This is a genomic window from Microbacterium sp. SLBN-154 (assembly GCF_006715565.1).
Lineage (GTDB): Bacteria > Actinomycetota > Actinomycetes > Actinomycetales > Microbacteriaceae > Microbacterium.
Genome location: NZ_VFNL01000001.1, coordinates 2,830,011 through 2,887,681 on the forward strand (window position 1 = coordinate 2,830,011; position 57,671 = coordinate 2,887,681).

Below are 57,671 nucleotides of genomic sequence, written 5' to 3' on the forward strand. Positions count from 1 at the left end.
ACTCGACTGCGACGACCGGACCCGGTCGACCGCGCGGCGATGTGCGATCGTGAGCACCCACGTTCTGCCCTGACCCTTGTTCGGGGCGAAGCGGGAAGCGGATTGCCACACTTCCAGGAAGACCTCCTGGAGCACTTCTTCGCTCTGGGAGCGGTCGACGAGCACGCGCAGGATCAGACCGAACACCCGCGGCGACAGCATGTCGTAGAGCCGGGTGAAGGCGTCCGAGTCGCCCTGCGCGATCTGCTGGAGGAGATCTCCGACGTGGTCGGCGTGCGGTTCGTCCTCGCGCACGTCGGCTCCGTCGATCACCACATCCAACAGCATGCCGTACTCCCCTCGGAATCCCGATTCCGGCGCTCGGTCGACACCTGTTCGTTGCGAAGCGCTCAGCGGTTTGCCAGAACACGACGCCCGCCGCATCCCATCCGATCCGGGAGGGGTTCCGAAGGACCCGTTGTACCCGCTGAACCCAGTGGGGTCCCTGCACCGGGGACGCGGCCTGTGCCGCTTCGACTATCAGGAGGAACGCAATGTCACGCAAGACTCGTCTCACCGCCGGTCTTTCCCTCGCCTTCGCTGCGACGCTCGCGCTGAGCGCCTGTTCGTCCGGCGCCGGCACCGCGGAAGACACCATGGAGCCCTCCATGGAGCCGTCCACCGAGGCCTCGTCTCCCGCCATGGAAGAGGACATGGCGATGGATCCGGCCGCCAACCTCGTCGGCCCCGGTTGCGAGGCCTACGCCGAGCAGGTGCCCGACGGCGCCGGTTCGATCGAGGGCATGTCGACCGAGCCCGTCGCGGTGGCCGCATCGAACAACCCGCTGCTGAGCACCCTCGTGCAGGCCGTCAGCGGTCAGCTCAACCCCGAGGTCGACCTCGTCGACACGCTGAACGGTGACGAGTTCACCGTGTTCGCTCCGGTCAACGACGCGTTCGCCGCGCTCGACCCGGCGACCCTGGAATCCCTCCAGACTGACACCGCCGGTCTGACCTCGATCCTCACGTACCACGTGGTGCCCGGTCAGCTGTCGCCCGACGAGGTCGTCGGCACCCAGACCACGGTCCAGGGCGCCGACCTCGAGGTGACGGGCTCGGGCGACGAGCTCATGGTCAACCAGGCCAGCGTGATCTGCGGTGGCGTCGTCACCGCCAACGCCACGGTCTACCTGATCGACTCGGTCCTGACGCCGCCGGCTCAGTGATCTGATACTCCCTGCCGTATCTGGGGTACGGCCGGGTGAATGGGGCGGGGCGACCGCCGGTGCCTGGCGAGGTGGGCACCGGCGGTCGCGTCGTTTCCGCGTGATCGGTCACCCAGCCCGACAGCGTTAGGCTGGAACCGCGGGCCTCTAGCTCAGTCGGTAGAGCATCGGACTTTTAATCCGCGGGTCGTGGGTTCGAGCCCCACGGGGCCCACCGCGACCACCCCCCCTGCACGGTCGAGGCGATCCGTCAAGGGCCCTGGAGCGCACCTGCTCCCCGCGTAGCGTTTCAGGTATGCCACCGGCCGAACCCCCCTTGCTTTCGGGGCGTTATCGCGTCGACGAGTGCATCGGCGAAGGCGGAATGGCGCGGGTCTACCGTGCGGAGGACGTCGCTCTCGGGCGCACGGTCGCCATCAAGCGGATGCGGGGATCGATCGACGACGACCAGCCGCGCGTCCGGTCGGAGATGCGGCTTCTCGCCGGGCTGAGCCACCCGTCGCTCGTCACCCTTCTGGATGCGCATCTCGGTGATGAGACTCCCGGGGGCGACGGCGATTTCCTCGTGATGGAGTACGTCGAGGGTCCGACACTGGCGCAATGCCTGAGCGGTGGCCCGCTGCCCCCCGCGACGGCCGCGGCGCTGACGATGGATCTCGCCGATGCGCTGCACACGGTGCACGACGCAGGGATCGTCCACCGCGACATCAAGCCTTCCAACATCCTGCTCTCGCCCTCTCCGCTGCCGATGCGACAGTTCCGCGCGAAGCTCGCCGACTTCGGCATCGCCTATCTCCACGACAGCGCGCGGATCACCTCGCCCGGCCTCGTTCTGGGCACCGCCGCCTACCTCGCTCCCGAGCAGGTCAGGGGTGACGCGCCCACCCCGGCGGTGGATGTGTTCTCCCTGGGCCTGGTGATCATCGAAGCGCTCACCGGCCTTCGCGCCTATCGAAGCGGCACGGGCGCCGAAGCGCTCGTGGCGCGGCTGGCGTCGGCGCCGGCCATCCCGCCCGACCTCGACGACGGTTGGCGCGAGCTCCTGGTCGCCATGACCTCGCTCGACCCCCGCGATCGCCCCAGCGCCCTCGATGTCGCCGTGGCCGCGTCCGCCCTCACCAGCACCGGCGTGATGATCGCCATGCCGCCGGCCTCGCCGGCGCCCACACCCGCACCGTCGCGCGACGTCGCCCTCCAGCCCGCGACGTCGGGCCGGGATCTCGACACCTCCGAGCTTCCCGCCACGATGCCGACCGCGCTCGGCGTCGCCGCGATGGCAGACCACACGCCGCTTCCGGTGCAGAACATCCCGAGTCGTCGCTCGACGCGCACCGAACGCACGCGGCGGTCGCGCCGCGCGACGGCCCTCTGGGGCACAGCGGCCGTGGCCACGCTTCTCATCGTCGGGGTCGTCAGCGCGCTCTCCGGCGCGTTCGGGACCGCCGGCTCGCTGACTCCCGTGGTGTCCGAACCGACGCCCGCACGGATCCTGCCGGAGCCGGATCCCACCGAGGAGACCGCAGAGGATGCGGGCACGGCGCCGACCGCGGTCCTGGACTCGGTGCCGGCATCGGACACCGATCTCCGAACGGATGACCCACAGGTGACCGATCCGCAGACACCGCCCGCCCCCGTCGTGAGCCCGAGTCCGACCGAGGCGACCAAGACGCCACGCCCGAGCGTCACCCCGCCGGCACCGCGCGGCGACGCCGACGAGAAGGGCGACACCGCCCCGTCTCCGACGCCTCCGTCGCCCAGCCCCGAGCCGAGTCCGACGACGCCGGACGAGAATGGGTCGCCCGGACCCGGCGCGGGGAACGGTCCCGGCAGCGGCATCCCGGATTGGCTCAGCCCTCCGCCGTTCGACCGCGAGTCCGGCTCGCGCAGCTGACTCAGCTCTGCGCGGGAACGAGCTCGGCGCCCGCGCGTTCGATCTCGTCGAGCGCTCGGGCACTGGATTCCGGGTGGACGCCGGCGATGAGGTCGGTCAGCACCCGCACCCGCCGTCCGGCGGCGAGGGCGTCCAAGGCCGAGGCTCGCACGCAGTAGTCCGTCGCGATCCCCGCGACGTCGATGTCGATGATGCCGTGGGAGTCGAGCAGCTGGGCCGCCGTGGCGCCGTCATCCGCATATCCTTCGAACAGCGAATAGGCGGGCCGGCCCTGCCCCTTCTTCAAATGATGGGTGACCGACGACGCGTCGAACAGCTCGTCGTACTCCGCACCGTGCGTACCGCCGACACAGTGCGGCGGCCATGTGTCGACGAAATCCGGATTCTCGGAGAAGTGACCGCCGTTGTCGTTGTCGGGGTCGTGCCAGTCGCGGGAGGCCACGATGAGCGCGTAGTCACCGGCGTGCTTCGCAAGGAACTCCGTCACCCGGGCGGCGACCTCGTCTCCCCCGGCCACGCCGAGTGCACCGCGCTCGGTGAAGTCGTTCTGGAGATCGACGATGAACAGCGCCCGGGTCATGCGTCGAGCCTACGACGGCGCGTGTGGATCCGGGTGAGGCCACCGCATCAGCCGGCCGCGAACAGCAGGGTCCAGGAGATCACGAGGGCGACCAGCCCCAGCCCGGTGAGGCCCACCCCGAACCAGACGACGAAGCGCACCACCGACGACCCTCGGGTCAGCCGCACACGTCCGGAGGAGTCGCGCCGGGCGAACACAGAGGCGGAGTCCTGCCCGTCCAGCACCCGGAGCTGCTCGGGCGTCAGGTGCGCCTCGCCGACCTCACCGTCGGATCCGAACCAACGGGCGATCCGACCGCCGTCCTCGTCGTCGTCGATCATGACCGTGACCGGCTCCCACGTGCCGTCGGCGAGGGCGAGGATCACACCGACCAACAGCACCACACCGCCGAGACCCAGCCCCACCCAGCTGAAGATCTCCAGCACCGCGTTCACCGCGATGTCGGCAGAGGTGGTCACTCCGTGAGTTTATTCGGCGTGCCGACCCTCGCGGACACGCAGCGCCCGGTCGGAAAAGTGGAGCCACCTAAGGGAATCGAACCCTTGACCTATTCATTACGAGTGAATCGCTCTGCCGACTGAGCTAAGGTGGCGCGCGTCGCTCGCGCGATGCACGATCACCGATCTTACAGCCTCGCCCGGCGCGGAGCGAACCGTGCCGGGCGCGACCCCACGGCTACTCGCAGCGCAATCCGTCCTCGGGAACCACCCCGTCGACGAGATACGCCTCCACGGCGGAGTCGACGCACGCGTTGCCCTTGTTGTACCCGGTGTGGCCTTCCCCGACGCGGGTCACGAGAACCCCGGAGGCCAGCTGATCGGCCAGCACCACCGACCATTCGTACGGCGTCGCCGGATCGTTGGTCGTGCCGACCACCACGATGGGCGCAGCGCCCTCGGCGGTGATCGCCTCACGCACACCCGTCGGCGGGTACGGCCACGCGTCGCACGGGTCGGGTCCCGCCCAGTAGGGCGCGATCGTGGGGGCCTCCGCCTCGAGCTGGGCCTGGGCCGCTTCTTCGTCCGCGTCGAAAGTGGGATCGTCGGGATAGTCCATGCAGTTGTACGCCCGGAAGGCCTCGGTGGAGTTATCGAGGTACTGGCCCTCCTGGCGGTTGTAGTAGAAGTCTGCGAGCACGAACGCGAACTCCGGGTCGCCCTGCAGCACGTCGCTGAGGGCGGTGGTGAGGAACGTCCAGTTGTCGCGGGAGTACAGCGCCGCCACGATGGAGGTGGTCAGGGCGTCGGCGTTGAGTTCACGCCCGTCGGATGCGATGAGCGGGGCCGCGTCGGCGCTGGCCAGGAGCGCACCGAGATCGGCCATCGCCTCGTCGACCGAACCCCGGAACGGACAGTCGTCGCTCGTCAGACAGTCACTCATGTAGGCGCGCAGAGCCGACTCGAACCCGATCGCCTGCGTCGTGCTGACATCGAAGCCCGACGCCGCCGGGTCGATCGCCCCGTCGAGCACGAGGCGGCCCACCCGATCGGGATAGAGCTTGGCGTAGGTGGCGCCGAGGAAGGTGCCGTACGAATAGCCGAGATAGTTCAGCTGCTCATCGCCGAGGACGGCGCGCAGGAGGTCCATGTCGCGGGCTGCGTTCTCTGTGGTGATGTGCGGAAGGATGCCGCCGCTGTTGGCGTCGCACGCCTGGGCGAACCCCTCGTGGCGGGCGAGCCACTCCTGGGTCCACTCGTCGCTGCCGCGCGGCGCGGAGACGCCGGGGTAGAGGTAGTCATCCATCTGCGCGGCGTCGTAGCACCGCACCGCAGTGGACTCGCCCACCCCGCGCGGGTCGAACCCGATGACGTCGAAGCTCTGCTGCAGCTGCTGACCGACGGCGAAGCCCAGGGAGTCGCGGATGAGCGAGACGCCGCTCGCACCCGGCCCGCCGGGGTTGGTCAGCAGGGAGCCGATCGCCTCGCCCCCGGTCGCCCGGTGGCGGACGACGGAGAGCTGGATGTCGCCGGCGGACGGGTCGCTCCAGTCCAGCGGCGCCCGCACCATGGTGCAGTCGAAGCCGTCGCCGCAGTCGCTCCATGTCAGCGTCTGCTCGTAGAACGGCAGCAGCTCCTGGTCGACGCCGTCCGTGTCGGGTGCGGGGCTCGCCGTGGACGTCGCCCGGGTCTCGGGGATCAGCGAGTACACGCATCCCGACAGCACCAGCGTCATCGCGACGACGGTGGCGAGTGCTGCCGCGACGCGGCGGCGGCGGCGGCGAGGGGGTACGAGGGTCACGGGGTCCTTCCGGTGGCGACGGTGATCAACATGCTCTCGATGGCCAGCGTCGGGGCGACGTTCTGCTCGAGATTTCGCCGGGTCTCGGAGATCTGATCGAGCACGACGAGCGTGCGCGAAGGCTGCCACTGATCGGCGAGAGCGCGGATGTCATCAGCGAACTCGCGATTGATCATGTCGTCCTCCCGGCCGAACTGCCGCATGAGGACATCGCGGAACAGCGACTGAAGGTCGGTCAGGACGCGATCGATCCCGTCTCGCAGGCTCCTGGTGGCCCGACGCTTCTGGTCGTCCTCCAGCGCGGACAGCTGGCTGCGGACGGCGGGCGGCACGGGAGCTCCCTCGGCGATGCCGAGAGTACGCCGCAACTGCAGACGCTCGACCTCGTCGCGCTCGGCGCTGAGAGCCTTGGCGTCATCGGTGGCCGCCGCGACGATGCGCGCGGCGACATCGACCGCGCCCCCCACACCGCGGACGGAGAGGACGCCGGCGAGGGTCTCCGCGCGCCGCCGGCGCGCCGCGTCGTCGCTCGCCAAGCGCTGGGCCATGCCGATGTGCCGCTGGGCGTGCCGCGCCGACTGCTCGGCGATCTCCGGTGCCGCCCCGGTGCGGGCCGCGATGAGAGCGGCGACGTCGGCGACGTCGGGCTCGCGCAGCCGCACGGTGCGGACCCGCGACCGGATCGTGGGAAGCAGGTCGGCGTCGCTCGGCGCGCACAGCACCCACACCGTCCGCTCGGGCGGCTCCTCCAGTGCCTTCAGGAGCACGTTGGACGTGCGCTCCGCCATCCGATCGGCGTCCTCGACGACGATGACCCGGTGCCGCCCGATGGAGGGCGCGAAGTACGCTCGCTCGACCAGCCGCCGGGCCTCGTCGATACGGATGATGACCTGCTCGGTGCGCAGCGCCGTCAGGTCGGGATGGGTGCCTGCGAGCACCTGGCCGACGGCGGCGTCGTCGCCGGGCTCTGCGATCAGAGCGGCGGCGAACGCGTACGCGAGGGTCGATCGGCCCGATCCGGGCGGCCCGACGAGCAGCCACGCGTGCGTCATCGCACCGGGGTCGGCGGCGGCGGCCTGAAGGGCGGCCACGGCGTCGGGCTGCCCCCACACGCCGCGCCACGGATCGGTCGCCGTGCCGATCGTGGTCGCGGTGGCCTCCATGGGCTTCAGCCTAATCTTCCCGTCCGACACCCCGGCTGGGGGGTTGCTCACGATGTGCGGGCGTCCAGCAGTGCGGCGACGCGCGTACGCACGGCGACCGCGATCTCGTCGGCAGGCGCGGTGGCGTCGAGCACGAGGAAGCGCTCGGGCTCCGCGACGGCGAGGGAGAGGAACTCACCGCGCACTCTCGCGTGGAAATCATCCTGCTCGGCTTCGAGACGGTCGAACGGCTTGTCGTCGGCATCGCGACGCGCGCGCGCCGCCGCGGGGTCGAGGTCGAGCAGCACCGTGAGGTCGGGCAGCAGGCCCTCGGTGGCCCAGAGCGACAGATCGCGCACCTCGCCGGCGCCGAGCACCCGGCCGGCACCCTGGTAGGCGACCGAGGAGTCGAGATAGCGGTCCTGGATCACGACATCGCCGCGGGCGAGTGCTGGACGCACCACTGTCGCGACATGATGGGCCCGGTCGGCGGCGTAGAGCAGCGCCTCGGCACGCGGCGAGACGTCACCGCGGTGGTGGAGCACGATGTCACGGATGAGCACCCCCACCTCGGTCCCACCCGGTTCGCGGGTGCGGACCACTCGCCGACCCTGCGCTGTCAGCCACTTCTCCAGCAGCGCCGCCTGTGTGGTCTTGCCGGCGCCGTCGCCGCCCTCCAGAGTGAGGAACAGTCCGGATGCCGCGGGCTCCCCCTCCGACGCCACGGCGGCGCCGGAGCTCACTTCTTCTTCGCCGCGGGCTTGCGGGTGGTGGTGGTGCGTCGCGTCGTGCGTTTGGGCGCCGGGCCCTTCGCGCGCTTGTCGGCGATCAGCTGCACGGCGCGTTCGTAGGTGACATCCATCGCGTTCTCACCCCGGGGAATGGTGGCGTTCGTCTCGCCGTCGGTGACGTACGGGCCGAAACGGCCGTCGCGCAGCTTGATGGGCTTGCCGCTGACGGGATCGTTGTCGAACTCCTTCAACGCACTGGAGGCCTTGCGAGCGCCGTACTTCGGCTGCGCGTAGAGCGCCAGCGCCTGCTCGAGCGTGACATCGAAGATCTGCTGCTCCGATTCCAGCGAACGGGAGTCGGACCCCTTCTTCAGGTACGGGCCGAACCGCCCGTTCTGCGCCGTGATCGGTTCGCCCGACTCGGGATCCTCTCCGACCACGCGGGGCAGATCGAGCAGGCGCAGCGCGGTCTCGAGGTCGATCGTGTCGGGGGTCATCGACGCGAAGAGAGACGCGGTGCGGGGCTTGGGCGCCGCCTTGGCGGCATCCTTCTTGCCCTTCTTGGGAGCCTCCTCGATCACCTCGCCGGTGGCCTCGTCGACCTCGGCGGGCTCCTCGGGCTCGGTCTCTTCGATGTAGGGACCGAAGCGGCCGTCCTTGACCACGACCAGCTTTCCGTTGGCCGGGTTGGTGCCGAGGACGCGGTTGCCCGCGACGGGGGCGTCGCGCAGCTCCTGCACCTTCTCGGGGGTGAGCTCGTCGGGGGCGAGGTCGTCGGGGATGTTGACCCGGCGCGGCTCGGCCTCGGGCTGCTCGGGATCGGTGATCTCGAGGTAGGGCCCGAACTTGCCGAAACGCAGGGTGGCGGTGTCGGTGATGCGGGTGGAGTTCAGCTCGCGGGCGTCGATCTCGCCGAGGTTCTCGACGATGTTGCGCAGGCCCGGGTGCTCCTCGTTGCCGAAATAGAAGGCGCGGAGCCAATCGGTGCGACGCTGCTCGCCACGCGCGATGCGGTCGAGGTCGTCCTCGAGGGCGGCGGTGAAGTCGTAGTCGACGAGGTCGGCGAAGTGCTGTTCGAGCAGTCGCACCACGCTGAAGGCGAGCCAGCTGGGCACGAGGGCTTGTCCGCGCTTGCGGACGTAGCCGCGATCGAGGATCACGTCGATGATGCTCGCGAACGTCGAGGGGCGCCCGATCCCCTTCTCCTCCAGGGCCTTGACCAGGCTCGCCTCGGTGTAGCGCGGTTTCGGCGACGTCGCGTGACCCTTGGCTTCGATGTCGCGGAGGCGCACCTGGTCGCCCACGCTCAGCACGGGCAGGGACTGATCGTCGCTGCGGTGGGCATCACCCCGCTTCTCGTCGGTGCCCTCCTCGTACGCCTCGAGGAAGCCCTTGAAGGTGTATACGGTGCCCGACGCGGTGAATTCGGCGCGCTGGACGACGCCGTCGACCGAGACGTCCGCGGTGACGGTCACCGTCGTCGTCTCGTACTTGGCGTCGGACATCTGGCTGGCGATGGTGCGCTTCCAGATGAGGTCGTACATCCGCAGCTCGTCGCGATCGAGCTGATCCTTCACGGAGGACGGCGTCCGGAAATCCTCACCCGAGGGGCGGATCGCCTCGTGGGCCTCCTGGGCGTTCTTGCTGTTGTTGCGGTACGCCCGGGGATTGGCCGGTACGGCCTTATCGCCGTAGAGGCTCACCGCCTGCGCACGAGCCGCCGTGACCGCCTGGGCCGACAGCGCCGTCGAGTCGGTGCGCATATAGGTGATGTAGCCCTTTTCGTACAGACGCTGTGCCACGCCCATGGCGTGCTTGGCGCTCATCGAGAGCTTCCGCCCCGCCTCCTGCTGCAGCGTCGAGGTGGTGAAGGGGGGCTTGGGGCTGCGGGTGCCGGGCTTGGATTCCAGACCCGAGACGGATGCTTCGCCGGCCGCTTCCAGCGCGGCGGCCAGGGCACGGGCCCGAGCCTCGTCGAGGACGACGACCGCCTTCTTCAATCGACCGGTGTCGTCGAAGTCGGTGCCGCGGGCGAGGGCGGCGCCGTCCAGGCGCGCGAGACGCGCGGTGAACGGCTGCGCACCGTCGGCGAGCGATCCCTTGACCGCTCCCGTCTCGACGTCCCAGTAGCTGGCCGTGACGAAGGCCATCCGCTCGCGCTCGCGATCGACCACCATCCGGGTGGCCGCGGATTGCACACGACCGGCGCTCAACGCCGCGCCTTCCCGACCGCTGCCGACCTTGCGCCAGAGAACCGGTGAGACATCCCAGCCGTAGAGCCGGTCGAGGACGCGCCGGGTCTCCTGCGCGTCGACGAGGGCGTGATCGAGTTCGCGGGTGTTGTCGACGGCGGCGCGGATGGCGTCTTTCGTGATCTCGTGGAAGACCATGCGCTTGACGGGCACCTTGGGCTTGAGCACCTCGAGCAGGTGCCACGCGATCGCCTCGCCCTCGCGGTCCTCATCGGTGGCGAGGAGGACTTCGTCGGCCCCCTTCAACGCACGCTTGAGTTCGGCGACGGTCTTGGTCTTGCGGTCGTTGACGACGTAGAGGGGATCGAAGTCGTTGTCGATGTCGATCGAGTACTTGCCGTACGCGGCCTTCTTGTCGGCCGGGATGTCCTTCTTGTTCGCCAGGTCGCGGATGTGCCCGACCGAGCTGAGCACCTCGTATCCGTCGCCGAGGTACCCCTGAATGGAGCGCATCTTCGTCGGGGACTCGACGATGACGAGCTTCTTGCCTGTGGATGCCACGGGGGTCCTTTCTTCGTTGCACACCATACACACCGCACAGGGGGGTGATCGCTGAGAGCGGGCGCGGCGTTCCCGGCCGCGTCATGGGAAAGCGGGCGGCCCGGCGCGGGCCGACGCCGACACCGGAAGGCCGAGGACGCGGCCCTCGACCGCGACGGTCGCGATGAGGTCGTCGAGCTCGCAGCGGATGAGCTCGGCTCCGATGGTGGCCGCCAGCTGCTCGGCTCGCTCGCAGGGTACCCCCGACAGCACGCCGGACGCGGCGTCGGCGGCGGCGAGCGCGGCCGCATCGGCGACGCCCGCCACGCGCTGGGCCTGGACCGCGGCGCCGCCCATGGCGAGCAGACCCACCGCGAGAGCGGCGGTCACGCCGACGGCGCCGACGGCGAGCGACGTGCCGGCCACCGGATCACCATCCCCCGGACAGACCGCAGCTGCGCGCCGTCAGGGTCATCGGCAGGACGGGGTGGGCCGGCGCGGCGGCCGACACGCACACGAGATCTCCTTCGCGCGACACGGTACCCCGGGCACCCGCCAGCGCAGCCCCGATCGCGCCCTGGACGCGCGCCGTGTCTTCGCCTCGCGCGGCGAGGCGCGCCGCGTCTGCGGCGGCGTCCTGCAGCCGCACCTGCTGGGCCGAAACCGTCAGCGCGGCGACCGAAAGCAGGACCACGACGATGACGGCGGGCAGCGCCACCGCGAACTCGGCGACGACCGACCCCCGGTCGCCGCCGAGCTCACGGCCTCTCACGCCACCGTCAGCGCGCGGCGGACCAGTTCGGTCAGGATGCCCCGCACCTCGTCGCTGCGCATGATCAGGACGAGAAGGCCGGCAAAAGCGACGGCGGCCATCGTCGCGATGGCGTACTCGGCGGTCGCCGCGCCGGTGTCGTCGGTGAACAGGGTCGCGGCGCGGTGGCGCGTCAGGCGGATCGCGCGCGTGGTGGTGTCGTGCGGGTGGGTCATGGTGGTCACTTCTCTCTGCGATGGGTTGGACGGTGGGCACGTTCGTTGATGGGTCACAGGCTGAGCGCCGACGAGGACAGGACGCTGAGGAACATGGGTCCGACCCCGAGGAGCAGGAACGCAGGAAGCGTGCAGACGCCGAGCGGCAGGAGAAGCTTCGTCGCGAGCTTCGCGGCGCGGAGCCTGCCCTCGACGCGGGCCTGGTGACGCGCGAGCGCGGCAGCGGCGCGCAACAGCTCGACAGCGGGCACCCCGGCCTTCCGTGACAGATCGAGGAGGCCGACCGTCGCGGGTGCAGGAGGGGTTCCGGAGGCCGCGGCGACGAGTGTCCTCGCCCGCTCGATCGAGACGCCGCCGCTGAGGGCGATCGCCAGAAGCTCTCCGTCGAGGCCCGCGATCCCACCGGGCGGCCGGGCCCTGCGGGCGAGGGATGCCGTCCAGCGCCGCGCGATGAGGATGAGGGCGCCGCCGGTGACGAGGCAGGCGATACCCAGGGGGTGCGTGGTGAGGATGCCGACCGTGTCGAAGCCGAGCAGAAGCCCCAGCGCGACCCCGAGGAGGGGCAGCCAGCCGATCAGCCGGGCGGTCCCGGTGGGCTCTGCCAGGGCCACCCGGATCTCATCCGCAGCCTCCTGCGCATCGCGGAGGGCGACGGCGAGACCGCGCAGGCTCGGCGCGAGAGGCGCCCCGACGACGGTGGCAACCTCCCATGCCGCCCCGACCTCCCGCCAGGGGCTCGCCTCCGGCCCCGTTCCGCTGATCGCCGACGCGAGGGCAGCGCCGCCTCGTCGCCGGTCGCGGATCGTCCGCGCCGCGGCATCGCCGGTCTCTGCGAGGTGCTCCCACGCGCGATCGGGTGTCACCCCCGCCTGGAGGAGGACCGCCAGTTTCAGGACGGTGTCGGCGGCGGGGGGCGAGGGCGGAGCGGGCGAGGCCCGACCGGGGAGACGGGCGAGGAGCGCGCTCATCGGCCGGCCACCTCCTCGAGCTCCACGGGCGCGATCTCGAGCCGGCCGGTCGACGAGAGCTGCGGACGCCCGGCGCCAGCGAGGCGGCGCCCGGTCCCGCTCCTCTCGACATGCAGTACCACGTCGATCGCGCTGGTCACCTGCCGGGCGAGCGCGTGGTCCCCGAGTCCTGCCAGCGCGCCGAGTGCTTCGAGCCGGGTGGCGACGTCGCCGAGCCCGTTCGCGTGCACGGTTCCCGCACCTCCGTCATGACCGGTGTTCAGCGCCGAGAGGAGCTCACGCACCTCTGCTCCGCGGCACTCCCCCACCACCAGCCGGTCGGGACGCATCCGCAGCGCTTCACGCACGAGCCGAGCCAGGGCGATCTCGCCCGCCCCCTCGAGGTTGGCCTGGCGCGCCTCGAGCCGAGCATGGTGCGGATGCGAGAGACGCAGCTCCGCGACATCCTCGATCGTGACGATCCTCTCCTCCGCGGGGGCGGCGGAGAGCAGGGCGGCGAGAAGCGTGGTCTTCCCGGCGCCGGCGGCGCCGCTCACGAGCACGTTCGCCCGTCGGGCGACCAACCGCTCGAGCGCGCGCTGGGCGGGCGGGTCGAACATGCCCGTCGCGGCGAGATCGTCCAGCGTCGGGGTACCCAGCCGCGGGATGCGCAGGGAGATGAGGGTGCCCTCCGGCGAGATCGGCGGAAGTACCGCGTGGACGCGGATCCCGCCCTCCAGACGCACATCGACGCACGGCGTCGCGTCGTCGATGTGGCGACCGCCCGCACCGATGAGGTGCACGGCCAGATCGCGGACCTCGTCCTCTCCGGCACGCCACCCGTCCGCGCGCCGGGGCCCCGCTCCGCGGTCGACGAACAGACCCTGTGCACCGTTGACGAAGACGTCCGACACCTCCGGGTCGTCGATGAACGGCGAGAAGGCGTCGAGGACCGCCGGCCGTCGAACCCCGGCCGATGCGGGTTCGCCGGCGGCGTCGACGCCTCCCGCGATACGGGGACGGACGACGAACGGGATCGACATGCCCTCGACCGTAGGCACGGCACACACCGCACACGGCGCCGGAGACGGGACCGGTGGACAGTCGAGCAGCCGGCGAAGATGTGCAGGAGACGACGAGTGATCGCCCCCTCGTGATGCCCCGCCCCCGCGACTCGTCAGAAAGCGCGGCCCGAATCGCGCGGAGGCCGCAGTATCTGACGGGTCGCGACGTGCATCAACGGCTAGCCGACCCGAGACGGCCACAAGCAGAAGGAGGCGGTATCCCATTGGGGGGAATGGGATACCGCCTCCTGCGACGCCCTGGCTCGGGGGGATGGGCGGGCGTCGCGAATGCCAGAATCGAAGTTCGGCCGGTGAAGATCATACGCAGTCGTCACAGGCCGGCAAAACGACGGCGGCGATCTCTCATCGGAATATCACATTCGTCTCATCCACCCACTAACGGAGGTAGTGAGGCATCGCGGGGCATCGGTACCCTCACGAGTGTTGTGGCCGGAGACGGCACCCCGTTCGCCCGCGAAGGAGCGCGCACCGATGAGCATGACCAGCAGCCAGATCGATCACCTGTTGAACGAGAACCGGCGGTTCGCGCCGTCGCCGGGTTTCGCCGAGGACGCCGTTGCGAACGCCGATCTCTACGCCCGCGCGGAAGAGGATCGCGAAGGGTTCTGGGCCGACCAGGCCCGCGAGCTGCTGCACTGGCACACGCCCTTCACGCAGGTGCTGAACTGGTCGAACCCGCCGTTCGCCGAGTGGTTCGCCGACGGCGAGCTCAATGTCGCCTACAACTGCCTCGACCGGCACGTCGAAGCCGGGAACGGCGACCGCGTGGCACTGCTGTGGGAGGGCGAGCCGGGCGATGAACGCCGCGTGACGTACGCCGAGCTGACCGAAGAGGTCAAGCGCCTCGCCAATGTGCTCGAAGGCCTCGGTGTCGGCGTCAACGACCGTGTGGCCATCTACATGCCGATGATCCCCGAAGCGATTGCCGCGATGCTCGCCGTCGCCCGCATCGGCGCCGTGCACTCGGTGGTGTTCGGCGGTTTCTCCGCCGACAGCCTCCGGGCGCGCATCGACGACGCCGGCGCGAAGCTCGTCATCACCGCCGACGGCGGCTACCGCAAGGGGAAGGTGTCACCCCTCAAGCCCGCCGTCGATATGGCGCTGGCCGACCGCAACGGCTCAGGCCCGCAGGAGACGGTCGAGAACGTGCTCGTCGTCCGCCGCGGCGGCAACGACGTCGACTGGGTGGACGGACGCGACCTGTGGTGGCACGACGTCGTCCCGGCGGCGCCGGCCGAGCACGAGGCATCCGCATTCCCCGCCGAGAACCCCCTGTTCATCCTCTACACCTCCGGCACGACGGGGAAGCCCAAGGGCATCCTCCACACGTCCGGCGGCTATCTGACCCAGGCCGCATTCACGAACCGCGTCGTCCACGACATCCACCCCGAGACCGACGTGTACTGGTGCACCGCGGACATCGGCTGGATCACCGGACACTCCTACGTCACCTACGGTCCCCTCGCGAACGGGGCGACCCAGGTGCTCTACGAGGGCACGCCCGACACCCCGCACCCCGGGCGCTGGTGGGAGCTCGTGGAGAAGTACGGCGTCACGATCCTGTACACGGCCCCGACCGCCATCCGCTCGTTCATGAAGATCGGGCGCGCCGTGCCGCAGAAGTTCGACCTGTCGTCCCTGCGCCTGCTCGGTTCGGTCGGAGAGCCGATCAACCCCGAAGCATGGGTCTGGTACCGCGAGATCATCGGTCACGGCGACACGCCGATCGTCGACACGTGGTGGCAGACCGAGACGGGCGCGATGATGATCTCCGCCCTTCCGGGTGTGACCGAGACCAAGCCGGGGTCGGCCCAGGTCCCCCTCCCCGGCATCTCGGTCGACGTCGTCGACGACGACGGCACCCACGTCGGCAACGGCAACGGCGGGCTGCTGGTGATCACCGAGCCCTGGCCCTCGATGCTCCGCGGCATCTGGGGCGACCCTGAACGGTTCAAGGAGACCTACTGGGACAAGTTCCGCGACAAGGGGTACTACTTCGCAGGCGACGGCGCGCGACTGGACGACGACGGAGACGTGTGGCTGCTCGGCCGCGTCGACGACGTGATGAACGTCTCGGGCCACCGCCTATCGACGACCGAGATCGAGTCGGCCCTGGTCGCGCATGAGGCCACCGCCGAAGCGGCGGTGGTCGGCGCGTCCGATGAGACGACCGGTCAGGCTGTGGTCGCGTTCGTCATCATCAAGCAGAGCTACCTCGACAAGCACTCGCCCGAGGGGCTCGCGCAGGCGCTGCGCGCGTGGGTGAGCGAGCAGATCGGGCCGATCGCCCGGCCGCGCGACGTCTACATCGTCGGTGAGCTGCCGAAGACCCGGTCGGGCAAGATCATGCGCCGGCTGCTGCGGGATGTCGCGGAGGGCCGCGAGGTCGGCGACACCACGACGCTGGCGGACACCGCGGTGATGAGCGTCATCTCCGCCCAGGTGAAGTAGCCCCCGCGCGGCTACCTCCGCCGAGAGTGCATCTGGGCGCCGAGGGTGCGGGGTTCACTCGCATCCTCGGCGCGCAGATGCATTTTCGCGGTTTCGTGGGAGACCGCGGGAGCGGGATGCCGCGGCGCGGCGTCAGGACAGGGTGAAGACCACCTCGACCTCGACGGGTGCGTCCAGCGGCAGAACCGGCACGCCGACCGCGGAGCGGGCGTGACGGCCTTCATCGCCGAAGATCTCGCCGAGCACGGTGCTCGCACCGTTGATGACCCCGGGCTGACCGGTGAACTCGGGCACCGAGGCGACGAATCCGGTGACCTTCAGCACACCGGCCAGTCGGTCGACGCCCCCGGCGGCGGCTGCGGCCGCCGCGACGGCGTTGAGCGCGCACTGGCGGGCGTAGCCCGCCGCGGCATCCGGGGCCACCAGACCCTCGCCCTCGCCGACCTTGCCGGTCTCGGGAAGCGCGCCCGAGACCATCGGCAGCTGGCCCGCGGTGTACACCAGGTCGCCGTGCACCTTGGCGGGAATGTAGGCGGCCACCGGCGGGACGACCGAGGGGAGCTCGATGCCGAGCTCGGCCAGGCGCTCCGAAACGCTCACTGCTCGTCTCCGAACTGGCGCGCCGCCTGCTCGGCCGCGCCGAGCGCCGCGTTGGGGGCGCCGCCGCCGGTGGGACGCTTGAAGTAGGCGACGAGCCCGCCTTCAGGCCCCTGGACGATCTGCACGAGTTCCCAGCCCTGCTTCCCCCAGTTGTTGAGGATGGCGGCGGTGTTGTGGATCAGCAGCGGAGTGGTGAGGTACTCCCACGTCGTCATCGAGGCTCCTGTGGTCGGGGCGGTATCGCGGGCGGATGCTGGGAAAGATCTCCGTGGGCGCACGCCGGTCGAGGGATCGCCCAGGAAGCTCCCTTACGATCAACCCTATGCCTGAGACGAAACGGACGGGTAGCGGTGTGCTCGGCGGCCTCCTCGGGGTCGTCGGGCTGAGCGCCGTCGCCGGTGTGCTCGTGACCGCCGCCGTCACCCCCGCGATTGCGGTCTCGGGGGCCGCGGCCTCCAGCGCCATCTCGATGTTCGACAACATGCCGAGCTATCTCGAGATCGACGAGCTGATGCTGCCGACGACCCTCATGTACGTGAACCCCGACAACGGGCAAGAGGTCGAGTGGACGAAGTTCTACGACCAGAACCGGTCGCCGGTGACCTTCGATCAGGTCGCGCCGGTCGTCTACGACGCGGTGCTGTCGTCGGAAGACCCGCGCTACTACCAGCACGGCGGTGTCGACCTCATCGGTACGACCCGCGCGCTGCTGAGCAACGCCCAGGGCGGCCAGACCCAGGGTGGGTCGTCGATCAGCCAGCAGTACGTCAAGAACGTGCTCATCCAGCGGTGCGAGCGGGACGCCGAGCCCGAACTCGACGCCGACAACAACGTCGTGAAGACCCGCGATGAGGTCCTCCGCAACTGCTGGGAGGACGCCACCAACGCGACAGGTGCCGAGGGCTATGAGCGCAAGCTTCAGGAGATGCGGTACGCGATCGCCCTGGAGCAGCGCTACTCGAAGAACGACATCCTGCTCGGGTACCTCAACATCGCCAACTTCGGCGGGACCAACTACGGCATCGACGCGTCGTCGAAGTACTACTTCAACGTCCCGGCGTCACAGCTGAGCGTCTCTCAGGCCGCGACGCTCGCCGGTATCGTGCAGAACCCGAACACCTACCGGATCGACAAGCCGGAGGGATCGATCTTCGATTCAGAGGGCGTCGGGTACAACAAAGCGCCCGACGGGTCCATCGAGGACGTGCAGCCCGGGACCATCCAAGCGCTCTACACCCTCCGTGACGAGGGCGTCATCAACGACGAGCAGCTGCTCGCCGCGGCGGACGGTTACAGCGCCACCAAGGGCCGGCAGCTGTACGTGCTCAGCCGCATGCTGGATGACGGCAAGATCAACCGCGACCAGTACATCCAGGCGGCGGTGGAGCCGATCACCCCTGCGATCACGCAGCCCGTGACGGGGTGCCAGTCCACCGGTGCCGCTGCTTACTTCTGCCAGTACGTCGTCTCCACGATCCAGAACGACCCCGCGTTCGGCGAGACGCGGGAGGCTCGGGACCGGGCGCTCCGCCAGGACGGCCTGAAGATCTACACCACGATCGACCCCCGTGTGCAGGGCGCCGCGGAGCAGGCCATGGCCGACTACGCGCCGACGTCGATCGAGGGCATGGAGTTCGGGGCGACCGCCACGAGCATCGAGGCCAAGACCGGCCGCGTCCTCGCCATCGCGCAGAACACCCGCTACGTGCCGGGTGCGACCGAGGATCCCAACGAATCGTCCATCGTGTTCGCCGGCGACTCGACCTACGGTGGCTCGGGCGGCTTCGGTGCCGGTTCGACCTTCAAGCTCTTCACCCTCATCGACTGGCTCGAGCAGGGCAAGTCCCTTCGCGAGGTCGTCAACGGCACCGATCGAAACATCCCCCGGATGACCTCCTGCGCCGGTGACTGGGTCAACCCCGGCAGCGACCGGATCCGCAACTTCGGCAACCAGCGCGGCTACAATGGCACTCCGTTGCGCTTCACTGCCGAGTCGCTGAACACCGGATTCATCGGAATGGCCGCCGAGCTCGACCTCTGCGACATCACGAACGTCGTGGCGAAGATGGGTGTCACCAGCGGGAACGGCAACCCGATCAACGTCACCGTGCCCTCGCAGATCATCGGGGTCGACGACGTTTCACCGATCGCGATGGCAGGCGCCTATGCCACGGTCGCCAACGGCGGGACCCTGTGCCAGCCGAAGGTCATCGACCGCGTCGTCGACAACAACGGCGTCGACCGCCCGGAGCTCGTCCCAGTGCGCAACTGTTCCCCGGCTCTCACCCCCGAAGTGGCGTCGACGGCCGCCTTCGCGCTCCAGGGCGTGATGGCTCGCGGCGGAACCGGCGCCCAGGCGAACCCCTTCGACGGCACCCCGATGCTCGGAAAGACCGGAACCAACGAACAGCGCCACTCGTGGATGATCGAGTCGTCGACGAACGTCACGACCGCCGTGATGGCCGGCAACGTCCGCGGCACCGTCGACATCGCGCGCGCCTATGCCTACGACCGTCGTGTCATGGACATCCGGTACCCGATCGCCCAGCGCATCCAGGCCACCGCCAATGCCGCGTATGGCGGGGACGACTTCCCGCCGCCCGCCGAGAACCTGATCCGTCAGGTGGTCCGTGATGTTCCGAACGTGGTCGGACAGACGATCGACCAGGCCCGGGCGACCCTCGAAGGCGCCGGCTGGGACGTCAGTGTGGGCGAGCCGGTCAACTCCGACCAGCCGACGAACATCATCGTCCAGCAGAACCCCTCGGGTCAGGCCCCGGCCGGCAGCGTCGTGACGATCAATCCCAGTAACGGGCAGGCCGCCACCGTTCCCGACGTGAGTGGGCAGAACCCCGCCGTCGCGGCGGGGGCCCTCAACGCGGCCGGGTTCTCCGCCCAACTGGGGTCGTGTACCCCCGATCCCGGATCCGGCGGCGGTCGTGTCACCGGAACCGACCCCGCGGCAGGAACCGCAACCACCCGTGGTGCGACGGTGACCATCAACTTCGCCGCCGCAGCCTGCCCCGGACAGGGCGCGCCCGGCAACGACGAAGACGACGACGAGTAGTGCCGCACCCTCTGACGAGGGCCGCCCTCACCACGCTCGGCGTGGTGGGGGCGGCCGGCACCGCCGCGGCGGTCTGGGGAGTCGGGATCGAGCGTTACCTTTTCACGGTCCGTGAGCACCAGCTGCAGCTCCTCCCCGCGGGCGCCCGCCCGCTGCGCATCCTCCACGTCTCCGACGCGCACATGGCGCCGTGGCAGCGGCGGAAGCAGCGCTGGATCGCCGGCCTCGCGGCGCTCGAACCCGACCTGATCATCAACACCGGCGACAATCTCGGCCACCCGCTGGGCCTCGACGGCATCCGCGCCGCGTTCGGGCCGTTCCGCGGCATCCCCGGGGTGTATGTCCACGGCTCCAACGATCACGTGGCACCCAGCCCGCGCAATCCGTTCAAGTACTTCCTGGGCCCGTCGAAGCTCAAGACCGAGCCCGAACTGCTCGACACCGACCTGCTCGATCGGTATCTCACCGATGAGCTCGGCTGGCACGATCTGAACAACACCGTCGCCGCTCTCGACGCCGCCGGAGCCCGCATCCACGCGTTCGGTGTCAACGACGCCCACCGCGGGTGGGATCGCCTGGGGTCGCTTCCCGAACCGATCCAGCGGATGCGAGAGGCCGAGGACGCGGCGCTCACGATCGGTGTGACCCACGCGCCCTACCGCCGCGTTCTGGACGCCTTCGTCGATCTCGGGGCGGACGCGGTTTTCGCCGGACACACCCACGGCGGACAGGTGCGCCTTCCCGGTGTCGGCGCACTCGTGGCGAACTGCGACATCCCGCTCGATCAAGCGCGTGGGCTGAGCACCTGGGCGCACGACGGTCACATCGCGCCGCTCAATGTCAGCGCCGGTCTCGGCCACTCGATCTATGCCCCGGTGCGCTTCGCGTGCCGCCCGGAGGCGACGCTCATCACCGTCCTCCCCGGCCGCTGAGTCCTCGACGTCCTCTCCTGCACAACGGCGGGATGCGCGAACTTCTCCACCGAAGCGCCTCCTGACGCCCCCCGCGATACGCCCCGCGGCGACGATCGATCCGTCCGATCGTCTAGCCGGGAGTCCGCACGATGCCCTTCACCACCCTTCGCCCCGCCGCGTCCCACTCCTCGATCCGAGGAATCCTCCGACTCGTCGCCGCGAGCGTCGCGCTGAGCGTCGTCGTGCTCGCAGGATCGGTCTTCGCCGCCGCTCCGGCCTCAGCCGCCGAGCGCGGCACGGGTTTCGGCACGTGGGCACCGATATCGGCGCACGGGTGGCACGGCTCCATGCTCGTGAACGGCGTCCACACGTACTGCATCGTCCCGGGCCTGCCGTTGCCGACCGGCCCGAGCATCGACCACGGCATCAGCGGGGGCGCGGCGGGGCTCTCCGGCGAGCAGCTGACCCGCATCAATCACCTCGTGTCCACGCACGGACAGACGGATGACCCGGTGCAGGCGGCTGCGGTCGGCTGGGCCGTCAAGGCGATCGCGAACTGGAATGAGACGCTCCGCCAGTTCGGCTATGAGGGCGACTCGCTCGCCGGCGTCATCGACCGGGTCTTCTCCCGTCTTGCACCCGAGCACAGCGCGGCGGTCCAGCAGCGTGCCGTGGCGTTCTACGACGAGGCGATGCGTCTCGGAACCGCGGCCCCCACCGGGACGCTGATCTTCACCGTCGACCCGGTCGACCATCGCCACGGCACGGTCAGAGTCGAGACGAGCGCTGCCGGCGCGATCGGAACGGTGACGCTCGTCGACGCGGTGTTCAGCGAGTCCGGTGAGGTGACCCTCGAGGGGGTGACGCCGGGAACCGAGTACGCGATCACGACGGCGCCACCGGCGCCAGGCCGCGCGTACACGGTGAGCGGTACGGGCCGCTTCACGGGCGGAGTCGCCCCGGCGGTCCGCCACGTCACCACCGCCGGCGGGCAGGACACCGCCGGTCCCGGGGGCCCCGCGACCTTCGAGGTGTCCGGTGCCGACACCGCGCCGCGCGTTCCCCGCTTCTCCCCCGCCATCACGACGCAGGTCGCTGCGCGCTACATCCCCGGCGGACCGTTCGTCGATGACGTGAACATCACTCTCGCCGACGGGGACTGGCCTCGGTCGGCCGACGGATCGCCCCTGCCGATCACCGCCGGCGCTGAGGTCTACCGCACGTCGTGGGAACCCACCGAACCGCAGGCATCGGTCCCCGCCGACGCCGAATCGGTGGGCTCGCTGGCGCTCGTGACCGGGGACCAGGGCGGAGACGTCCCCTATCGCGTCACATCCGACTGGGAGCTGCCCGGCCCCGGCTTCTACACCGCCGTCTGGACGATCACCCGTGACGCGCAGCATCCCGACGTCACCGCGCATCTGCCCGCGGACTTCTCGTGGACGGAGTCGTTCGGCGTGCGAAGCCAGATCAGCGTCGTCCCCGACGTCTCCTCGAAGGCGGAGGAGCACGTCGCCGTCGGCGATCCGGTGTCGGACACGATCATCGTCGGCAGCGTGATCCCCACCGGTGGCCTGTCCGTGTCCTCCGCCGTCTACCGCTCCGCCGACGGCGTACCGGCCGCCGACGCCTGCACCCCGGAGGCCCTCGTCTGGGAGAGCGAGCCGATCGCGGTGACCGAGGCGGGCGAGTACATCGTGACGTCCCCGGCGATGACCGAACCGGGAACGTACTACTGGCGGGAGCGTGCGGTGGATGCCGACGGCGACGAGGTGCATCACGGAGGGTGCGGTGTCGCCGCCGAGACGACGATCGTCGAGGAGGCGCCTCCCGCCGCCCCGGCGCCCGCTCTCGCGGCGACCGGGGCGAGCATCGCCACGGTGGCGGCCCCACTGATCCTCGGGCTGACCGTGGTCGTCACCGGCATCGCGCTCGGGACGTCACGCCGCCGTCGGTTCGAACACGGCGCGAGCATCGGGTAGGCTTGGGGGGTTGCCACGGGGTGTGGCGCAGCTTGGTAGCGCGCTTCGTTCGGGACGAAGAGGCCGCAGGTTCAAATCCTGTCACCCCGACCGCAGAGAGGCCTCACCGATATCGGTGAGGCCTCTCGCACGACACCGAACAGGAGCGCCGTGAACGACACCTCGCCCCCGTCCACCCCGAAGCTCGTCGCCTTCGACCTGGACGACACCCTCGCGCCTTCCAAGAGCGCCATCGATCCCCGCATCGGCGATCAGCTGATCGCGCTGGCCGAGCGCGTCGAAGTCGCCATCATCTCGGGCGGTCAGCTGTCGCAGTTCCGCACGCAGGTCGTCGATCTTCTGCCGGCGGCCGCGTCCGACATCCTCGATCACGTCCACCTGCTGCCCACCTGCGGCACCCAGTACTACCGGATCGATGCCGACGGCATCCGCACGGTCTACGCGCACAGCCTCACCGACGACCAGAAGTCGCGCGCCATCGCCGCCGTCGAGGAGGAGGCCCGGCGCTTGGGCCTGTGGGAGAGCGAGCCGTGGGGTGACATCCTCGAGGACCGAGGGTCGCAGATCACCTTCTCCGCTCTCGGTCAGCAGGCGCCGCTGGACGCCAAGACGGCGTGGGACCCCACCGGCGAGAAGAAGAACGCCCTCCGCGACGCCGTCGCCGTTCGCATCCCCGACCTCGAGGTCCGATCGGGCGGCTCGACGTCGGTCGACATCACGCACCGCGGAATCGACAAAGCCTACGGCATGCGTCAGCTCTCCGATCAGACGGGCATCGCGCTCGATGACATGCTCTTCGTCGGAGACCGCCTCGACCCGCACGGCAACGACTACCCCGTCCTGGCGATGGGTCTGCGCTGCCAGGCCGTCGAGGGCTGGGAGGACACGGCGACCTTCCTCGACGCCCTGCTGCCGACCCTCTCCCCTCGCGCCTGACGTCGCTCAGCGCGCGCGCTGAGCGCGCGCCGCATCGCCGACCGGCACCAGACGGGTGAGCTGCGTCACGTGCGCGGGCTCCAGCTCCGCGAGGCTGGACACCCCCAGCAGGCGCATCGTGCGCTCGATCTCCTCCCGGAGGATCGCGATCGCCCGATCGACGCCGGCACGCCCGCCCGCCATCAGGCCGTACAGGTAGGCCCGTCCGACGAGGGTGAAGGAGGCGCCGAGTGCGATCGACGCGACGATGTCGGCACCGTGCATGATCCCGGTGTCGACCATCACCGTCGCGTCCTTGCCGACCTCCCGCACGACATGCGGAAGCAGGTGGAAGGGCACCGGAGCGCGATCGAGTTGACGCCCCCCGTGGTTCGACAGGACGATGCCGTCCACGCCCGCCTCGATCAGGCGCACGGCATCCTCGACCGTCTGAACGCCCTTGACGACGATCTTGCCCGGCCAGAGGTCCCGGATGACACCGAGGTCGTCGTAGCTGATGGTCGGGTCCATCGCGGCATCCAGCAGCTCTCCGACCGTGCCACCGGTCGAATTCAGTGAGGCGAACTCCAGCTTCGGCGTCGTCAGAAAATCGAACCACCACCACGGCCGCGGGAGGGCGTTGAGGATCGTCCCGATCGTCAGCTGAGGCGGGATCGAGAAGCCGTTCCGCTTGTCGCGGAGGCGCGCCCCCGCCACCGGGGTGTCGACGGTGAACAGCAGCGTGTCGAATCCGGCCGCCGCAGCCCGTCGAACGAGCTCGTAGGAGATCTCCCGGTCGCGCATGACGTACAGCTGGAACCAGTTGCGACCATGCGGGTTCGTGGCTCTCACGTCCTCGATGGAGGTCGTCCCGAGCGTCGAGAGCGTGAACGGGATCCCCGCGGCGCCCGCCGCCGAGGCGCCGGCCCGCTCCCCCGCGGTATGCATCAGACGGGTGAACCCTGTCGGTGCGATCCCGAACGGCAACGCGCTCGTGCCGCCGAGGACGGTGAGGGAGGTATCGACGTGCTCGGCGGGTCGGAGGATCGACGGGTGGAACTCAACGTCCTCGAAGGCGCGCCGCGCCCGTGCCAGCGACAGCTCTCCCTCGGCCGCCCCGTCGGTGTAGTCGAACGCCGCCTTCGGCGTGCGGCGCTGGGCGATCGCCCGGAGATCGGCGATGGTGAGGGCCGAGGTGAGGCGGCGCCGAGTGCCGTTCAGCTCGGGACGCTTGAACCGCATGAGCTCGCGCAGGTCTGCCGGCACAGGCAGCTGTCGCCGGGTGGTGGGCTCGGTCATGTCTTCGTCCTCTCCGAGGGCGTGGATGTCTCACGGGCCAGGCGGGCGTCGGCGTAGTACCCGACGATGTGGGCGCGCACGAGGTCACGGGCGCGTCCGGGGTCACCCGCCTCGACCGCCTCAACGATGGCGCGGTGCTCGAGCTGGAGCCGCGTCGACATCGCCGACCAGTCCGCCACGCGTGCGGCACCGATCCGCACATACGACTCGATCGCACTGCGCAGTCCCGCCATCGTGGCGGTGATGACGAGATTTCCGGATGCTTCGGCGAGGCCGAGATGGAACTGCGCGTCGAGCGTCAGGAATTCGTCACGGGTACGCTCTGCGACGTCCATGGCGTCGAGGATGCGGCGGACCGGGGCCGTGTCGGGCGCGCCCTGCGAGGCGAGATCTTCCACGACGGCGCTCTCCAGCGCCACCCGGGTGCGGACCACGTCGTCGAGAGGGAACCCGTGTGCGGCCACCTGCAGTCGGAGAAGCGCCGACATACCACCGCGCGGGGTGGCGATGATCACCGCCCCCGAGCTGGGCCCCGAACCCGTCCCGGTACGGATGAGCCCCATCACCTCGAGAACACGAAGCGCTTCACGCACGCTCGAGCGTCCGACCCCGAGGCGTGCCGCGAGGTCGCGCTCGGGCGGAAGGTGATCACCGGGGGCGAGGGTGTCGTCGAGGAGGTCGCGCTCGATGTGCTCGAGGACGACCTGCCACGCTCGCGGGGCGGGCGACGGGGGATCGTCTGGTGAGGGCATGAGGTCTCCGATGGGCAGGTGGCCACCCTACTCTGTGGTCAGACCACATGCAACCGACGATCTACCGCCCGTCGAGACGTCCGCCCGATTCGCGCAGGTAGCACTCCGCGCACATGGATTCGTAGGTCACGCGGTCGGCCGAGAGCTCGTCGATCGCGACCTGGTCGCCGTCGAAGACGAACCGGCCGCTGACCAGCCGGGCGTTGAAGAGGGCCTTGCTCCCGCAACGGCAGATCGTCTTCAGCTCCTCGAGACTGTGGGCGAGCTCCATCAACCGGGCGGACCCGGGAAAGGCATCGGTACGGAAGTCGGTACGGATGCCGTAGGCGAGAACCGGCACACCGTCGAGGACGACGATGCGCAGCAGATCATCGACCTGTTCGCGCGTGAGGAACTGGGCCTCGTCGATGAGGAGACAGGCCACGTCAGGGATGGTCTCGCCCGCCTCGGGAACGAGCGCATCCTCCGCCGCTCGCCGGACGCGCTCACGGTGCTCGCCGAACAGCAGGCGGATGTCGTCGTCGGGTCCGACGAGGAAGTCGACATCGCGAGTGACTCCCAGACGACTCGAGACCTTGGCGGCATCCTTGGTGTCGATCGCCGGCTTGGCGAGCAGAACGTGCTGTCCGCGCTCTTCATAGTTGTAGGCGGCCTGCAGCAGAGCGGTCGACTTCCCGGAGTTCATCGCGCCGTAGCGGAAATACAGCTTTGCCACCCCGAGAGTCTAGGCCCCGGCGGATCCGATCACCGGCCGCCGAATCCGCCGCCGCCTCCCCCGCCTCCCGAGAACCCTCCGCCGCTGGAGCTGCCCGATGAGGACCAGCTGCTCGGGGACGACGACCCCGAAGACGAGAACGATCCGCCGCGCGACACCGGCGTGGCCGCGAGACGACCGATCGAGGAGGACGCCCGCGACAGGGAGTCGGTGGTGACCGCATCGAAGAGGGCCGCACGGGCACCCGCCTCCGTGGGAGTATGCGCGGCGGTGCGGATCACATCGATCCAGTCCTGCTGCATCCCGAAGAGCACCGCGTAGGGCAGCAAACGCTCGTAGAGATTGACCACGTCCGCACCGGGCGCGCCCGGCGCCTCGGCGAAGGGGCGCCGGCCGGAGGAGACCAGATCCGCTGTCGCCGGCGCCTGGGCCGCCCGAAGGCGATCTTCCTCCGCGAGCGAGAGGTAGCGGCGGATTCCCTCGAGGTAGGTCCGGTGGCGCCCCCCGGCGAGGGTCAGGGTCGAGCCCGGCACGGAGAAGAACGGCAGGACGATGAACGCCGCGAACGCGCTGGCGATCGCAAGCCCGTAGATCCACCCGCCGACCTCGCCCAGGTCCTGGATCACGGACGGAACCTCGTCGAGGAAGAAGGCCAGGAGGATGCCGGTGGTCAGGCCGCCGAACTGAAGGAGACTGCGGACACGTCCGATCCAGCCGGGCGTGACGGTACGGTACCCGCGATCGATGGTGGCCCGGTCGATCTGGCGCACATACGCCACCGCGCGACTGGGGGGATTTCGCGTGAAGGCGCCGAGGTCGACCCGGTCGCCGGGCGCGGCATCCTTGCCGTACAACGCCGTCACGACGCGGCGATCGTCATGGGCCAGACCCGTGTCATCCCGCAGAACCACGGAGAAATCGTCCGCTCCGGCCCTGTCGCCCGAGCCGACGATCTCGACCTTATCGCGAACGGCCAGATCGACGACGTGTGCGGCCAGAGCGCGTTCGGGGACACCCCACACCCCCGCCGACAGGGTGGGCGACTCATCCTCGGCGGGGGTGTAGTGCACGACCACCGGCGACCGATCCGGATTTCGCCGCAGCACCGCTCGCAGCACCACCAGGAAGAGGAGGCCACCGACACCGCACGCCAGCCCTGCACCGGGAAGCACCCACTCCCACCACGGGTAGGGCGGCGGGGGCGGCGGAGAGACAGCGGCGAACGTGCCGGTGGCGAAGCCGAGCGAGACGGTGACGTTCTCGTCGGGGCCGAGCCCGGTGTCATCCGCGATGAACGAGGCCTCGACCGACGGCGCAGCGCCGGCATCGAGACCGGCAGCCCAGGCCGCCACCGCCGCGCCCAGCGCCGTCGGCGGGGCCGCCTCCCGGATGTCGCAGAGTTCCGTCGAGCCCGCGGGACCGGTGTAGCAGAAGGCGCGCCCCGGCAGCAGGCCGTCGGCCGGATCGCCGAGCACATGCACGACGGCCTCGACGGCGTCGAAGGGCTGCGCGTGATCGGTGCCGACGGTGTCCCAGGTGAACTCGTCGGCGTCGGTGTCGTCGTAGCGCACGACCACGTCGGTCATCGTGTAGGAGATAACGTAGGTCTGCGCGCCCCGTACATAGGAGTCGTCTCCGGTCAGGACGTAGACGAACTCCTCATCCTCCTCCGTCCACCACGGGATCGGCTCCCCGCCCTCACCCGTGACGCTCACGACGGACGTGTCGTGATCCACGCCCGAGTCGGCCTTCGGGATCGCGCGGACGATGCCGCGATTCTGGTCGAACTCGGGGAACCGGGCGACGATCGTCTCGGTGGTGAACAGCGCACTGCGTCCGCTCGGCTCCCGCCCGAGCCAGTACTCCCCCGCGAAGGAGTCGTAGGAGAAATCGTCGACGTCAGCCGAAACGGCCTCGGCCGCGCTCGGCCCCGGCGCCGAGATGCCGGCGACGGATGCCAGCAGCAGCCCCGCGACCGCCACGCTCTTCGCGAACACCACGGCGCCAGCGTAGCGATCGCCGCGATCAGGCGGTGAGCGCGAGCGCCTCTGCCGTCTCGGACAGCACCTCTTCGGCGACCTCGGGCCGCGGGTTCAGCGTGTGACCGTAGCTCGGGATCAGCTGCTGCAGCCGCGGCTCCCATTCGGCGATCCGGTCGGGGAAGCACGTCTTCAGCAGCCCGAGCATGATCGACACCGCCGTCGACGCCCCGGGCGAGGCGCCGAGAAGCCCGGCGATCGTCCCGTCCGCCGAAGTGACCACCTCGGTGCCGAACTGCAGCACGCCGCCCTTCTTCGGATCCTTCTTCATGACCTGCGCACGCTGACCGGCCTGCAGCAGTTCCCAATCCTCATCACGCGCGGTCGGCATGAAGTCGCGAAGGCTGTCGACCTTGCGCGCGTGGTTCTTCAGCAGCTCGCCGACGAGGTACTTGATGAGCCCGGGGTTGTCGACGGCGACCTTCAGCATCGGCAGGATGTTCCCCGGCCTGACCTGCGCGACGATGTCGGTGATCTTGCCGTTCTTCAAGAACTTCGGGCTGAATGTGGCGAACGGGCCGAACAGCAGCGAGGCCTCGCCGTCGACGACGCGCGTGTCGAGGTGCGGCACCGACATCGGCGGTGCCCCGACCGAGGCCTGGGAGTAGACCTTGGCACGGTGCTGCGCCACGAGGGCGGGATTGCTGGTCTTCAGCCACTGCCCCCCGATCGGGAAGACGCCGTATCCGCCGATCTCGGGGATGCGGCTGGACTGCAGGAGCTTCAGGGCCCATCCACCCGCACCGACGAACACGAACCGCGCGCGAGTCTCTCCGGGGGTGTGGCCGATGGTGTTGCGCCACCGCACCCGCCATGTGCCGTCCCCCGCGCGCCGGATCTTCTTCACCTCGCGATTGGTGACGACCTCCGCACCCTTCTCGACGAGGTCGTCGAACAGCTGTCGGGTGAGCGCACCGAAGTCGACGTCGGTCCCACTGGGGACCCGCGTCGCAGCGAACGGCTCGCCCTTCCTGCGCTTCTTCATCAGCAGCGGGGCCCACTGGTTGATCACCCGCGAGTCCTCGCTGTACTCGATGCCGGCGAAGAGCGGCTGCTGCCGGAGTACCTCGTAACGCTTCCGGAGGTAGGCGACGTCCTTCTCGCCCGTGACGAAGGTCATGTGCGGGGTGGCGTTGATGAAGGTGGACGGCTCGTCGAGCACACCCCGGTCGACCAGGGATGACCAGAGCTGGCGGCTCTGCTGGAACTGCTCGTTGATCGCGATCGCCTTGGCGGGGTCGAGCGATCCGTCCGGGCCCTCGGGCATGTAGTTCAGCTCGCACAACGCTGCGTGACCGGTCCCGGCGTTGTTCCAGGCGTTGGAGCTCTCGAGGGCCACGTCGCTCAGTCGTTCGTAGACGACGATCTTCCAGTCCGGCTGGATCTCCTTGAGCAGGGTGCCGAGGGTGGCCGACATGATGCCCCCGCCGATCAGGACGACGTCGATGACCTCGTCTGGTGCCGCCGGTGGGGTCTCGGAATCGGAGGAATCAGTCACGACACGATTCTACGCGCCGCGGAAAACCTCCCGATCAGAGCGCGGGTCCGCGCGCCGAAAGGATGGCGGATCTTTCTCGTCATCGAAAGACCGGTGGGGTCAGGCACCGGCTCCGGCGAACCGTCGTGATGCGACGAGTTCGGCGATCTGCACCGCGTTGAGAGCGGCGCCCTTGCGGAGATTGTCGTTGCTGATGAACAGGACGAGTCCTCGCCCCTCGGGAGCCGACTGGTCGGCGCGGATCCGGCCGACGAAGCTCGGGTCCTTCCCCGCGGCCTGCAACGGCGTCGGCACCTCTTCGAGGGTGACCCCGGGAGCATCGGCGAGGATCTCGGCCGCCCGCGCCGGGGAGAGCTCGCGGGAGAATTCCGCGTGGATGCTGAGCGAGTGGCCGGTGAACACCGGCACCCGCACGCAGGTGCCGGCGACACGGAGGTCGGGAAGCTCGAGGATCTTGCGGCTCTCGTTGCGGAGCTTCTTCTCCTCGTCGGTCTCGTTCTCGCCGTCGTCGACGAGGTTGCCGGCGAAAGGGATCACATCGAAGGCGATCGGCGCGACGTACTTCTCCGGCTCGGGGAAGTCCACCGCGGAGCCGTCATGGACGAGACGCAGCGTTTCGCCCTGCGCCAGCACACCCTCGACCTGGCCGAGCAACTCCTCCGCGCCCGCCAGTCCCGATCCGCTGACCGCCTGGTAGGTGCTGACGATCAGCCGCTCGAGCCCCGCCTCGGCGTCGAGCGGCTTCAGCACGGGCATGGCCGCCATCGTCGTGCAGTTCGGGTTGGCGATGATGCCCTTGACGGCCTCGTCGATCGCGTGGGGGTTGACCTCGCTGACGACGAGGGGCACCTCGGGGTCCATCCGCCAGGCGCTGGAGTTGTCGATGACGACGGCACCCGCCTCGGCGAAGCGCGGCGCGTGTGCGCGACTGCCGGTCGCGCCGGCCGAGAACAGGGCGATGTCGATGCCCTCCGGGTCGGCGGTGGCGATGTCCTCGATGACCACCGTGTGCCCGGCGAAGTCCACCGCGGTGCCCGCGGAGCGGGCGGTGGCGAAGAGCCGGAGCTCACGGATCGGGAAACTGCGCTCCAGGAGGATCTCGCGCATGACGGTGCCGACCTGACCGGTGGCACCGACGACGGCGAGGGACAGACCGGAGTCGGAGATGCGGGTCATGGGTAGGGAGTCTATCGCCCGAGCCCCGGGCCTTTCGGTGTGTGACGGCGCCGACTCGCCTCGATCACCCGAGTGCGGCGGCGCCGAAGGACACACTGAATTGCACACACCACAGGTCGACCGTGCGGAAGACGTCGAGGTCGACCTCCGGGGGGATGTCGTAGAGCTGGTTGCCGAGATTGCCCTTGATCGGTCCGAGGTCGACGAAGTCGTACTGGCCGGCGGTGAACCAGCCGTCGAAGCCCTCGATCACGGGCCCCGCGCTCAGCCACACGTGGACATCGGGGCCGTTGGTGGTGGCGAGCTGCTCGATGGCCAGTTGCCTCGTGCCATCGGGATTCTCGATGATCCGCGCCGACCCCGACGTCGCGTGTTCGTGACTGATGAAGGTCCCTGAGAGGAGGTCGACCGGCCCCGCCGGCGCTGCGGATGCGGATGCCGCCGGCGACCCGTCGCTCGAGGGCGAGGGCGTCGGGCCCTCTGCGGCGGGGGGCTGCTGCGGCGTCGACGCAGCCACCGGGATCTCATCATCGACCCGGACGTCTATCAGGGCCAGCCAAGGCTGGAAGACCAGCGCGGCGACGAGCCCGCAGGCAAGCGCGACCGTTCCGCCGACGACCCACATCCAGCGCCGTCTCCGCACCGCTGACGCGCCCTGCTTCCGCATACTCCGCCTCCGCTCGACTCACATCCGGGGAGCCGACACGCGAATGCTAGAGCGCGAGGCTGGAGATGCGCCTCATGTTCCCGGACGACGACGGGCGTACTCGTTGATGAGGACGCCGGAGTGGAAGGTCCGGCTCGCCTCCAGGGTGAACGCGGTCGGGTCATAGCCGGTGGCGAAGAGCGGACGCCCGTCGCCGAAGACGACGGGATTGACCTTCAGCACCAGGCGGTCGATGTCGTCGAGCAGCTGCCCGGCGAGATCGCCTCCGCCGCAGAGCCAGATGTCACCGCCCCCGCGCGCCTTCAGGTCCGCCACGACGCGCCGGGGATCATCCCGCGCCACGCGCACCCCCGCACCCACGTCTGCCTGCGTGCGGGTACGCGAGAAGACGATCTGGTCGAGGTGCGCGTACGGCGAGTCGGTCGCGCTCAGGCCGGCGGCGAAGGTGTTCCATCCCATCAGCACGGTGGAGAACCTCTCGCGGGGCGCCGTCGAACCGGACTGCTCATAGAAGGCGGAGGGGAGCGTGTCCGCCCACTCGACCTGGATCGCCTCCAGGTGATCACCCGTCATCGGAAAGGCCTCGAATCCCCCGTCGGGCGCGCAGATCCGCCCGTCGAGACTGATCGCGACGTAGTAGACGAGGTCCGTCATGGTTCCACCTTTCACAACAGCTGTTGTGGTTAACATACGACAGATGTCGTGGTCGCGCTAGGGTGAGGGCGTGGCCCGGAACGATGCACGGCGGCAGACACTCGCAGACGCGGGACTCTCCGTCATCGCGCACGAGGGGATGCGGGGTCTCACCCATCGGGCCGTCGACGCTCGGGCCGGGGTGCCCAGGGGCACGACCTCGAACTACTTCCGCAGCCGCGCCGCGCTCATCGCGGCGCTGGTCCACCGGATCGGGGAGCGACTGGCGCCGGACCCGACAGTGTACGCCCCGTGGCAGGATCGCGCTCCGACGCCCTCTCTGTTCGCCGACTACGCGCGTGACATCGTCCGCCGGCTGCTGGCCGACCGCGACGTCTCGCTCGCACTGTTCACCCTCCGCATCGAGGCCGCGCGCAATCCGGAGATCGCCGTACCACTGAGGGAATGGATCCGGACAGGCTTCGCCGCCGACGTCGCGTTCAACCGGAGTGCGGGCCTGCCCGGCGGCGACTTCGAGATCGCGCTGTTCCACTACGCGCTGGAGGGGCTGGTCCTGGACAGGCTCACCGTATCGATCGATCCGGAGATCTCGACCGACGCCGCTGTCGACGCCTTCGTGCGGGGGATCCTGGGCGATGACCCGCCCGCGGGTCAGCGCCCCGTGCCGGCGTAGACGACAGCCTCGGTCTCGCCGTCCAGACCGTAGGCGGTGTGGACGACGCGGGCAGCCTCGCCGAGGTTGTCACCCCGGACGACGACAGAGGTGCGGATCTCGGAGGTCGAGATCATCTCGATGTTGATCCGCGCGACACTCAGGGCCTCGAACAGCGTCGCCGCCACGCCCGAGTGCGTACGCATACCGGCACCGACGATCGAGAGCTTGCCGATCTGGTCATCGTGGACGAGGCTCTGGAACCCCACCTCCGACTGCTCGCCGGCGAGGGCCTTCAGTGCCGCCGTCGCGTCGGACTTCGGCAGAGTGAAGGAGATGTCGGTGAGGCCGGTCGCCGCCGCGGAGGCGTTCTGGACGATCATGTCGACGTTGGCGCCCGACTTGGCCACGATCTTGAAGATGTCCGCCGCCTTGCCGGGCACATCGGGAACACCGATGACGGTGATCTTGGCCTGGCTGAGGTCGGTGGCGACTCCGGCGACGATCGGCTCTTCCATGTTCTCTCCCTTTTCCCCGTCGGGAAGACTCTGGCCCGGACCGACGACCCACGTCCCGACGTCCGGGCTGAACGTCGAACGTGCGTGGATCAGCACACCGTGCCGCCGGGCGTACTCCACCGCGCGGATGTAGAGCACCTTCGCCCCGTTGGCCGCGAGCTCGAGCATCTCCTCGCTGGAGATGCTCCCCAGCTTCTGCGCCTTGGGTACGACCCGCGGGTCGGCGGTGAAGATCCCGTCCACGTCGCTGTAGATCTCGCACACATCAGCCTGGAGTGCAGCGGCCAAGGCCACGGCGGTCGTGTCCGACCCGCCGCGACCGAGCGTGGTGATGTCGCGGGTGTCGCGGTTGAATCCCTGGAACCCCGCGACGATCACGATCGCACCGTCGTCCAGCGCCTCTCGCAGGCGCACCGGCGTCACGTCGACGATGCGTGCCGCACCATGCGTGGCATCCGTGATCATGCCCGCCTGGCTGCCGGTGAACGATCGCGCCTCGAAGCCCATGGAGTGGATGGCCATCGCCAGCAGCGCCATCGAGATCCGCTCGCCGCTGGACAGAAGCATGTCGAGCTCGCGCGGAGCCGGCATCGGCGCGACCTTGCCCGCGAGCTCGAGGAGCTCATCGGTGGTGTCGCCCATCGCGCTGACGGCGACGACGACTTCGTGTCCGGCGCGCCGGGTGTCGACGATCCGCTTGGCGACCCGCTTGATGCTCTCGGCATCGGCGACCGACGAGCCACCGTATTTCTGGACGATCAACGCCACGTGCAAGACCCCCGCGTACGTCTGGCGCCATGGCGCCCGGCGACGGCGCGCGACGGGACGGCGCGCCGATGCACCATCTTACGGACGTTCGCATTCCCCGACTTCCATGTAGCCTGCCGACCATGACGGCGGACCTGGCGGCGTGGTCGGACTTCAACGTGGCGATCGTGGGTGCGGCGGCCGCACTTGCGGGCCTGGTGATCGTCGCCGCGAGTGTCAACATCCGAGAGGTCATCCAGGCGACGACCGTCACGGCCCGTCTGGGAGCCGGCATCGTCGCCCTCGTCGTCGCCCTCTCGACCGCGGCGGTCGGCCTGATCCCCGACCTCGGCGCCGTCGCGTACGGCGCGACCATCCTCGCCCTCACCCTGATCGCCGCCGTCTTCCAGGGTCATGCGGCGCGGGTCATCGTCCGCACTCCCCCACCCGGTGACGACACGCGGCCGGCGGTGGTGAAGGCCGTCGTCGGCTTCGTGCCGATCGCCGCGTACGCCGTGGCCGGGTTCGCGCTGCTCGTCGGTCACCCCGCCGGGCTGTATGCCGCCGCCGCCGCCGCGCTCCTGACGATCGCCTCCGCGCTGCTGGTGTCGTGGATCGCGTTGGTCGAGGTGCTGCGCTGATCAGCCCGGAGCGACCGGTGGCGGATCGACCGTGGCGCGACGCGGCCGGATGGTGCCGCCCGTCGCCGCGAGCCAGCACCCGAGGATGACCAGCGGGAAGCCGAGGAGCAGTCCCACGGTGAGGGGTTCGGAGAGAACGATCACGCCGAGAAGGATGGCGACCACGGGATTGACGTAGGTGAACAGCGGGGCACGCGCGGGGCCGACCTCGCGGATCAGGGCGAAGAAGGCGATGAAAGCCAGCGCTGTGCACAGCACCGCGAGGAGGCCGAGCGCCCAGAGGCTCCGCGCACTCGGCGGGGCCGGCTGCACGACCAGCGCCACGGGGAGGTAACACAGTCCGACCACCAGCAGCGACACGGTGATGGTGCCGAGCGGGGGAACGTCGCGGAGCTTGTGGGCCACGATGAAGGGCGCGGTGGCGTAGAGCACGGCTACCAGCAGCACCTCGCCGACGGCGACGAGGCCGGCGGCGACGTCACCTTCGGAGATGGCGGGTCCGGCGACGATCACGCCGACGCCGACGAATCCGATCACGAGGCCGAGGACACGGGAGGGGCCGAGGGCGGCGCGGTCACCGCCGACGACGGCGATGATCGCTGCGAACAGCGGCACCGTGGCCACGAGGAGTCCGGTCAGACCTGACGACAGCGTCAACTCGGCGTGGCTGAGGAGGAAGAACGGTCCCGCCATCTCGACCGCTCCGAAGGCCAGCACCCACCCGATCTTGGCGAACGCGGGGCGCAGCGCCTTCGCGCGCAGCGCGAAAGGCAGCAGCAGCAGCGCGGCGGCGAGCGTGCGGCCTGCGACGACGCCCGCCGGGGAGATCGTCTCGACGGCCTCCTTGATGAAGAGATACGGCATGCCCCAGAGCACCGACATGACCGCGAAGAGGATCCAGCCGCGCGTGCTGAACCGACCTCCGGCCGGAGGGGCGACGACGGGTGCGGTCACATCGAGCGCCGGCCTTCGAAGGCGCGCCCGAGGGTCACCTCGTCGGCGTACTCGAGATCGCCTCCGACAGGCAGCCCCGAGGCCAACCGGGTGACGGTGATCTGCAGTGTGTGGAGCAGTCGGCTGAGGTACGTCGCCGTCGCCTCGCCCTCGAGGTTGGGATTCGTGGCGAGGATGACCTCCTGCACGGTGCCGTCGGCGAGGCGCTGCATGAGCGACGCGATCCGCAGGTCGTCGGGTCCGATTCCCGCGATCGGGCTGATGGCGCCGCCGAGCACGTGGTAGAGCCCGCGGAACTCCCGAGTCCGTTCGATCGCGGCGACGTCTTTGGCGTCCTCGACCACGCAGATGAGGGTGGCGTTGCGACGCGGGTCGCGGCAGATCGCGCAGCGCTCCTGCTCGGAGACGTTGCCGCAGATCTCGCAGAAGCGCACCTTCTCCCGCACGTCGGCGAGCAGGTGCGCCAGCCGTGAGACGTCGAAGTTCGGGGTCTGCAGGATGTGGAACACGATCCGCTGCGCCGATTTCGGTCCGATGCCCGGAAGACGGCCGAATTCGTCGATCAGGTCCTGGACGATGCCGTCGTACATCAGCCGAACCTCGTCGGTGCCTGGTGCGGCTCCTCGCGGACGAATCGTGCACCCAGCACCTGGCGGACGACCGCCTCACCGTACCGCTGCATGCCCCCGGAGGATCGCGCGGGCGGCACGATCGGCGGAGCGATGACCGGCGGCACCGGGGCGTCGACGGCTGTCGGCGCCACCTCCGCGTCTGAATCGTCGTCCGGCTCGGACGACGACACGACTTCGGAGGCCGGGAGCACCTGACCCTCGCGTCGTGGGCCCTCGGATGCCGCCCGAACGCGGGCGACCTCGATCGAGGCGTCTTCCGGATCGTCGTCGACGGCCAGCGCCGGCATCGCTCGAGCATCGGGGGCGCCGGCGTCGCCCGGAATCGGGGCCACAGCCCACTCCGTGACCGACGCCACGGCGCCGGTCGCCGATCCGCCCGGCGCGGACGCGACCGAGCGATCGGTCGCGCCGCGCAGCGGCGCGCCCTGCGGAGGCCGCGCCGCGGCTGCCGGGCGTGCTCCCCCTCCCCGACCGGGCCCGTCGGAGGGGCCGGGGTCGTCGTGGGGATCCGGTGGCGGCGGAGGCCCATCCTCACCGCCGATGTCTCGCGGACCTTCGTCACGGGGCGCGTCGCCGGCACCCGCGTCATGGCGGGCGAGGTACTTCACCCGTATGCCCAGGACACCCTGGATCGCGGTACGCAGGTCTTCGCTCGGCCCCGCGCCGGCGGTCCGCTGCTTGAACTTCACCAGATCGGCCTGACTCTGGAACGACAGCGTGAGCACGTCGTCCTGCAGGCCGGCGACGCGTGCGGTCGTGGCGACCAGCCACGACGAACGGCTCAGGTCTTCGAGCCGCGCCAGCACCTCCGGCCAGGCGTTGCGCATGAGATCCAGTGTCACGGGGCCGGCCGGCGGTGTGGCGATCGGCTGCACCGGTGTCGGCGCGGCGGCTGCGGGCGCTTCGGTCGAATCGTCGGCGGGCGCCGAGGACTCCGCGACGGAGGACGCCGCCGTCGTCGCGGCCCCCGGGCTCGGCGGCGTCGCCACCGGGGCGGAGGATGTCGCATGCGGCGCCGGCGCGGCCACGACATGCGCGGCCGGAGATGCTCCGACACTTCCCACCGTCGATCCCGTGTGCGTCAGCACGCGCGCGATCATCAGCTCGAGCTGCAGCCGCGGCGACGTCGCTCCGGTCATGTCGTCCAGAGCGCCGATGACGATGTCGGCGGTGCGTGAGAGCCGCTCGACGCCGAAGGCATCGGCCTGTCGCATCATCTGGGCCAGGTCCTCCTCCGACGTGCCGCGCAGGACCGCGGCCGCCCCCTGTCCGGCGGCGCCGACGATGATGAGGTCTCGCAGCCGCTCGAGCAGGTCGTCGACGAAACGTCGCGGGTCCTGCCCGGTCTGCACGACGCGATCGACCGCCGCGAACGCGGCGGCGGCATCGGCGGCGGCGAAGGCGTCGACGACCTCGTTCAGCAGCTCGCCGTGGGTGTAGCCGAGCAGGGCGACGGCGCGCTCGTATCGCACGACCGGACCGTCGGACCCGGCGATCAGCTGGTCGAGCAGCGACAGGGTGTCGCGAGGCGACCCGCCGCCGGCACGCACGACGAGCGGGAGCACGCCCGTCTCGACCGTCACGCCCTCGCTCTCGCAGAGCGTCTGGACGTACTCCAGCATGGCGGCGGGCGGCACCAGCCGGAACGGGTAATGATGCGTCCGCGACCGGATCGTGCCGATGACCTTCTCGGGCTCGGTGGTGGCGAAGATGAACTTCACGTGCTCGGGCGGTTCTTCGACCAGCTTCAGCAGGGCGTTGAAGCCCTGCGGGGTGACCATGTGCGCCTCGTCGAGGATGAAGATCTTGAAGCGGTCGCGCGCGGGGGCGAACACGGCGCGTTCCCGAAGATCTCGCGCATCGTCCACGCCGTTGTGGGAGGCCGCGTCGATCTCGACCACATCGAGCGAGCCGCCACCGCCCCGACCCAGCTCGACGCAGCTCTCACAGGTGCCGCAGGGAGTGTCGGTGGGGCCCTCGGCGCAGTTCAGGCAGCGGGCGAGGATGCGCGCCGACGTCGTCTTCCCGCAGCCGCGAGGGCCCGAGAACAGGTAGGCGTGGCCGACCCGATCGCTGCGCAGCGCCGTCATGAGCGGCTCGGTGACCTGCGACTGCCCGATCATCTCGCCGAACGCCTCGGGACGGTAGCGGCGGTACAGGGCGGTGGTCACCCGAACAGCCTACGGCGTGCCTCCGACATCCGTTCTGCCGTCTCCTCCCACCCCGCAGCGATCGGGATCACCGTTCCGTCGCGGGCTCCGGCTCGCCAGCCGCTGCGGGGACCGGGGAGGTGATGATCGGGATGGAGGCGGTCACCGTCGGCACCGACGCCGACAGGGTCGTGCCGTCCTCGAGTCGCACGTCGGCGAACTGCGTCAGCGACGGCCGACCGGGGATCACCGGTCCCTGGTCCTCCAGAGGCACGGTGACCTCCTCCCCGGGCGCGACCACGGAGGGCGTCCCGCGCACGCTGAAGATCAGGGGCACCTCCCCCTCGATCCGCACGCGCATCTCGTCGGCGCGGATCGCCACGTGCACCGGAGTGTCGCGCCACCGGAGCGGGAACGACAGCTCCTCCCATCCGGCGGGCAGACGGGGGTCGAACGAGAGTTCTCCGGCATGGTCGCGCATACCGCCGAAGCCGCTGACGAGCGCCGTCCACACCCCACCCGCCGAGGCGACGTGCACGCCGTCCGCCGCGTTGTGGTGGAGGTCGGCGAGGTCGACGAAGATCGCCTGCCGGAAGTAGTCCAGCGCCAGCTCCTGGTAGCCCACCTCGGCGGCGAGGATCGTCTGCACCACCGCCGACAGAGTGGAGTCCCCCGTCGTCAGCGGGTCGTAGTACTCGAAGTCGGCGAGCTTGTCCTCGTCGGAGAAATGCTCCCCCTGCAGGAAGAGGGCGAGGACGACGTCGGCCTGCTTGAGCACCTGGTAGCGGTAGATGACCAGCGGGTGGAAATGGAGCAGGAGCGGACGCTTGTCGGGTGGCGTCGCCTCGAGATCCCACACCTCGCGCTCAAGGAAGATCTCGTCCTGCGGGTGGATGCCGAGCGCGGTGCTGAAGGGGATGTGCATGGCCTCGGCCGCGCGCTCCCAATGCTCCGGCTCGGCCGGATCCAGCGACAGCCGCTCCGCCGTCGCGCGATAGGCATCGGGATCGCCCTCGGCCATGTCGCGGAGCGTCCGGGCGGCGAAGCGCAGATTGAAGCGCGCCATGACGTTGGTGAAGAGATTGTCGTTGACGACGGTGGTGTACTCGTCGGGCCCGGTGACACCGTGGATGTGGAACGACTCGATCGCGTCGCCGTTGGACGTGCGCCAGAACCCCAGCGTGGTCCACAGGCGCGCGGTCTCGACGGCGATGTCCACCCCCTCGCGATAGAGGAAGTCGGTGTCGCCGGTCGCCCGGACGTACTTCGCCAGCGCGAAGCAGACGTCGGCGTTGATGTGGTACTGCGCGGTACCGGCGGCGTAGTACGCAGACGCCTCTTCGCCGTTGATGGTGCGCCAGGGGAAGAGCGCGCCGGCCTCGTTGAGCTGGTAGGCGCGCCGGCGTGCGGCGGGCAGCATGAGATAGCGCATCCGCAGCGCGTTGCGGGCCCACAGCGGGGTCGTGTAGGCCAGGAACGGCAGGACGTACACCTCGGTGTCCCAGAAGTAGTGGCCGCTGTAGCCCGACCCCGTGACCCCCTTGGCCGGCACGCCCTGCTGGTCGGCCCGCGCGGCGGCCTGCGCCAGCTCGTACAGGCACCAGCGGGTGGCCTGCTGGATCTCGGGCTGACCCTCGATCCGGATGTCGCTGCGCGCCCAGAACGCGTCCAGCCACGCCCGCTGGCGGTCGAACTGATGCGCGACGCCCTCGGCCAGGGCACGGTCGATGGTGCGGCGGCAGCGATCGACCAGTTCCCGTGCGGGCACGCCGCGCGAGGTGTGGTAGCTGACGAGCTTCGTCACCCGGATGGGGACCCCCGCCCGCGCCTGCACGCGGAAGACGTTCTTGGCGATGTCGGGCTCGACGATGCCCCGTGCCGAGTAGTGGTTCTCGGTCTCCACGACGTGGTCGGCCACGACGGCCAGCGTCATCCCCGAGTCGGTCACCTGGTACGCCAGGGCCGAGCGATCGCGATCCTGCCAGTACTCCTTGGGCTGGAGCACCCGCTCGTGGATCTTGTCGCTGCGCCGGGGGTCGAATCCGGCTTTCCTGGCCGGCGCCGGAGACCCGCCGTAGACGTCCTCACCGTCCTGCCGGTTGATCAGCTGGCAGTTGATGGTCACCGGCGCGTCGGCGTTCAGCACGGTGACGTCGAGGCGGAGGACCACCAGGTGCTTCTCCTCGAACGAGACCATGCGCTCGTCCTCGATCAGCACCTCCTTGCCGGAGGGGGTCACCCAGAGCACACGGCGGCGCAGCACGCCGCTCTCCATGTCGAGCTCGCGGTGATACTCGCGCACATCCGCGACGTCGAGCGAGAGCGGTTCGTCGTCGACGTAGACCCGCATGATCTTGGCATCCGGCGCGTTGACGATGATCTGGCCGACCTCGGCGAAGCCGTAGGCCTGCTCGGCGTGGTGGATCGGAAAGGTCTCGTGGAACCCGTTGATGAACGTGCCGTGTTCGTGCGCGTGCCGCCCCTCGGGGGTGTTCCCCCGGAGTCCGACGTAGCCGTTGCCGACCGAGAACAGCGTCTCGGTGACGCCCTGATCCTCCAGCGAGAACCGCTTCTCGATCAGCCGCCACGGATCGACGGGGAACCGGTCGCGGTCCATCATGCCGGGATCTCCTTCTCGACGAACTCGGCGAGGTCGCTCACTACGACGCGGGCACCGGCGTCGCGAAGCGTGTCGGCGCCTGCTCCCCGGTCGACGCCGACCACGAGCCCGTAACCGGCGGCCACCGCCGACTGCACGCCGCTCAGGGCATCTTCGACGGCCGCACTGCGCGCGGGGTCGACGCCCAGCATCCGAGCCGCCTCGGCGAAGACGTCGGGCGCGGGCTTGGAAGCCAGATGGTCGCGCTCGGCGATGACGCCGTCCATCACGACCGAGAAGCGGTCGCGGATGCCGGCGACGGCGAGCACCTCCTCGGCGTTTTTCGAGCTCGACACCACCGCGATGGGCACCTCCGCGGCGATGAGGACGTCCAGAAGGGCGACCGATCCCGGGTAGGGAGCGATGCCCTCGCTTCGGAGCACGCGCGCGAAGACGTCGTTCTTGCGATTGCCGATACCGCAGACCGTGTCGGCGGTGGAGGCGTCGGAGGGGTCTCCCCAGGGAACCTCGACGTCCCGGCTGCGCAGCAGGGACGCCACGCCGTCATACCTCTTCTTGCCGTCGAGGCGGGCGAAGTAATCGGCGTCGCTGTAGGGCGGGGTGACGTCCCACGCGGCGAAGAGCTCCTCGAACATCGTCCGCCACGCGTGCATGTGCACCTCGGCGGTCGGGGTGAGGACGCCGTCGAGATCGAACAGCACGCCGTCGTAGGTGGTGAGGTCGGGAAGGGCGGGGGCGGTCACGGGTTCTCCATACGCGAGCGAGGCTCCTGCCGGGGGGTGGGGCACGGAGCAGCGAGAGGGACGGATAAAGCGTAGTGGCCCGCGATCGAGGCGGGTGAACGCCGGGGTTTCGAGCGCGTTACGGGGCCGGGGCGCGTCCCGCGACGGTCAGGGTCTGCCGAGCGATCTCGAGTTCTTCGTCCGTCGGAACGACGAGCACGGCGACCGCCGAATCCTCGGCGGAGATGACCCGGATGCCGCGCTCGCGCGCGTCGTTGCGCGCAGGATCGACCCGGACGCCGGCGAACCCGAGGGTCGCCAGCGCCGCAGCGCGCACACGGGGGGCGTTCTCACCGACGCCGGCGGTGAAGGAGATGACGTCGACCCCGCCGAGCTGCGCGAGATACGCCCCCGCGTATGCCCGGAGCCGGTGCACATACACCTCGAACGCGAGGGCGGCCGCGGCGTCGCCGCGATCGATCCCGGCCTGGATGTCCCGCATATCCGACACCCCGGCGAGCCCCAGCAGTCCGCTCCGCTTGTTCAGCAGCGCATCGAGCTCGTCGATGGAGAGACCGGCACGACGGGAGAGCTGGAACAGCACCGCCGGATCGACGTCGCCCGAGCGGGTGCCCATCACGAGCCCCTCGAGCGGTGTGAGCCCCATCGAGGTCTCGACGGACCGACCGCCGTCGATCGCGGTGACCGACGCCCCGTTTCCGAGGTGGAAGACGATCTGACGGAGCTCGGTCGTCGGTCGGCCGAGGAAGGCGGCGGCCGCTTCGCTGACGAACTTGTGACTCGTGCCGTGGAAGCCGTAGCGCCGGATGCGATGGGTGGCGGCGAGTTCGGCGTCGATCGCGTAGGTGTAGGCGGCGGGCGGGAGGGTCTGGTGGAACGCGGTGTCGAAGACGGCCACGTGGGGGACGTCCGGGAAGGCCCTCCTCGCCGCGACGATTCCGGCGAGGTTCGCCGGGTTGTGCAGCGGAGCGAGGACGGACAGCTCGTCGATGTTGATCTCCACGAGCGGTGTCACCAGGGTGGGTTCGAAGAACCGAGCGCCACCGTGGACGACCCGGTGCCCGACCGCGACCGGGGCGGTGTCGGTCAGCGACGGACCGTTGTCGGCGAACGCCTCCAGCATGACCGCGAACCCGGCCGTGTGGTCGGGGATCGGGAGCTCGCGCTCGTAGGTCGCGTCGACCATCGTGGTCGCGGGGCCCGTGGTCGAGGCCTGATGGACCGTGTGGGTCGCGCGCCCCGGGCCCGCCTGACCGATGCGTTCGACCAGTCCCGAAGCCAGCAGGGTCTCCCCCGTCATGTCGATGAGCTGGTACTTGAACGACGACGATCCGCTGTTGACGACGAGGACGGGGTTCACTGTCCGTCCTCCCCCTGCGCCTGGATCGCCGTGATCGCGATGGTGTTGACGATGTCGTCTACCAGCGCGCCCCGCGAGAGGTCGTTGATGGGCTTGTTCAGCCCCTGCAGCACGGGGCCGATCGCGACTGCTCCGGCCGAGCGCTGCACCGCCTTGTAGGTGTTGTTCCCGGTGTTCAAGTCGGGGAAGACGAACACCGTCGCCCGCCCCGCGACAGCCGAACCGGGGGCCTTGGCGGCCGCGACCGCGGCGTCGGCGGCGGCGTCGTACTGGATCGGGCCCTCGACGGGGAGCTCGGGTGCCCGCTCGCGGACGATCGCCGTCGCGGCCCGGACCTTCTCGACGTCGGCTCCCGAGCCGGACTCGCCGGTCGAGTACGACAGCATCGCCACGCGCGGCTCGATGCCGAACTGCTCGGCGGTCGCCGCTGAGGAGATGGCGATGTCGGCGAGCTGCTCCGCCGTGGGATCAGGGATCACGGCGCAGTCGCCGTACACCAGCACGCGGTCGGCCAGCGCCATGAGGAAGACGCTGGAGACGACAGAGACGCCGGGTTTGGTCTTGATGATCTCGAACGCCGGGCGGATGGTGTGGGCGGTCGTGTGCGCCGCGCCCGACACCATCCCGTCCGCCAGTCCCAGATGGACCATGAGTGTTCCGAAGTAGGACACGTCGGTCACGGTGTCGGCCGCCTGGGAGTAGGTGACCCCCTTGTGGGCGCGCAGCCGCTCGTACTCCCGCGCGAACCGGTCGACGTGCACGGCGTCGAAGGGCGAGATGACCTGGGCGTCGCGGATGTCGATCCCGAGCTCGATCGCCCGGTTCCGCACCTCGATCTCCTCGCCGAGGATCGTCAGGTCGGCGATGCCACGCGCCAGCACTGTGGCGGCGGCACGGAGGATGCGGTCGTCGTCGCCCTCGGGCAGGACGATCCGGCGGCGCTCCGCGCGTGCGCGCTCGAGCAGGCGGTACTCGAACATCAGCGGAGTGACGACGGTGGGCCGGGCGAGCCCCAGCGCGGTGACGAGGGTCTCGGTGTCGACGTGCCGCTCGAACATCGACAGGGCGGTGTCGTATCGGCGCTGCGAGTCGGCGGCGAGCCGACCCCGCGTCCCCATGATCCTCACCGCCGTGTCGTAGGTCCCGAGGTCGGTGGCGATGATCGGCAGCGACGAGTCGAGGCCGTCGATGAGGGTGTCGACCGGCTCGGGCAGCGGGAAGGGTCCGTTGAGGATGACCGCGGCGATGCTCGGGAAGGTGCCCGACGAGTTCGCCAGCAGGGTCGCGAGCAGCACCTCGGTGCGATCGGCGGGGATCACCACGATCGCCGACTCGGTCAGGCGCGGCAGCACGTTCACCATGGACATGCCGGCGATGACCACGCCGAGCACCTCGCGGGTCAACAGGTCGGCATCACCCTTGATGAGGCGACCATCGACGGCGCGGGCCACATCGCGGACGGACGGGGCGACCAGCAGACGGTCTTCGGGAAGCGCCCACACGGGCACCGGTCGCGCGCCGCCCGCAGCGGGTCCACCCGCCCCCCGCGCCGCGGAGACGACGCTCGAGATCGCGGCGACGACGTCGTCGAGGCGATCGGGGTCGGCGCGGTTGGCGACCACGGCGAACAGCTCGGCGCGCTCGTGGGCGAGCTCGGCGAGCGCGAGCGCGGTGATCTGGCCCATCTCGGCGGGTGTCCGGGCGATCGTGGTGCCCAGCTGCTCGCCCTGGCCGTGCTGGGCGCGACCGCCGAGCACCAGGAGCACCGGAGCTCCGAGATTCACCGCGATGCGGGCGTTGTAGGTGAGCTCCGCCGGGCTGCCGACGTCGGTGTAGTCGCTGCCGAGCACAACCACGGCGTCGCACGCCGCCGCGACGGCGTGATAGCGCTCCACGATGGTGGCCAGCGCCTGCTCGGGATCGCGACGCACATCGTCGTAGGTGACACCGATGCAGTCCTCGTACGGCAGGTCGACGCCGTCGTGGTCGAGGAGCATCTCCAGGACGTAGTCCGGTTCGGTCGTGGAGCGGGCGATCGTGCGGAACACCCCCACGCGCGAAGCGGCGTGACTGAGAGCGTCGAGCACACCGAGCGCGATCGTCGACTTGCCCGAGTGACCCTCGGCCGAGGTGATGTAGATGCTCTGCGCCACCTGTCCAGCCTATGGGCGGGGCCCTCACCGGGCACGTTCCCGGAAAAAGTAAGACTCTCCGCGAACCCGGCAGAGCCTGGTTACCCTTGCTACGTTTCCGTCCTGGGGGAGTTGGCCTGGATGCCGCCTCGCGGAGAGCTGGCACCAGTCTACCCCGGGAGAGGTCGGGGGATTCCCAGGCCCTCCTCTCCCGACGGCGGTTACGATCGCATAACGAGCGCCGACGCTCGGCCCGCGCGCCGTCCGAGAGGACCACATGGATCACCCCGTCACGACCGAGCAGGTCGCGTCCGCCCGCCCCGCCCTGCCCGATCGACCGGCGTCGGCCGAGGAGTTCGCGCGGCTGACGGAGTCCATCGTGGCCTCGGTGGAGCGGGTGATCGACGGCAAGCCCGACGCGGTGCGGAGCGCCCTGGTGTGCCTCCTCGCCGAAGGCCACCTCCTCATCGAGGACGTCCCGGGCGTGGGGAAGACCATGCTCGCCCGAGCGCTGGCCGCGAGTGTGGATGCCACGGTGCGTCGCATCCAGTTCACTCCCGACCTGTTGCCGGGCGATGTCACCGGGGTGAGCGTGTTCAATCCCGTTGCGCGCGAGTTCGAGTTCAAGCACGGCGCGGTGTTCGCCAACATCGTCATCGCCGACGAGATCAACCGCTCCTCCCCCAAGACGCAGTCCGCCCTCCTCGAGGCCATGGAGGAGGGGCAGGTCACCGTCGACGGGGCGACCCACCTCCTTCCCGACCCGTTCCTCGTCGTGGCGACGCAGAACCCGCTGGAGATGGAGGGGACCTATGCCCTCCCCGAGGCCCAGCGCGACCGCTTCATGATGCGCATCTCGATGGGCTATCCCGATGCCCGCTCCGAGGCGCTGATGCTGCGTCAGCGCGAGACCGTCAATCCGCTCGACGCCATCCGCCCCGTCGCCTCCGCCTCCCAGATCGCCGGCCTCATCGCCTGGGCCCGCGCCGTGCACGTCGCACCGGCGATCGAGGACTACGCCGTCGCCCTCGCGGCGGCCACCCGCACCCACGCCGACCTGCGTCTGGGCGCGAGCCCGCGCGCCACGCTGCAGCTGGTGCGGGCGGCGAAGGTCTGGGCCGCCCTCGACGGCCGCGGCTTCGTCATCCCCGACGACATCACCGCGCTCCTCATCCCCGTCTTCGCCCACCGGCTCATCCCCACCCGATCCGCCGGCGGCGGCCGGGCGAAGTCGATGACCGATGTCATCACGTCGGTGCTCGAGCAGATCGCCGCGAGCGTGCGGGTGCCGATCGCCGCACGGCAGTGATCCGATGCTCCGACGACTCTGGCCCCTGACGCTGCGCGGAACCGGCGCGGCGCTGCTGGCGCTGGTCTGCTTCGTCGTCGCGAGCGAGGTCGGGATCCCCGAGCTCATGTACTTCGGGATGCTGCTGGTCGCCGTCCTCGTCGCCGCAGTGGCCTCGCTCTACCTCACCCGCCACGCCGATTCGGTCACGCGATCCCTGGCGCCGGATACCGTCGGGGTGGGTCGCGCCTCGCTCGTCCGGGTACGCGTCGGCGTCCGGACCGCGCTGCCGACGCCCCCCGGAACCTGGACCGATACGCTGCCCGCCGGGCTGGAGGGCGTGGCGGCGGGGGTCTTCCCTGCGCTCGGTTCGGGTCTGCGGGGCTCGGATCGCACGGTGAACCTCGCGTACACCGTGACGGGGGTGCGCCGCGGCATCCATCACCTCGGTCCTCTGCGGGTCCACTCCGCCGACCCCTTCGCCCTCGCGCGCCGCAGCACCCTCTACGGAGAGCGCACCCGTGTCACCGTCGCACCCGCCGTGATCGACCTGCCGCCCCTCACGGGTCTGGCCGGTGAGGCCGGGGGAACGCTCCAGACGCAGAACAACCAGCCCGGTCAGGGCGCGGACAACCTCATCGCCCGGCCTTACGCGCCCGGTGATTCGATGCGGCGCATCCACTGGCGGGCGACGGCCCATCGCGACGAGCTGATGGTGCGTCAGGAGGAGCAGGAAGCGACCCCGGAGGCGACCGTCGTCCTCGACCGGGGAGTCCTGCGATGGTCGACCGAGGCCCTTCACGAGCCGGGAGCCGACGACGCCTTCGAGACGGCGGTCTCTGCGTGCGTCTCGGTGGTGTCGCGGCTGGTGCGCGACGGATACGGCGTGAGCGTTCTCGACAGCGACGGCACCGCCCTCACCGAACGCATCGACGGCGGAGACACCGCGGCAGTGGAAGACCTCGTCACCCAGTTCGCCACCGTCACGGCGCGACGCGACGACCACCTGCCGCGCCTGGCCCGTCAGTTCGCGGGTGTCATGACCGGGCCGGTGATCGTCCTGACCGGACGCCTGGACCCTGCCGACGTCGACGCGCTCGCGCCGATCGTGCACCACTCGACCTTCGCCGTGCTGCTCGCGGCCTCGCCGCGCAGCGGCGCGCTGGACCGCGCGGGCGACATCGGCTGGCACGCGGTCCACCTCGACCCCGACGGCGATCTGGTGCAGGAGTGGGCCGCTGCGGGCGAACGGGGGGTGAGCCGTGCCCTCCGCTGAGCCGTCATCGCGCCGGGGTGCGGATCTGCTCCTCACGGCCGGCGTCTTCGCCGCCCTGATCGCGGCGCTCCTCCCTCTCATGCGGGTGGTGCGCCCCACGGGATGGCTCCTCGGCACCCTGGTGATCGTGGCCGTGGTGCTCGCGACCGGATATGTCGCGCGACGCTTCCGGCTGCCTGCGCTCGCGGTGTCGCTGATCGAGGTGGTCGTGTGGGTGGCTTTCGTCACCGTAGTATTCCTCCGCGACAGCGCCTTCCTCCTGGTGATTCCGACCGTGGAGACGTTCCGTGAGCTCCCCGAGATCCTCACCGCCGCCGGGGAGGAAATCGCGCTCGGGGTCGCGCCGCTGACTCCCAGCGCCCCGCTCTCGATGCTGATCGTCGGGGCGACGGGGCTCCTCGCCGTGGTCATCGACCACGTGGTCCTCACGGCACGGATGCCGCTGCTGGCGGGCGTCGGATTGATCGCGGTCTCCCTCATCCCCGCGATCGCCGTGCCGGCGGAGATCGACGTGGTCGCCTTCGTGCTGCTGGCCGCAGCCATCCTCTTCCTCATCCGCACCGACACCCGGACGCGTGAGGAGGCGGGGAGCGCGGAGGCGACCCGTGCGACCACGTCGTCGGCGGCCGCGTCGTCGACGTCCGGGGTGTCGGCATCCGGGGTGTCGGCCACCGCGATCGGCATCGGGGCCATCGCCGTCGTCGTCGCGCTCGTGGCCACCCCCCTCCTCCCACAGCCCGCGATCCGGCCGGGGGCGGGAGATCTCGGCCCCGGTCCCGGCATCGACGCCACCCTGCAGCTGGGCGACGACCTGCGGCGACCGCGCGAGGTCGAGGTGCTGCAGATGCGCAGCGACGCGCCCACCCCGCCATACCTCCGGGCGACGACCCTCACCGAGTTCACCGGCGCGGTGTGGGAGCCCGACAGCGGGCGTTCCTACCCCCTCGACAGCGCCGAGGCGCTCGCCTCCCTCCCGGTCGATCCCGAGATCCAGGTCGCCGAGTACTCGACGACCGTGGAGATCCGCAACCTCAATTCCTCGTGGCTGCCGGTGTCCTACCCGGCAACCGGCATCGAGGGTCTCGACGGGGTATGGGGAGCCTTCCCCTACAATCGCACCGTCGAAGCCCGGCAGGGCGGGACGCAGGGTCAGGACTACGAGGTGGTCTCCAGCGTCCCTCGCCCGACGCTCGAGCAGATCCGCGCCCGGTCGGCCGGGGGCGAGGGCGTCCGCGCCGACACCCTGGGGCTGCCCGTCGATCTGCCTCCCATCGTCGGCGAGCTCGCCGCCGAGGTGACAGCCGGGGCGGCGTCCGATTACGACGCGCTCCTGGCGCTGCAGAGCTGGTTCCGCGGAGCCGACTTCCGCTATTCGCTCGAGGCGCCCGTCGAGGAGGGCTTCGACGGCAGCGGCGCCGAAGCGGTCGCCCGGTTCCTCGAGGTGCGAGAGGGCTATTGCGTGCACTACGCCTCGGCGTTCGCGCTGATGGCGCGGACCCTCGGCATGCCGAGCCGCATCGTCGTGGGATACCTGCCGGGAACGTCGACCGGCGACGCCGTGGACTTCCAGACGGTGTACTCGGTGATGTCGGGACAGCTGCACGCGTGGCCGGAGATCTACTTCGAGGGCGTCGGGTGGATCCCCTTCGAACCGACCAACGGCCTCGGTCAGCCGACCCGCTTCTCCCCCGAGGCCTCGGCCCCCGGCGAGACCGCCGACGGCACGGACGCCGCCCCCGAAGCATCCGCCCCCGCCGACGTACCCGACGCTGTCGACCCCGACACCGGCGAGCCGCTGACCCCGGATGCCGGTACCGCGGCCCCCGACGACGGCGTCGACGCTCTCCCGGCGGTGACGGTGGTCCTCGCGGTCCTGGTGGTGCTCGCGATCCCGCTCCTCGTCCGGGATCTGCGGCGCAGGCAGCAGCTGTCTGCCGCTCGGGCAGGCGATGCCGCCGCCGCGTGGGCGGTCGTGCAGGACACCGCGATCGACCTCGGGATCCCCTCGCCGATCAGCGAGAGCCCGCGGGCGCTGGGCGCCCGGCTCATAACCGAAGCCGGCGCCCCGGCCGACGCGATGGGTGTTCTCATCCGGGCGATCGAGCGCGCCAGCTATGCGCCCGGCGGGCGCCACGGATTCGGTCAGGGCGAGGCGACGGCGGCCGCGGCGCGGGAGGTGCGGGCGGAACTGCTGGCCGCGGCCCAGCCCGCACGACGCCTTCTCGCGCTGGTCGTGCCGCGCTCGCTCATCATCCGTCCCGGGTCGCTCTACGCCGGCGCCGGCCGCGGCGCCTCCCGCCCAGCCGGCTGACCGACCGCCGTCCCGCGCCTCCCCCGCTCAGCTCGTCCAGGCGAGAGTGCATCTGGGCGCCGAGGGTGCGGGGTCCACCCGCATTCTCGGCCCGCAGATGCACTCTCGCCGGTGGGAGGTAGGCGGTGCTCAGCGGGAGGTGCGCTGCAGCTGCGCGTCCGCCGAGGGGCCCTCGAACTCGTCGGCCGACGGCCGCTCCGCGGCATCCGTCCGGGCGTCTCCGGCGACGAAGCCATCATCGGCGGAGTCGTCGTCGAACGGCACATCGCCGCGGAGGGCGTCGTACAGTCCGGCGTCGAGGATCCCCTCGTGCTTGGCGACGATCGTCGGCACGAGCGCCTGACCGGCGACATTGACCGCGGTGCGCCCCATGTCGAGGATCGGGTCGATCGCGAGGAGGAGCCCAACGCCCTCCAGCGGCAGGCCGAGCGTCGACAGCGTCAGCGTCAGCATCACGGTCGCCCCGGTCGTGCCGGCCGTCGCGGCCGAGCCGACGACCGAGACCAGAGCGATGAGCACGTACTGCCAGATCGACAGGTCGATGCCGAAGAACTGGGCCACGAAGATCGCCGCGATCGCGGGGTAGATCGCCGCGCAGCCGTCCATCTTCGTCGTCGCCCCGAACGGCACCGCGAAGGAGGCGTACTGACGCGGAACGCCGAGGTTGCGCTCGGTCACCCGCTGGGTCAGCGGCAGCGTGCCGATGGACGACCGGCTGACGAACGCCAGCTGGACGGCGGGCCAGACGCCGGAGAAGTACTGCCGGATCGACAGGCCGTGGGTGCGCAGGAGCGTCGGGTAGACCACGAAGAGCACGAGCGCGAGACCCGCGTAGACGGCGAGCGCGAACCACGCCAGGGTGGTCAGCTTCTCCCAGCCGTACTCCACGACCGCCGAGGCGATGAGGCCGAGGGTGCCGAGCGGCGCGATGCGGATGATCCACCACAGCACACGCTGGATCACCTTCAGCGTCGACTCGGTGAAGGCCAGGAAGGGCTCGGCGCGACGGCCGAGCTTGAGTGCGGCGATCCCGACCGCGGCCGCGACGACGATCACCTGGAGCACGTTGAACCCGACAGACGACGAGGCGGCGCCCGTCTCGGCATCCACCGACATCGAGACGGTGAGGCCGAGGAAGTTCTGCGGCACGAGGCCGACCAGGAAGTTCCACCACGTACCGACCGTCGTGGGCTCGGCGGCGGTGAGCTCGGTCTGGTCGACGCGAGCCCCCGGCTGGACGGTGACGCCGAGCACGATCCCGATCGACACGGCGATGAGGGCGGTGATGGCGAACCACAGCAGGGTCTGCCCGGCGAGACGGGCCGCGTTGGTCACGCGCCGCAGCTGGGCGATGCTCGCGACGATCGCGAAGAAGATGAGCGGGATCACGGCGGTCTTGAGCAGCGTGACGTAGGAGTCGCCGATCGTGTTCACCGTGGCGGCGAGCGCGTTCGGGGCGCCGTCGGCGAGGGGGCCGATCCGGCGGGCCACGAGACCGAGGACGACCCCGAGCACGAGGGCGACGGTGATCTGGAACCCGAACGAGGTCAGGATGCGACGGGCGCGGGTCTTCTCGTGCGTGGGCCGGGAGGGCGCCGGGGCAGCGCTCGGGGCGGAACTCATATCTCTCCTGTGGGGGCGTCGGTCATCCGGGGGTGGGGACGGCCTGGTCGAGGCTACGGCGAGCCGGGGGGTTCACGCGGTCGTGTGACCCCGGATGACAACGACGCACACCCCCGCGATCATTCCCCTCTCGTCGCTCTCCTCCCGCGGGCAGGGGGTGGGTGGGGGGAAGGGGGACGCGGGGAAAGGGAGAGGCCCTCATCCCGGAGGATGAGGGCCTCGACGCGGAAGCGACAGGATTTGAACCTGCGAGGCGAGTTACCCCGCCTACATGGATTCCAGCCATGCTCCTTAGGCCGCTCGGACACGCTTCCGTCGCCGACTTTATCACGCGGCCCGGTACCGCCCCGGCGCCGTCACCAGCCCATCGAGCCCGCGACACCCTTGAACGGCCCCGCGACGCGCGACGTGATCCACCCGCCGTAGAAGCGTCCGGGTTGAGGGGTGACGGCCTCGCCGTCGACCGTGCAGCGGTCCATCGCCTGTGCATAGATCGCAACCCGATCGGCCAGCAGTTCGTACGCGGCGCTCGGTCGCGGGTAGTTCCATGCCGCGGCCGGACGGTGCTCCTCGCCGCCGTGGACGTCGAGGTAGCGCGCCGCGCCTTTGAACTCGCAGAACGACGACCCGACGCCGTCGGTGAGCGCCCCGTCGACGAACGCAGCGATCGGCAGGTAGTACACCGGCGGATGGCTGGTCTCGAGGACGCGGACGACGTCGCCGGTGTCGACGATCCGTTCGCCTCCGAGGGTGATCGTGACGCGGGCGTCCACCTTCTCCAGCCGCGGCGGCCGCGGGTAGTCCCACACCGATTCCTGCCCCGGTGCGGTGGGGTCGGGTGACGGATGACGCATGGTTTCAGGCTACGCCCCGCCGACCCCATGGGCTCCGGATGCGAGGCAGCGGAGAACCGGCGGGAAATCGCCCTCGCCGGGTCATCCGCTGGTTGACTGAGGTGATGACGCAGGTGGCGATGTTCCCCCTCGGCAGTGTGCTCTTCCCGCACGCGCCCCTGGCGCTGCGGATCTTCGAGCCGCGTTATCTCACCATGCTCGGGCGCCTGCTCGACGAGGAGGATCCGCAGTTCGGAGTGGTGCTCATCGAGCGCGGTCCCGAGGCGGGTGGCGGCGATCAGCGCAGCTCGTTCGGCACCATGGCGCGACTCGCGCAGGTGCAGGTCGGCAAGGATGACATCTTCGTCCTGGCCGTCGGCGACCAGCGCGTGCGGGTCGACACCTGGCTCGACGACGACCCGCACCCACTCGCCGAGGTCACGACCCTCGAGGCGTTGACGTGGGACGACGCGCTGACACCGTTGCGGACGGAGGCGGAGAGCATCGTGCGGCGCGTACTGGGGAAGGCCGACACGGCGGGCCTGGCCTCGTACGATCCGAACATCGAGCTGTCGGAAGACCCTGTCGAGTCGACGTGGCAGCTCGCCGCGATCGCACCGCTCGGCGAGCTCGACCGGTTCACCCTCCTGCAGGCCACAACCTTGGGCGGCCTGCTGCGCCAGATCATCGACATGACCCTCGACATCGAACCCGTCATCGGCGGCGGGGACGAGACATCCGGTCCATTCGCGGGAATGTGAATCGACGCGATCGGGTTGAGGTCGGCATGAAGCGTTTCGGCACCCTCTCCTTCGGTCACTACGGTCCGCTCGGCGGAGGTCGGCAGCTCACCGCGGGCGAGTCGATGCTGCAGGCCATCGATCTCGCGCAGGGGATGGACGACCTCGGTGTGAACGGCATCTCCTTCCGCGTGCACCACTTCGCCCGACAGCAGTCCTCCCCCATGCCGCTTCTCGCCGCGATCGCCGCGCGGACCCGGCACATCGAGATGGGCACCGGCGTCATCGACATGCGCTACGAGAATCCCCTGTATCTCGCCGAGGAGGCTGCGTCGGTCGACCTGATCAGCGGCGGTCGCCTCGCCCTCGGGGTCAGCCGGGGTTCACCCGAGACCGTCGTGCGCGGCTACGAGGCGTTCGGGTACACCGGCGCGAAGGACCCGCGGGGTGCCGATCTCGCGCGCGAGCACTTCTCGACCTTCCTGCACGCGATCGAGGGCCACGGCATCGCCGAACGCGACCCGTCCAGCCCGTTCGGCGGCGGCACGGGATTGCAGCGGATCGAGCCGTACTCCCCCGGTCTGCGCTCGCGGATCTGGTGGGGCGCGGGCAACCGCGAGACCGCCGAGTGGGCCGGCCGCATGGGAGTGAACCTCATGTCGTCGACGCTCCTCACCGAGGACCGCGGTCTGCCGTTCGACGTGCTCCAGGCCGAGCAGATCGACGCCTTCCGCGCCGCGTGGCGCGAAGCAGGACATGCCGGCGAGCCGCGGGTGTCGGTGAGCCGCTCGATCTTCCCGATCACCACGGACGAGGACGAGATGTACTTCGGCGGCCGCCAGGACGGCGACGGGGTGGGATACATCGACGGCTTCCGCTCGACCTTCGGCAAGACCTACGCGGCCGCACCGGACCTGCTGGTGGAGCAGCTGCGGGCGGACGCCGCGGTCATGAGCGCAGACACGCTCATGCTCACGATCCCGAGCCAGCTCGGTGTCGCGTTCAACCTTCGCCTGGTGGAGTCCTTCGCCCGCCACGTGGCACCGCACCTGGGGTGGGTTCCCTCCACGCAGACCCTCGTGGCGAGCTGAGCCTCAACGCCGCCTCCTTACCTCGGGGCTCCCTCTCCCGGTCGGGAAATAGGGCGATCGCCCGATCCGCCATACCCCCCTCAGGGAGGAACGTCGACTCCAGAACGAACGACAGGAGAACGACGATGGACGCGATGACCTACGCCGCGAGCCGGATCGCGGCGCAGCGTGCGGAGATGCTGGCCTCGGAGGTGCGACTGCGGCAGGCCCAGGCCCGACGGCTCGAGACGGCGGACCCGGATGCCGCGGCTCGCAGCTCGAGTGAAGCGACCCGAAGCGATGGGGCGACCGCCGACTGCTTCGGATTGGCGGGCCCCGCGGCATGACGGGGGTGCGCGCCGACGGGCACGGCGAGGGGGGTCGCGCCGGTTCGCCGAGAGGATTCCTGTCGCAGCTGTCGCAGCTGTCGGGGGGCGGTGCCACGATATGACCATGCCCGCGCTCGCCTCGAGTCCCCGCATGGTCGGTCGTGGCACCGAGTTGGGCGCGTTGCTCGAGGCTCTCGACGACGCCCGTCGTGGAACGCCCCGTTCGGTCATCGTGCGCGGCGAGGCGGGCATCGGGAAGACCCGACTGGTGCAGGAGTTCCTGAGCGAAGCGACTCGGAGGCGGGACGCGCAGCTGCCGGTCGTGGTCGCCGTCGGTCAGTGCGTCGACCTCGGCCCGATCGGCGCTCCGTTCGGCCCGGTGCGTCGCGTGCTGCGTGACCTCCACGCCGCGGTGGGCACCGAGGCGCTCCGTGAGGCGGCCGGCTCACCGGCGGCTGTGGCGACCCTCGCGGCATTCGTCCCGGGGGTCGTGACCGAGACGCCCTCAGGGGATGTTCCGACCGGCGATTTCGCCGAGGCGATCGAGGTCGTGCTGGAGAATCTGTCGACGACACGGCATCTCGTGATCGTCATCGAGGACCTGCAGTGGGCCGACGCCGCGACACTCGCCCTGCTGAAGACGCTCGCGAGCACCTTGCGCGGCCGCCACCTCACCATCGTCGCGACGTATCGGTCCGACGACATCGATCGTTTCCATCCGCTGCGTCCGATCCTCGCCGAATTGGACCGTACGCGCGCGATCATCCGTGTCGAAGTGGCTCCGTTGAGCGCGGCCGAGGTCGCCGAACAGGTGGCGCTCCTGGCGACAGCCGACCTCGGCGAGGCCGAACTGGAAGCCCTGGTCGAGCGCAGCGGCGGAATCCCCTTCCTCGTCGAGGAACTCGTCGACCTCGGCAGCGCGGAACTGCCGGACACCCTGCGCGAGATCGTCCTCGCGCGCTACTCCCGGCTGGATGACACCGCGCAAGAGATCGTCCGGGTCCTGGCCGCCGGCGGGATGCACACCGGGCATGTCTTTCTCACTGCGGTCAGCGGGCACGACGATCGCGCGATCGATCAGGCCGTCCGCGACGCGATCGCGGCCCGCGTCATCGCCGCGGACGGCGCCGGCTACACCTTCCGTCACGCCTTGACCCAGGAGGCGGTCCACGACGAGATGCTGCCCAGCGAGCGCGTGCGGGTGCACCGTCGGTACGCCGAGTACCTCGCCGCCGATCGCACCGACTCGCCGGACGCGGTGTCTGCGATCGCCGAGCACTGGTTGATCGCGCGGGAACTGGCGCCGGCTTTCGACGCCACCGTTCGCGCGCTGGAGCAGTCTCGCGCCACATTCGCACCCGCGACGTCGGTCAAGCTCGCGGAGAGGCTGACCGAGCTGTGGTGGCAGGTTCCCGACGCCGCGACGCGGTCGGGGACGACGCTGCCCGAGCTGCACCTGAGTGCCGCGCAGGCCTGGCACGACCTCGGCGATCCCGACCGCGCCCTCCGCGCCGCGCTCGAGGGCCTCGCCACCGACCCGCAGGATCCGATGGTGCGGGCGGCGCTCATTCGACAGAAGGTCGTCCAGGAGTTCAACACCGACCGCCATCCGGACCACGAAGAACTCCTCGAGGCCATCGCCCTGCTGGAGGGAATCGACACCGACGCAGCGCGCGTGCTGCAGTCGCGCATCTTGTCGAATCTGGCGCTGAGCTACCCGGACGGCCGGGCAGAGGAGTATCTGCGGACGGCGGTCCAGCTGGCCGAAGGCGCCGGGGACGACGTCGCGCTCGCCATCGCCCTCGTCAACGAGTCATGGCGGTACTCCGACGCAGCGGGTGATGAGATCGCCGCTCTCGCCCCGCTCGAACGTGCACGGGAGCTGCGGGTGAATCCCGCGGTGCGCGCGTACGTCGGAGCGGCCTACGTCGACCTTCTGGCACGGCTGGGACGCTACGACGACGCCGCGCTCGTCGGAGAGGCGCACTTCGCCGACGCGGTGCGCGGCGGAATCGAGCGCGGCTCAGGCGGATCGATCGCCGTGCAGATCGCGCACGCGCACTTCTGCGCGGGGCGACCCGACGAGGCGAGGCGCTACGCCGCGCGGGCCAGGCGACTTCTCGACCGGCCGTCTCGGGCGTCGGTCATCCGCATGCTGGCCGCGCACTACGCATGGAACGATCAGCCGGGTGAGCACGACACCCTGCTCGCCGCCGAGCACGCCACGATCGAAGAGGCCCGGCGGTCACACCCGGACAAGCACGAGATGTGGGAGCCGGAGACCGTCGACGCGGTGCTGATGTCGTCGTCCGGCCTGCGGGTCGCGACCGACCCTGACGACAGCTCGGCGTGGACCCGGCGGATCGATCGGCTGCACTGCAACATCGCGAAGGGGGGCGCATCTGCGGCTCGGCGTTTCACGACTCTCACCGCGGCCCTGATGCTGCGCGCGGTGTCGCCGATGCATGGCGGCGGCGAGGGGCCCGTGGAGGTGACCGGACTGCGAACCGCGATCGTGGACGCCACCCGGGCGTGGCCGCGGACGGGCGTGACCCCCATGATCGTCGACGCCATCGACGCCACGCTCGCCGATGCCGATCGCCGCAGCCCCGATGAGCGCGTCCGCCTCTGGCGCGCCGTCGTCGATGAGGCGAAGACAGGGGTCTTACCGGTTCGTCATCGACAGATCGCCCACGTGAGCCTTGCCGCCGCCCTGATCGACGGAGGCGACCGCGACGCGGCGGCGCGCGTGCTGGATGCCGTGATCACGGACGCCCCGCGGCTC

48 protein-coding genes, 4 tRNA genes and 1 other RNA gene (2 of these 53 cut by a window edge) are annotated in these 57,671 nt (G+C 70.2%); 18 read left to right on the forward strand and 35 right to left on the reverse strand.

Annotated elements, in window-relative coordinates; translation table 11 throughout:
* Positions 1-327, reverse strand: the 5' portion of a protein-coding gene (sigK, locus tag FBY40_RS13695; RefSeq protein WP_200829990.1) for an ECF RNA polymerase sigma factor SigK. The gene continues 273 nt to the left of window position 1, outside the view; 327 of the gene's 600 nt are visible here — the first part of the coding sequence; its start codon is at positions 325-327; its stop codon lies off the left edge, out of view.
* Between the two features lie 206 nt (positions 328-533).
* Between sigK and FBY40_RS13700 the strand changes: the two genes are divergently transcribed.
* The 3 genes from FBY40_RS13700 (at position 534) to FBY40_RS13710 (ending at position 3,096) form a co-directional block, all read left to right on the forward strand.
* Positions 534-1,205, forward strand: coding sequence for a fasciclin domain-containing protein (locus FBY40_RS13700; RefSeq protein ID WP_124293827.1), 672 nt, complete (start codon positions 534-536; stop codon positions 1,203-1,205).
* A 141-nt stretch (positions 1,206-1,346) separates the two neighbouring features.
* Positions 1,347-1,419: transfer RNA gene (locus FBY40_RS13705), tRNA-Lys, on the forward strand.
* 81 nt (positions 1,420-1,500) lie between these two features.
* The gene (locus tag FBY40_RS13710) at positions 1,501-3,096 is read left to right on the forward strand and encodes a serine/threonine-protein kinase (RefSeq protein WP_141939352.1); all 1,596 of its coding nucleotides are present in this window, start codon (positions 1,501-1,503) and stop codon (positions 3,094-3,096) included.
* A 1-nt stretch (position 3,097) separates the two neighbouring features.
* Here FBY40_RS13710 and FBY40_RS13715 read toward each other — a convergent pair whose 3' ends face one another.
* The 12 genes from FBY40_RS13715 to FBY40_RS13770 form a co-directional block, all read right to left on the reverse strand.
* Positions 3,098-3,676, reverse strand: coding sequence for an isochorismatase family protein (locus FBY40_RS13715; RefSeq protein ID WP_141939353.1), 579 nt, complete (start codon positions 3,674-3,676; stop codon positions 3,098-3,100).
* Positions 3,677-3,723: 47 nt separating this feature from the next.
* The gene (locus FBY40_RS13720; RefSeq protein WP_141939354.1) at positions 3,724-4,134 is read right to left on the reverse strand and encodes a hypothetical protein; all 411 of its coding nucleotides are present in this window, start codon (positions 4,132-4,134) and stop codon (positions 3,724-3,726) included.
* Between the two features lie 58 nt (positions 4,135-4,192).
* Positions 4,193-4,268: transfer RNA gene (locus FBY40_RS13725), tRNA-Thr, on the reverse strand.
* Between the two features lie 83 nt (positions 4,269-4,351).
* Positions 4,352-5,914, reverse strand: a complete 1,563-nt coding sequence (locus tag FBY40_RS13730; protein WP_442922869.1) for an alpha/beta hydrolase — start codon at positions 5,912-5,914, stop codon at positions 4,352-4,354.
* Positions 5,911-7,077, reverse strand: a complete 1,167-nt coding sequence (locus tag FBY40_RS13735) for a DNA polymerase III subunit delta' (RefSeq protein WP_141939355.1) — start codon at positions 7,075-7,077, stop codon at positions 5,911-5,913. The genes FBY40_RS13730 and FBY40_RS13735 overlap by 4 nt, the downstream gene beginning before the upstream one ends.
* A 47-nt stretch (positions 7,078-7,124) precedes the next feature.
* The gene (gene tmk / locus FBY40_RS13740) at positions 7,125-7,799 is read right to left on the reverse strand and encodes a dTMP kinase (RefSeq protein ID WP_235014897.1); all 675 of its coding nucleotides are present in this window, start codon (positions 7,797-7,799) and stop codon (positions 7,125-7,127) included.
* Complete coding sequence (gene topA, locus FBY40_RS13745) at positions 7,796-10,540, reverse strand: type I DNA topoisomerase (RefSeq protein ID WP_268815537.1); 2,745 nt, start codon at positions 10,538-10,540, stop codon at positions 7,796-7,798. The genes tmk and topA overlap by 4 nt, the downstream gene beginning before the upstream one ends.
* An 81-nt stretch (positions 10,541-10,621) precedes the next feature.
* Positions 10,622-10,945 (reverse strand): Rv3654c family TadE-like protein, encoded by a 324-nt coding sequence (locus FBY40_RS13750; RefSeq protein ID WP_141939357.1) that lies wholly within the window; start codon positions 10,943-10,945, stop codon positions 10,622-10,624.
* A gap of 4 nt (positions 10,946-10,949) precedes the next feature.
* Positions 10,950-11,291 (reverse strand): TadE family type IV pilus minor pilin, encoded by a 342-nt coding sequence (locus FBY40_RS13755; protein ID WP_200829991.1) that lies wholly within the window; start codon positions 11,289-11,291, stop codon positions 10,950-10,952.
* Complete coding sequence (locus FBY40_RS13760) at positions 11,288-11,506, reverse strand: DUF4244 domain-containing protein (protein WP_141939358.1); 219 nt, start codon at positions 11,504-11,506, stop codon at positions 11,288-11,290. The genes FBY40_RS13755 and FBY40_RS13760 overlap by 4 nt, the downstream gene beginning before the upstream one ends.
* 53 nt (positions 11,507-11,559) lie before the next feature.
* A complete protein-coding gene (locus tag FBY40_RS13765) occupies positions 11,560-12,474 on the reverse strand; it encodes a type II secretion system F family protein (protein ID WP_141939359.1) in 915 nt (304 codons plus the stop codon).
* The gene (locus tag FBY40_RS13770; protein WP_141939360.1) at positions 12,471-13,496 is read right to left on the reverse strand and encodes a TadA family conjugal transfer-associated ATPase; all 1,026 of its coding nucleotides are present in this window, start codon (positions 13,494-13,496) and stop codon (positions 12,471-12,473) included. The genes FBY40_RS13765 and FBY40_RS13770 overlap by 4 nt, the downstream gene beginning before the upstream one ends.
* Positions 13,497-14,015: 519 nt before the next feature.
* Between FBY40_RS13770 and acs the strand changes: the two genes are divergently transcribed.
* Entirely contained in the window at positions 14,016-15,989 is a 1,974-nt protein-coding gene (acs, locus tag FBY40_RS13775; protein WP_141940203.1) for an acetate--CoA ligase, read from the forward strand.
* Positions 15,990-16,121: 132 nt separating this feature from the next.
* On the opposite strand, the gene FBY40_RS13780 is transcribed toward acs, so the two are convergent.
* Positions 16,122-16,589, reverse strand: coding sequence for a RidA family protein (locus FBY40_RS13780; RefSeq protein ID WP_141939361.1), 468 nt, complete (start codon positions 16,587-16,589; stop codon positions 16,122-16,124).
* Positions 16,586-16,804 (reverse strand): DUF4177 domain-containing protein, encoded by a 219-nt coding sequence (locus FBY40_RS13785; RefSeq protein ID WP_141939362.1) that lies wholly within the window; start codon positions 16,802-16,804, stop codon positions 16,586-16,588. The genes FBY40_RS13780 and FBY40_RS13785 overlap by 4 nt, the downstream gene beginning before the upstream one ends.
* Before the next feature lie 107 nt (positions 16,805-16,911).
* Between FBY40_RS13785 and FBY40_RS13790 the strand changes: the two genes are divergently transcribed.
* The 5 genes from FBY40_RS13790 to FBY40_RS13810 all read left to right on the forward strand — a co-directional run bounded on the left by FBY40_RS13790 (position 16,912) and on the right by FBY40_RS13810 (position 23,488).
* Complete coding sequence (locus FBY40_RS13790; RefSeq protein ID WP_141939363.1) at positions 16,912-19,656, forward strand: transglycosylase domain-containing protein; 2,745 nt, start codon at positions 16,912-16,914, stop codon at positions 19,654-19,656.
* Positions 19,656-20,588: a metallophosphoesterase gene (locus FBY40_RS13795; RefSeq protein WP_141939364.1), complete on the forward strand. Its 933-nt coding sequence runs from the start codon at positions 19,656-19,658 to the stop codon at positions 20,586-20,588. Before FBY40_RS13790 ends, FBY40_RS13795 begins: the two co-directional genes overlap by 1 nt.
* A 131-nt stretch (positions 20,589-20,719) precedes the next feature.
* Complete coding sequence (locus tag FBY40_RS13800; RefSeq protein ID WP_141939365.1) at positions 20,720-22,552, forward strand: hypothetical protein; 1,833 nt, start codon at positions 20,720-20,722, stop codon at positions 22,550-22,552.
* 16 nt (positions 22,553-22,568) lie between these two features.
* A tRNA-Pro gene (locus FBY40_RS13805) sits at positions 22,569-22,642 on the forward strand.
* 60 nt (positions 22,643-22,702) lie between these two features.
* Positions 22,703-23,488 (forward strand): HAD-IIB family hydrolase, encoded by a 786-nt coding sequence (locus tag FBY40_RS13810; RefSeq protein WP_141939366.1) that lies wholly within the window; start codon positions 22,703-22,705, stop codon positions 23,486-23,488.
* 6 nt (positions 23,489-23,494) lie between these two features.
* Here the strand turns inward: FBY40_RS13810 and FBY40_RS13815 are convergent, their stop codons facing one another.
* The 8 genes from FBY40_RS13815 to FBY40_RS13850 form a co-directional block, all read right to left on the reverse strand.
* On the reverse strand, positions 23,495-24,766 hold the full coding sequence (locus tag FBY40_RS13815; RefSeq protein ID WP_141939367.1) for an alpha-hydroxy acid oxidase: 1,272 nt from the start codon (positions 24,764-24,766) through the stop codon (positions 23,495-23,497).
* A complete protein-coding gene (locus FBY40_RS13820; protein WP_141939368.1) occupies positions 24,763-25,518 on the reverse strand; it encodes a FadR/GntR family transcriptional regulator in 756 nt (251 codons plus the stop codon). Before FBY40_RS13820 ends, FBY40_RS13815 begins: the two co-directional genes overlap by 4 nt.
* 61 nt (positions 25,519-25,579) lie before the next feature.
* A complete protein-coding gene (locus tag FBY40_RS13825; RefSeq protein WP_141939369.1) occupies positions 25,580-26,233 on the reverse strand; it encodes a thymidine kinase in 654 nt (217 codons plus the stop codon).
* A gap of 29 nt (positions 26,234-26,262) precedes the next feature.
* Positions 26,263-28,233: a DUF2207 domain-containing protein gene (locus FBY40_RS13830; RefSeq protein WP_141939370.1), complete on the reverse strand. Its 1,971-nt coding sequence runs from the start codon at positions 28,231-28,233 to the stop codon at positions 26,263-26,265.
* A gap of 25 nt (positions 28,234-28,258) precedes the next feature.
* Positions 28,259-29,770 (reverse strand): malate:quinone oxidoreductase, encoded by a 1,512-nt coding sequence (locus tag FBY40_RS13835; RefSeq protein WP_141939371.1) that lies wholly within the window; start codon positions 29,768-29,770, stop codon positions 28,259-28,261.
* Between the two features lie 99 nt (positions 29,771-29,869).
* Entirely contained in the window at positions 29,870-30,946 is a 1,077-nt protein-coding gene (locus FBY40_RS13840; RefSeq protein ID WP_141939372.1) for an aspartate-semialdehyde dehydrogenase, read from the reverse strand.
* A gap of 64 nt (positions 30,947-31,010) precedes the next feature.
* Positions 31,011-31,613 (reverse strand): DM13 domain-containing protein, encoded by a 603-nt coding sequence (locus FBY40_RS13845; RefSeq protein WP_141939373.1) that lies wholly within the window; start codon positions 31,611-31,613, stop codon positions 31,011-31,013.
* Between the two features lie 72 nt (positions 31,614-31,685).
* Positions 31,686-32,267, reverse strand: coding sequence for a dihydrofolate reductase family protein (locus FBY40_RS13850; RefSeq protein WP_141939374.1), 582 nt, complete (start codon positions 32,265-32,267; stop codon positions 31,686-31,688).
* 70 nt (positions 32,268-32,337) lie between these two features.
* On the opposite strand from FBY40_RS13850, the gene FBY40_RS13855 reads away from it, so the two are divergent.
* Positions 32,338-32,940, forward strand: a complete 603-nt coding sequence (locus FBY40_RS13855) for a TetR/AcrR family transcriptional regulator (RefSeq protein ID WP_141939375.1) — start codon at positions 32,338-32,340, stop codon at positions 32,938-32,940.
* On the opposite strand, the gene FBY40_RS13860 is transcribed toward FBY40_RS13855, so the two are convergent.
* Positions 32,919-34,205 (reverse strand): aspartate kinase, encoded by a 1,287-nt coding sequence (locus tag FBY40_RS13860; RefSeq protein ID WP_141939376.1) that lies wholly within the window; start codon positions 34,203-34,205, stop codon positions 32,919-32,921. The genes FBY40_RS13855 and FBY40_RS13860 overlap by 22 nt on opposite strands.
* Before the next feature lie 122 nt (positions 34,206-34,327).
* On the opposite strand from FBY40_RS13860, the gene FBY40_RS13865 reads away from it, so the two are divergent.
* On the forward strand, positions 34,328-34,825 hold the full coding sequence (locus FBY40_RS13865) for a hypothetical protein (protein ID WP_141939377.1): 498 nt from the start codon (positions 34,328-34,330) through the stop codon (positions 34,823-34,825).
* Here FBY40_RS13865 and FBY40_RS13870 read toward each other — a convergent pair whose 3' ends face one another.
* The 8 genes from FBY40_RS13870 to ffs form a co-directional block, all read right to left on the reverse strand.
* A complete protein-coding gene (locus tag FBY40_RS13870; RefSeq protein ID WP_235014899.1) occupies positions 34,826-35,779 on the reverse strand; it encodes a DMT family transporter in 954 nt (317 codons plus the stop codon).
* On the reverse strand, positions 35,776-36,369 hold the full coding sequence (recR, locus tag FBY40_RS13875; RefSeq protein ID WP_124293862.1) for a recombination mediator RecR: 594 nt from the start codon (positions 36,367-36,369) through the stop codon (positions 35,776-35,778). The genes FBY40_RS13870 and recR overlap by 4 nt, the downstream gene beginning before the upstream one ends.
* A complete protein-coding gene (locus FBY40_RS13880) occupies positions 36,369-38,582 on the reverse strand; it encodes a DNA polymerase III subunit gamma and tau (RefSeq protein WP_141939378.1) in 2,214 nt (737 codons plus the stop codon). The genes recR and FBY40_RS13880 overlap by 1 nt, the downstream gene beginning before the upstream one ends.
* Before the next feature lie 67 nt (positions 38,583-38,649).
* Positions 38,650-41,181 carry a glycoside hydrolase family 65 protein gene (locus FBY40_RS13885; RefSeq protein WP_141939379.1) on the reverse strand — a complete coding sequence of 844 codons (2,532 nt, stop codon included), beginning with the start codon at positions 41,179-41,181 and terminating at the stop codon, positions 38,650-38,652.
* Positions 41,178-41,924 (reverse strand): HAD family hydrolase, encoded by a 747-nt coding sequence (locus tag FBY40_RS13890; RefSeq protein ID WP_141939380.1) that lies wholly within the window; start codon positions 41,922-41,924, stop codon positions 41,178-41,180. The genes FBY40_RS13885 and FBY40_RS13890 overlap by 4 nt, the downstream gene beginning before the upstream one ends.
* Positions 41,925-42,042: 118 nt before the next feature.
* Positions 42,043-43,284 carry an acetate/propionate family kinase gene (locus FBY40_RS13895; protein ID WP_141939381.1) on the reverse strand — a complete coding sequence of 414 codons (1,242 nt, stop codon included), beginning with the start codon at positions 43,282-43,284 and terminating at the stop codon, positions 42,043-42,045.
* A complete protein-coding gene (pta, locus tag FBY40_RS13900; protein WP_141939382.1) occupies positions 43,281-45,437 on the reverse strand; it encodes a phosphate acetyltransferase in 2,157 nt (718 codons plus the stop codon). The genes FBY40_RS13895 and pta overlap by 4 nt, the downstream gene beginning before the upstream one ends.
* A gap of 46 nt (positions 45,438-45,483) precedes the next feature.
* Positions 45,484-45,580: signal recognition particle sRNA small type (ffs, locus tag FBY40_RS13905), an RNA gene on the reverse strand.
* A 113-nt stretch (positions 45,581-45,693) separates the two neighbouring features.
* Here ffs and FBY40_RS13910 point away from each other — a divergent pair.
* Genes FBY40_RS13910 through FBY40_RS13920 form a run of 3 tightly spaced genes read left to right on the forward strand, consistent with a single transcriptional unit; the run spans position 45,694 to position 50,291 of the window.
* Positions 45,694-46,725: an AAA family ATPase gene (locus tag FBY40_RS13910; RefSeq protein WP_141939383.1), complete on the forward strand. Its 1,032-nt coding sequence runs from the start codon at positions 45,694-45,696 to the stop codon at positions 46,723-46,725.
* Between the two features lie 4 nt (positions 46,726-46,729).
* On the forward strand, positions 46,730-47,980 hold the full coding sequence (locus tag FBY40_RS13915) for a DUF58 domain-containing protein (RefSeq protein WP_141939384.1): 1,251 nt from the start codon (positions 46,730-46,732) through the stop codon (positions 47,978-47,980).
* Positions 47,967-50,291, forward strand: a complete 2,325-nt coding sequence (locus tag FBY40_RS13920) for a transglutaminase family protein (protein ID WP_235014901.1) — start codon at positions 47,967-47,969, stop codon at positions 50,289-50,291. The genes FBY40_RS13915 and FBY40_RS13920 overlap by 14 nt, the downstream gene beginning before the upstream one ends.
* 129 nt (positions 50,292-50,420) lie before the next feature.
* Here FBY40_RS13920 and FBY40_RS13925 read toward each other — a convergent pair whose 3' ends face one another.
* The 3 genes from FBY40_RS13925 to FBY40_RS13935 form a co-directional block, all read right to left on the reverse strand.
* Positions 50,421-51,914, reverse strand: coding sequence for a dicarboxylate/amino acid:cation symporter (locus FBY40_RS13925; RefSeq protein WP_141939385.1), 1,494 nt, complete (start codon positions 51,912-51,914; stop codon positions 50,421-50,423).
* A gap of 225 nt (positions 51,915-52,139) precedes the next feature.
* Positions 52,140-52,228, reverse strand: a tRNA-Ser gene (locus FBY40_RS13930).
* 42 nt (positions 52,229-52,270) lie between these two features.
* A complete protein-coding gene (locus FBY40_RS13935; protein WP_141939386.1) occupies positions 52,271-52,768 on the reverse strand; it encodes a DUF427 domain-containing protein in 498 nt (165 codons plus the stop codon).
* 104 nt (positions 52,769-52,872) lie between these two features.
* Between FBY40_RS13935 and FBY40_RS13940 the strand changes: the two genes are divergently transcribed.
* From FBY40_RS13940 to FBY40_RS13955, 4 genes are all read left to right on the forward strand, one after another.
* Entirely contained in the window at positions 52,873-53,508 is a 636-nt protein-coding gene (locus FBY40_RS13940; RefSeq protein WP_141939387.1) for an LON peptidase substrate-binding domain-containing protein, read from the forward strand.
* 26 nt (positions 53,509-53,534) lie between these two features.
* Complete coding sequence (locus tag FBY40_RS13945; protein WP_141939388.1) at positions 53,535-54,578, forward strand: LLM class flavin-dependent oxidoreductase; 1,044 nt, start codon at positions 53,535-53,537, stop codon at positions 54,576-54,578.
* A 134-nt stretch (positions 54,579-54,712) separates the two neighbouring features.
* Positions 54,713-54,904 carry a hypothetical protein gene (locus FBY40_RS13950; RefSeq protein ID WP_160141403.1) on the forward strand — a complete coding sequence of 64 codons (192 nt, stop codon included), beginning with the start codon at positions 54,713-54,715 and terminating at the stop codon, positions 54,902-54,904.
* Positions 54,905-55,010: 106 nt separating this feature from the next.
* Positions 55,011-57,671: the 5' portion of a helix-turn-helix transcriptional regulator gene (locus tag FBY40_RS13955; protein WP_141939390.1), read on the forward strand. The gene runs 303 nt beyond the window's last position; the window shows 2,661 of its 2,964 coding nt (coding positions 1-2,661); its start codon is at positions 55,011-55,013; the stop codon falls past the right edge of the window.

What these genes read in the sequence shown, in the direction of transcription:
- FBY40_RS13700 (WP_124293827.1), top strand. Translation starts at nt 534, where the DNA reads ATGTCACGCAAGACTCGTCTCACCGCCGGTCTTTCCCTCGCCTTCGCT.
- FBY40_RS13710 (WP_141939352.1), top strand. Translation starts at nt 1,501, where the DNA reads ATGCCACCGGCCGAACCCCCCTTGCTTTCGGGGCGTTATCGCGTCGAC.
- FBY40_RS13715 (WP_141939353.1), bottom strand. Translation starts at nt 3,676, where the DNA reads ATGACCCGGGCGCTGTTCATCGTCGATCTCCAGAACGACTTCACCGAG.
- FBY40_RS13735 (WP_141939355.1), bottom strand. Translation starts at nt 7,077, where the DNA reads ATGGAGGCCACCGCGACCACGATCGGCACGGCGACCGATCCGTGGCGC.
- FBY40_RS13760 (WP_141939358.1), bottom strand. Translation starts at nt 11,506, where the DNA reads ATGACCCACCCGCACGACACCACCACGCGCGCGATCCGCCTGACGCGC.
- FBY40_RS13765 (WP_141939359.1), bottom strand. Translation starts at nt 12,474, where the DNA reads ATGAGCGCGCTCCTCGCCCGTCTCCCCGGTCGGGCCTCGCCCGCTCCG.
- FBY40_RS13770 (WP_141939360.1), bottom strand. Translation starts at nt 13,496, where the DNA reads ATGTCGATCCCGTTCGTCGTCCGTCCCCGTATCGCGGGAGGCGTCGAC.
- acs (WP_141940203.1), top strand. Translation starts at nt 14,016, where the DNA reads ATGACCAGCAGCCAGATCGATCACCTGTTGAACGAGAACCGGCGGTTC.
- FBY40_RS13785 (WP_141939362.1), bottom strand. Translation starts at nt 16,804, where the DNA reads ATGACGACGTGGGAGTACCTCACCACTCCGCTGCTGATCCACAACACC.
- FBY40_RS13790 (WP_141939363.1), top strand. Translation starts at nt 16,912, where the DNA reads ATGCCTGAGACGAAACGGACGGGTAGCGGTGTGCTCGGCGGCCTCCTC.
- FBY40_RS13800 (WP_141939365.1), top strand. Translation starts at nt 20,720, where the DNA reads ATGCCCTTCACCACCCTTCGCCCCGCCGCGTCCCACTCCTCGATCCGA.
- FBY40_RS13815 (WP_141939367.1), bottom strand. Translation starts at nt 24,766, where the DNA reads ATGACCGAGCCCACCACCCGGCGACAGCTGCCTGTGCCGGCAGACCTG.
- FBY40_RS13820 (WP_141939368.1), bottom strand. Translation starts at nt 25,518, where the DNA reads ATGCCCTCACCAGACGATCCCCCGTCGCCCGCCCCGCGAGCGTGGCAG.
- FBY40_RS13840 (WP_141939372.1), bottom strand. Translation starts at nt 30,946, where the DNA reads ATGACCCGCATCTCCGACTCCGGTCTGTCCCTCGCCGTCGTCGGTGCC.
- FBY40_RS13845 (WP_141939373.1), bottom strand. Translation starts at nt 31,613, where the DNA reads ATGCGGAAGCAGGGCGCGTCAGCGGTGCGGAGACGGCGCTGGATGTGG.
- FBY40_RS13850 (WP_141939374.1), bottom strand. Translation starts at nt 32,267, where the DNA reads ATGACGGACCTCGTCTACTACGTCGCGATCAGTCTCGACGGGCGGATC.
- FBY40_RS13865 (WP_141939377.1), top strand. Translation starts at nt 34,328, where the DNA reads ATGACGGCGGACCTGGCGGCGTGGTCGGACTTCAACGTGGCGATCGTG.
- recR (WP_124293862.1), bottom strand. Translation starts at nt 36,369, where the DNA reads ATGTACGACGGCATCGTCCAGGACCTGATCGACGAATTCGGCCGTCTT.
- FBY40_RS13885 (WP_141939379.1), bottom strand. Translation starts at nt 41,181, where the DNA reads ATGATGGACCGCGACCGGTTCCCCGTCGATCCGTGGCGGCTGATCGAG.
- FBY40_RS13910 (WP_141939383.1), top strand. Translation starts at nt 45,694, where the DNA reads ATGGATCACCCCGTCACGACCGAGCAGGTCGCGTCCGCCCGCCCCGCC.
- FBY40_RS13915 (WP_141939384.1), top strand. Translation starts at nt 46,730, where the DNA reads ATGCTCCGACGACTCTGGCCCCTGACGCTGCGCGGAACCGGCGCGGCG.
- FBY40_RS13925 (WP_141939385.1), bottom strand. Translation starts at nt 51,914, where the DNA reads ATGAGTTCCGCCCCGAGCGCTGCCCCGGCGCCCTCCCGGCCCACGCAC.
- FBY40_RS13935 (WP_141939386.1), bottom strand. Translation starts at nt 52,768, where the DNA reads ATGCGTCATCCGTCACCCGACCCCACCGCACCGGGGCAGGAATCGGTG.
- FBY40_RS13940 (WP_141939387.1), top strand. Translation starts at nt 52,873, where the DNA reads ATGACGCAGGTGGCGATGTTCCCCCTCGGCAGTGTGCTCTTCCCGCAC.
- FBY40_RS13945 (WP_141939388.1), top strand. Translation starts at nt 53,535, where the DNA reads ATGAAGCGTTTCGGCACCCTCTCCTTCGGTCACTACGGTCCGCTCGGC.
- FBY40_RS13950 (WP_160141403.1), top strand. Translation starts at nt 54,713, where the DNA reads ATGACCTACGCCGCGAGCCGGATCGCGGCGCAGCGTGCGGAGATGCTG.